The sequence below is a fragment of the Nocardia stercoris genome (genome assembly GCF_003696265.1).
Taxonomy (GTDB): Bacteria; Actinomycetota; Actinomycetes; order Mycobacteriales; family Mycobacteriaceae; genus Nocardia; species Nocardia stercoris.
Genome location: NZ_RFFH01000003.1, coordinates 513994 through 570409, shown reverse-complemented (window position 1 = coordinate 570409; position 56416 = coordinate 513994). Strand labels below are relative to the sequence as shown.

Sequence of the window (56416 nt, the reverse complement as noted above, 5' to 3'; positions counted from 1 at the left end):
ACTTCCCAGGGACGAGCTCGACTCCACGTCCTGCGTCGCCCACCGAGAACCCGACAGATTTTGTGCCACCGTCCAATTCTCGATCGGTATCGGTTCCGTCGGCGATAACGCCTGCCAAGCTGCGCAACAAGACCTGCGCGGCCCTGATACCGAGACTGGACAATATCCGCCGGACTTCCGGGCAACCAGGCGTCGACCGAGCGGTCGACGACACGATCGGTGGTTATCCGTCATCGCCTGACTGGGCGGTCTTCACCGATGAACAGCGTCAGGCCACGATCGACGGCGCGCACGACGCGGCGACTGGTGTCTGTCCTGCAGGCTGAGTGATTCGTCAACCGCTGTCTTGCCGGTCGATATCCGACGACCATCGAAGGGGTAGAAACTATGTCACGGTCCACCGTTCGCAGCCCGCGCTCGGCGCGCCGGGTCGTCGATGCCACCGACACGGGAGACGAACACCGGCCACCGGAAGGCATTCCCTTTCAGGCCGGTTACTCGCTCGTAGACGGCCTGCATATGCCAGGCACTCTGCTCTGTGTGACGTCAGTGGCTGCGACCGTGCTGACGCTGGATGCCGCTGAAACCGGAGTGGGCGGTGTGGCCGCCGCGGCCGGGTCGCTGGCGGCGGTCTGCGCCGGCACGGGTGTGTGCTGGTTGTTCTGGCAGCGCCGACGGGCGCGGGCGCAAGCCTGAAATCTCGCGCAGGGTCGCCTGCACGTCGTCGGTGTCGCGATCGGGTCAGCGCATAGTGCTTCGGCCGGTGATGAGGTTGAGAAGGAACAGCAAGATAATCGCGCCGCCGAGGCAGGTGAAAAAGCTGAACCACAGCCCCCCACCTTCGACATCGACACCGAGGACCTTCAACAGGAATCCTCCGATGAGGCCGCCGATCACGCCGACAACGATATCGGCCACAATTCCCTGGCGTGCATCGGATTTCATGAATTTGCCGGCGATCCATCCGGCGAGGCCGCCGATGATGATCCAACCGAGAACGCTGAGACCAAGCATTGATTACTCCTACTGTCGAGGCCGCTGACAGAAGCGGGCGACCGGAGCGCATGTCTGCGCGCCGAATCGGTGCATCCTTCTCTCGTCGACCCCGGGGTCGATCCTGTGTCTTGCATAGGGCATGCCCGACAGTTTCGATCCGAAACCTGTGGCGTGAGTGCGGATCTCGCGGAGCATGTGCGAATCATGGTGGCACGCAGTTTGTTACATACTGCAATCGGCGGGTACACGCTGTGTGTACGTGTTGGTCGATATGGAGGTATTTCATGTCCGAGCATGACAAGAGTGGTTTGCGCGAAGGTCTCGAGGGTGCTGTCGAGGGTGTCAAGGGCAAGGTCAAGGAAGTCGCCGGAGCAGCTCTCGGTAACGAGAACTTGCGCCGGGAGGGCCGAGCACAGCAGGACAAGGCCGACTCGCAGCGAGAGGCTGCGGAAAAGGAGTTCGAGGCCGAAAAGGCGCGCACCGAGGCCGATCTGGAGGAACAGCGACAGCGCTCGTTCGGGAATTCCTAGCGCTTGAATCGCTGGAATGCGTAGCGTGGGGCCGGTGCCGCCGAAGGCGCCGGCCCCACAACTCGGCATCGAGACGAGCACCAGGTGGTCACGGCCGGTGCGAGAGGACGACGTCGCCGCTGAAACCATGCCCGGCTCGAGGACGACAGGTGCTCAACAGCCGGGCAGCATGCTCGCCGAGTGCCCGCTGCAGGAAGGGCCCGAACGAGATTCGGGCTACAGCCAGTCCAGGGTGCGGTCGAACCCGCACCGGGCAGCGTAGGAACGCGACCACGGTATCGAGCCTATGGCACAACTGCTCCTACCCGAATGCGGTGTGGCTACTCCACTTTCGCCCGCCCGGCATCCTGGCCGGGCACGTCCGATCCTGCGCGTGCGGATGACGTGGAACGTTCGAGTTTGGCGAGGAATCGCGTCATATGGGGATCGGTCTCGGGAAGTCCGCAGGGGTCGAGATCCCACCAGGTGCCGCCGTCGAATTCTGCCGGGTCCAGCGGGTAGTTGCGGCGGCGGTCGCCGCGGATGACGTACCACAGCGTGATGTCGACATGCTGGTCGGCGCCGACCGTGGTCGTCACAGTCACCAGCAGCGGGTCGGTGCCCACGACGGAGAAGTCGGCGGCGATCCCCAGCTCTTCCAGCGTTTCGCGGCGTGCCGCGGCCAGCGGTTCCTCGCCGGGTTCGACGTGGCCGCCCATCGGCAGATGTAGGCCCGCGAGGCGGTGTGCACCGAGGTAGATCCCACGTTCATCGGGATCGACGAGCACCATGTAGACGACCAGGTGAGGTGACGGCGTTGCCGGTTTAGCTCGCCGGAAGATGTCGTCGGTCGACGCGAGCCAGGCCGAAGTCGTTGCAACATGGTCCCGTTCGAGATCATCGAACGGGAGCAGGCCCTTCACGATACTGGCGACCACAGCGGTAGCAGGCTGCATGGCGGTGGACGCTACACCGACCGTCCGACAACCCGGCCCGACTGGGATTCGACTGTGTGAAGACTCCGTCGGCTGGGCGTCACGATCGGAGGTCGAGCTGTTCGAATCCCCGTGATCTGTCTGCACCCGCCGCTACCCTCGGCAGGAGTGGGGTGGCTGTTCCCCGCGGCGAGGGCGCGGGGACGGGACCGGGGGAGCGGGCATGCGCGATATTCGCAGGCAGATCGAGGAGTTGTTCTGTGCGGCAGCCGACCTGCGTGGCTGCACCGCGCAGGTCGTCGCCGACGGCGCAGTGCGGGTCACCCGGCCGATGTTCGGCAGCCGCGTCTACTACATGGAGAACCTGGTGCGGAAGGCTGCGGCAGTACCGCCCGCGGATTGGGCGGCGTTGGTCGCCGATCACCTCGGCACCGGGATGGTCGACGACGAAGTCGAGCCACTGACGAGCAAGCCCTTCGCAGAGCTTCGGGCACTGGTCCGTACCCGCTTGTACCCCGAAAGCGACCCCGCCGACTCCGACTGCGTGCGCAGGCCGATCGCGTTCGGCCTGGAGCAGCGCGTCGTACTCGACGCCGTGCACGTCATCTACCCGATCACGCAGGACATGCTGGCGGGCTGGCCGGTCGACGCGGCCGATGTGTTCGCGCTCGCCGAGGCCGGCACCCGCGCTGACGGTCCTGTGCGTCTCACGGCGGCGGACTTTCCTGCGGGTGTTCCGCCGTGGTTCCTGCTCTCGGGTGGCGACTACACCAGCGCGCATGCGCTGTGGCTCGGGGACTATCCCGAGCTGACCGGCCGCGCCGGGGCAGTCTTCGCTGTCCCGGCGGAATCGAGCCTGTACGCCGCACCCTTCGACGGGGTGGACGTGCTGGATGTCATCTCATTTGTGCTCGGCCCGTTGACGTTGCGGCACTTCGAGCAGGATCCGTGGCCGACGAGCCCGCATGTGTACCGGTGGCACGAAGGCCGCATCACACCGGCGGTGTATGTTGCCGGCTCCGGCGAGAACGGACTCATCCTGCGCCCCACCGACGAATTCCTGGCGGTGTTCGACGAACTCTGATGACGTCGGCGGACTGCGCGATCGGCGTTCATTCTGTGTGGAAGTGATGAGCATGGGCCGGCCGGTGCTGCGCGCACATTCCGGCCGTCAGCGCGCCCAGTAGCCGAAGGAGCGGACAAGTGACAGTTCCGAGGAACGAAGATCGTTGCCGTGGAAGCGATTCCGCCGACCTCTCGGCGTTCGACCGTCACTTGGACGACTTCCGGCGCTATCAATCCACCCCCTGGGGCCGCCTGCGGTACGAGCAGGTGGCCACCAACCTGACCCGTCATCTGCGGCAGGGACCACTCGATGTGTTGGACGTGGGCGGCGGGAACGGACTCGATGCGGTCCGGCTGGCCGCACTCGGACACCACGTCACGATCGTGGACGCTTCGCACGATTCCCTCGCCGAGGCCGAGGAGTTGGCGCGCCGACTGGGTTACGCCGACGCGATCGACACCCGGCGTGCCGATGTCACCGAACTCACCACCGTGGTGGAGGCCGGAACTTTCGACGTCGTCCTCTGCCACAACCTGATCCAGTACGTGCCGCGGCGCGATGCGGTGTTCGCGATGCTCGTGGCGGCATTGCGGCCGGGCGGTGTGCTGTCGGTGCTGGCACCGAATCCCGACTGTGATCCGCTGTCCGCGGCGGTCCGGCGTGGTGACCTCGACGACGCAATGCGGCTGCTGGCGACCTCGAAGCGGGATACCGTCACCTACGGCGTCGAGATCGAGACCGTTTCCGCTGCCGTGTTGATTGCCGAGATGGTTGCGGCCGGGCTGGAGCAGCCGATCCGGTACGGGGTGCGCACTGTGTGTGATTTGATCGCCGACGACAGTCGCAAGCACGACGAGGACTTCTTCGCTGGTCTGCTCGAGCTGGAAAACCAACTCGCAGACCGCCACCCGTACGTGGAAGTCGCGCGCTTCACCCACCTCGTGGCGACCAAGCCCGCACCGCTCCCAGCGGCCACCGGCCGGTCTCGGGTCCGGATCGATGCCGACGCACACGAGCAGGCGTTGCGGTACACCTCCGCCGAGCCGGCCCGCACCGCGGCACAGATCCACGCCGCGGTGACGGCCCGGACGATGGGTCGGCTGGTCGTGATCCGCGGCAACTCCGGATCCGGAAAGTCCACTGTCGCTGGACTTCTGCAGCGCAAGTTCGGCCGGGCGCAGTGCATGGTCGTCGGGCAGGATGTGGTGCGGCGGCACATGCTGGGCGAAGGCGACGTCCCCGGCGGCCTCAATATCGAGTTGCTGGGCGAGATCGCGTCACTCGGCCTGGCCCGCGGTCTGATCGTCGTGGTGGAAGGCATTCTCTCCCAACGTCGTTACGGGCGCATGTTGGAGCGCCTCCGAGATCAGGCGCGGCTGTCACGGTTCTATGCCTTCGATCTGGACTTCGAGGAAACGGTCCGCCGGCACGCCACCCGGGACAAGGCGGGCTCGTTCGGCCGTGAACAGATGAGTGAGTGGTACCACGGCTGGGACGCACTGGGTTTCGTCGACGAAACCCGCATCGGCGCCACCCGTACCGCCGAAGACATCGTTGCCACGATCTACACCGAGATCACCACCGCAGTGGACGACACCGGGCGGGCCGGCTGCTGATCGTCCCGGTGAACCTCGGATAGGGGGCCACCGGCCAATACCCCATCGTCAAGGGGCACGAGACCCTGGTCTGGGGACGCTGTGAAGGTCGGCTGACCTGAGGCTTGTCCCGGCCGCGGCGTGCTGCGGGGTCCTCACACACCGGAACCTTCCCAGCCGATAACAGTCCGCCCGGTTCGGTAGATGATCAAGCGTTGCCGCACTGGTCGCCTGATCAGGTTGCGTCGCAACGACATACTTTCAGCGACACGGGAGGGAATCCGGACATGGGATACAGGATCGCAGGGGCGGTACTCGCGGCCGGTGTGGTGGCGGCAATTACGAGCGGTTGCTCCGCCAGCGGGACTGCCACACTGACCGTGACGCCGGTCCCGACCACCACCACAGCGACGCCGGTACCTACCACTACCGCAGCGACTTCGGCCGGCACGGGCGGAGCGAACGCTCAGGGTTCGGCGCCCGGCTCGGTCGGTACCGGCGGGACGAACATCCAGGACTCGGGACCCGGCCCGGCCGGTACCGGTGGGACGAGTGCCCAAGCGACGGGCGGGGCGCCCGATCCCTCGACCCCCGCAGACACCGGTACCGCCGGCGCTACCACCACGTCCGCGCCCCCGCCCGCGCCGGCCGCGGAGTGCGTCGACGGGCAGATTCATATTCGCGCCGAGGACATCTCGGGTGCCAACCCCAACTTCGACGGCACCCGGCTGATCTTCGAGACCACCGGCAACACCTCCTGCTGGCTGCGCGGCTTTCCCGCTGTCACCATGTGGTCGCCCGGCGACACCGTGGTCCACGCTTCGACGTCCCTGCACAGTGCCGTCTACGGCCAGAACCCGGACTTCAGCTGGAACGACCCAGCGCAGATCACGATCGCTCCGGGGCAGCCCGCTCATGCCGTCGTCGAGAATACCGTGACCGACAACGGGCGCCCCTGCCCGATCTCGCACACGCTCAACGTCACCCCGCCCGACATGATGGCCAGTCAGCCGGTCGAGACGGCGGCAATCCACCCCTGCTCGGTCGTCGTCCACCCGGTCACCCTCTAGCCGTTATTGCCCGGGCCGAGCACACCGGCGACGCGGACTCTGCCGTGTCGCCGGTGGCGCGTCAGGCGTCTTTGTTCACGGCCTGGCAGCGTGGCGAGCTTCGGGTGTCGGGGGAACGGTCTTGTTCGGCGCTGTCCTGCGGCAACTCGTCTGATTACCGGAAGGCGGGTTCCTCCTGGATCCAATGGAATCCGCGGCTGCGTTGCGGAAAACTGTTCGGGTCCAGCCAGTTCAGGGTCATCGTGACCGGGTGGTCGTCGAGTCTGCCGGTCAGCTCCAGGCGGTGCGGGTCGGGCTGACGGAAATCGAAGGTGCCCTGCGGATCCGGGCCGGGAAGGTTGAGCCGGTGTGCGGTGGAGTCCACGGTCGCCTCGGTCGTTTCGAGTGAGCCGTCCGCGCGCTGGTAGGTGAGCGCGCCCGCGGTGTCGATGATCAGCTTCTGCCAGCGGTCCGGGTCGGTTCCCGGCGGCACGGGCCGGCCGTCTCGCTCGTAGCCGGTCACGACCCAGATGCCGTACAGCGGTGGCCGCGCGGTCGCCTCCCGGTAGTCGTGCCAGTCGAGCACTGCGAACGACAGTGTGACCCAGAGCGCGAGGGCGGCCTGCGCCAGCGTAGCGCGGCGGCGGGACATGACGGTGCGGAAGGGATTCGGAGTCGTCGAAGGTCCGGCCGATCCTTCCAGGAGCAGTACGTTCAGCAGCCGGCGTGCCTCGGGTGCCAGCAACACCAGGCCGAGTAGCAGCAGGTGCCCGGACAGGACCTTCACCGGCACGTCGAAGGTCAGGTTCAGTACGAACACCTGGGCCAAGCTGACCACGCCGAGCATCGTGCCCAGCAGCGCGGTGCGCGGCACGAACAGCAGCAAGCCCGCCACCAGTTCCGCAGCGCCCAAAAGGATTTCGTACGGTTGCGAGGATCCGACCTGACTCCACAGCACTGCCGCCGGAGTGAAGTTGCCGTACGGCTCCAGCAGGGTGCTCAGCGCCGGCCGCGGCATCTGGACCGGGATCGCCTTCGCCATGCCGTACAGCACCAGCTGCCCGGCCAGGCACAACCGGACGAAGAGCAGGAACCATCCGGCCAGGACGCGATACTCGGTGCGGCGCCGGTCCAGCACCGACCACACCGCGGTCACCAGCAGGGCGGTCACCAGGACGAAGAACAGCAACACCCAGAACACCGTCTGGTCGCCGCTGCCGGATTCGTGGACGACCGCGTCCACACCGAAGACGTGCCGGCCGATCCAGCGATATACCGGCGCGAACAGATCGAGTTGCCACAGCACCGCGCGCTCCGGCAGCACGTGCTGGAACCAGCCCGCGAACGCGTAGGTGATCTGCGGGTAGAGCAGGCAGAACAGGGTGAGGTAGACGAGGCCGAAGCGGAACAGGATCCGGGTCGCCGGCTGCCAGCCGGAGTCGGTTGCCGACTCCGGCTGTATCCGAGGGTGATCCGTCGTCAGTGTCGTCTGCACTCCACATCCTCTCGCCGCCCGGTACCTGCCGGGCTTCCGGTGGTAGCTCGACGGTAGCGACTGTGGGGTGCGAAAGCCTCAGGGAACTCCCGGAATTCGACACCGAGTCCAACCCCGAGATCGCCGTCGCAGAACTCGGGGACCGGGGAGGAGTCCGGCGCCGGGTTCGCCGTCCCTCTTCGAGGTCTCGACGCCCTTCGAGCCATCGATCTAATTCGCCTCGGAAGCGAATTCTGTTGAGCGACTGGCGAAGCCGCGATCCGGCAGCACCAATTTCGGGCCAGAACAGGCCGTTGTCGTCGATCCTGTACCCGTCGGCCGGAACTGCCTCTGCGTCAACCAATTCGCGATACGGTCTTTTCCCGACCGCCGCGGTGAAGATCGTGATCGGCAAGTCCGCCGGCTTCGATGGCGTCGCGATGTGGCGGATCGGCCTGTCCTGGGCGAGGTTCAACGCCGGTCGGCACCCGGCCCCGATCACCCGCAGGCGGAGACGGTAGTACCGTTCGAGCCGGTTGCGCTGCCTGTCGGGCGCGTTCGGAGTCGGAGTGGGATGGTCGATGTGAACACGGATATCGCGACCGCTGCCGAACAGGCGGTGGCAATGAGCAGAGACCGTGACGGGCAGGTACTCGACTACTCGGAGGCCAGCCTCGCGATCGTGGAGGACCTGCTTGCCGAAATTTCTTCGTATGCAGCGGATATGACCGAGGTTGAGGTGCAAACTCTCGCCGAGTGCGTCGGGTGTTACGTCCTCGAGGTCGGTCGGCGGGCCTGCGGTGGGCGATACCAATGGTTCGATCAGCGCGAGCAGCCGGTCCTGGTCGTGGAGGGGCCGGGGATCTGCATCGCGATGATCACATGGGACCGGGTCCGTGGGCGGATAAAGGGCGATCCGGGGGACAACATCCCATTCTTCTATGCCGGTTTCGCCCGGCGGGCCCGGGCCGCTGAACCGGGCACGGATGCGCTGTTCGTCTGACCCGCCGGAGGCTTTCGCTACCGAACCCGCCCCGGCCGCTAGCAGCAGCATTGCTTCGACCTCGTGAACTTAGGGCGAACGATAACGCCGCGATCAGGCTGTTCAGCGCGGGCGACCGTGCTCATTCTGGAGCATGGGTGTACCTGGCATGTTTCGCCGGTCTGAATTACCCGGAACGGGGGCTCAGCCGACCGGGAGTTTCACCACCGGATCGGGGCCCAGGTCGGTGATGTAGACGTTGCCCGCCCGGTCGACGGCCACGCCCTGGGGGTTCTTCAGGCCGGTGAACGGCAGCGGGGTCGGCGTCGATGCGCCCGCCGCCAACCGCACCACCCATTGATTACCCCAGTCGACGACGTACAAGTCTCCCGCCGCGTCGACGGCTACACCCTGGGGATCCTTGAGGCCGGTGAACGGCAACGTGGTCGGCGTCGATGCGCCTGCCGCCAACCGCACGACCCGCTCGGTACTCAATTCGGTGACGTATACGTTGCCCGCCGCGTCGACCGCCACCCCCTGGGGATCTTGGAGCCCGGTGAACGGCAGCGTGGTCGGTGCCGATGTGCCCGCCGCCAACTTCACCACCCGATCATTACCCCGGTCGCCGACGTATACGTTGCCCGCCGTGTCGACCGCCACGCCCTGGGGATCCTTGAGTCCGGTGAAGGGCAGTGGGGCCGGTGCCGATGCGCCCGCCGCCAATTTCAGGACCCGATTGTTGCTCGTGTCGGTGACGTAAATGCTGCCGGCTGTATCGACGGCCACACCCTGGGGATTATTCAGGCCCGTGAACGGCAGCGTCGTCGGCGTCGATGCGCCCGCCGCCAATTTCACCACCCGATCATTACCCATGTCGGTGACATATACATTGCCCGCCGCGTCGACGGCCACATCGGTGGGCAAGCTGACGCCGGTGAACGGCAGCGGAGTCTGTGCCGAGTAGCCCGAGGTGACGGGTGTAGGCGAGTTGCCACCACCTGATCCGAGCTGGACGCCGATGACGACCGCTATGGCGGCAACCACCATGACCGCGACCGCGGCGGCGAGCAGCCCGGCGGTCTTGGGCGACAATCTGATTCGCCGCCCATGGCGTGCCGCCACATCCCCTGCGGTGCCGACCGCGGAATCGCCCACCGCGGCGCGGGCCGCCGCGGCCAGCTCGTGCATGGTCTGGTAACGATCGTCGGGGTCTTTGGCCATTCCCTTGGCGATGACCGCATCGAACGCAGTCGGTACATCGGGTGTAATGGTGCTGGGACGCGGCGGCGGGGTATTCAGGTGATGGGCGATCACACCCTGTACCCCCGCTGAGCTCGTAAACGGTGGTCGGCCGGTCAGGCACTCGTACAGCACGCACGTCAGCGCGTACACGTCCGCTCGGGCATCGGCCTGGGCCGCCGCGCCGATCTCCTCCGGCGCCATGTAGGCGACGGTGCCGAGGGTCTCGCCGATCAAGGTCAGCGTGCGGTCATCGGTGGCGTGGGCGATCCCGAAGTCGATCAGGTAGGCGAACTCCTCGGCCCCCAGCAGGATGTTGGACGGTTTGACATCTCGATGGACCAGCCCGACGTCGTGGGCCGCCTGCAGCGCAGCGGCCACCTGTGCGACGATCGCCACTGCCCGCCGCGGCGGCAAGGCCCCTTCTCGGCTGATCACCGTACGGAGGTCGGTGCCCTCGATCAGGCGCATATTCAGGTACAGCCGACCGTCGATGTCGCCGAAATCGTGGATGGGGATCACATGCGGCTCGGCCAACTGCGCCACCGCCCGGCACTCCCGGCGGAACCGCTCGCGCAGTTCCTCGTCGTCGGCGAAGCGCTCCGGCAACACTTTGACCGCCACCACCCGGTTGGTCAGCGAATCATGCGCCCGCCACACCTCGCCCATGCCACCGTGCCCCAGTAGCGACAACAGTCGATAGCGCCCGAACACCTCCGCTGAGGTGGTGTCCCTGCCACCAACTGACGTGTCATCCATTACGGCGTCCTGTGACCACCCGACTGGCGAACGGTGTACTTGCTTGCATTCCAACTCTCGCCTGAGCTGGTACCCCACCCTTGTCGATTCAGCCAGGCCGGACAGTCGAGAGCCGGCGCTATCCATCAGCAAACCTGTCGCAACTCAGCGTACCTCTTTGCTTGTGATTCAACCGTGTGGCACTGGTGTCTGCCGGCCGGGCGACCACGGCATGGACCTGCGCGGCGGTTACCGCGGTGGCGCAAAAACGGCCGCTCGACCAGAGACGGATTCGACCCCTCTCGCCGCGAGTCACACCTCAGTCGTCGCTGACCCGAATGATCGTCTTGCCGTGGGTCGCGGTCCTGGGCCCGAAGGCTTCCGGGGCTTCGGCGAGGGGGCGTACCACCCCGACAGCGGGCTCGATGCGGCCGGCGCGGACCCGAGCGGCGAGTTCGACGAGCTGGCCGCGATCGGGTTCGACGACGAAGAACATCGCGCGCCCGTCGCGGGGTTGGATTCGTGGCGGCCCGGCGATGGTGACCACGGTCCCGCCGGGGCGGATCAACGCGGTCGAACGGTCCAGAATGTCGCCGCCGATGACGTCGAACACGACGTCGACCTCGCCGGCCGCCTCGAGGCGTTCGGTGTCCAGATCGAGAAAGGTGTGTGCGCCCAGGGCGAGTGCGCGGTCGCGGTCACGGGCCCGGCCGGTGCCGATGATCCGGGCGCCGGATTCACGTGCGAGCTGCACCACCATCGAGCCGACTCCACCGGCGGCGCCGTGGACCAGGACGGTTTGGCCGGCCCGAAGGTGGGCGTGGTCGAACAGTCCCTGCCAGGCGGTGAGGCCGGAGATCGGCAGCGCGGCGGCGACGGAGTGATCGATGTCGGCGGGCAGGGGAGCGAGGTTGCGGGCCTCGACGGCGGTGTACTCGGCGAGGGTGCCGTCGCGGGTCCAGTCGGCCAGGCCGAAGACCCGCTGGCCCACGGTCAGGCCCGTGGTGCCGTAGCCGAGTTCGGCGACGACACCGGACAGTTCGTGGCCCGGCACGCTCGGAGTCCGGTCCCGTCCGGCTCGATCGGTCCAGGTGCCGGCCCAATCCAGTTCTCCGCGAGTGAATCCCGCGGCCCGGACGTGCACGACCACGTCGTTCTCGGCCGCGTGGGGATAGGGCAGGTCTGGAACCAGGGTCATGCCGGTGAGCCCGGCGTCTCGATCCCGAACGATGACAGCGCGCATACCGGGTTCTCCTCAGTTCTGCGTCGACGGCAGCAGTGAGCCTATGCGCCGCCCTGGGGGGATTCGGCACACCGAAAGCCTGTCGAGTGTGGCTGCGGCGATCCACATCGCGACGACACCGCTACCTCTCGCCGCGAGCCAAACCGACCGCCGTCGGCACTGTTGGCACTCGCAGACCGCCGTGGCCCATTGACCTGGATGCAGGTCGGCGGACTCTCACCGTGCCAACAGGATGTCAAGACGGAGACCGTGTTCGGCCAGATCAGATGCCATTCCCAGTAAGCCGATCACGCCGCAGTCTGCGCCGTAGGCGAAGGAGCCGCAGGACAGGGTGGTTACGACGAACGGGTCGAGCCCAGGCAACGATGACACCACCGCGGGCGCCCACGACGACCGTCCTGCATTCCGTGCCGACCGGCCCGGAAAACGGGGGCGACCGAGCTTTGTCGGTGTGCCTCATCAGCTGACCCGCCCTCGGGCTCACGCCACGGGCGGGAACACCATGCGCCACCTGGCATGACGGGGAGAAGTAGCATTCCTGCTCTTTGGCGATGGAAGGCGATTCCTGAACCAGGCAAGTGTGACGGCTCCAGCTGCGCACGAGGTAGCAAGGGTGTGAGGGGCGGTTGTTCGAGAATAGGCTGGTGCGGCTGGTCAAGGACATGGCCGAGGGGTTGCGCAGCCGCCAAGTGGCGCGCATTGCCGATCACCTCGCCGAGTCCTACACAGGCCCTATAGGCCGGGACGGTCTGCTGGCTGTCGTCGGTGGGACCGGTGAGGCTGAGGTGACGGCCGCCGCGCAGCTGGAACACGTCATGGACAATGCAGGCCGTGACGGGGAGATGCTCACCGGCCGCCGTGGTGGGTCTGAGATCGAACAAGCTGACAGCGCCGGGACACGCGCCACCGGACTGTCTCAGCCGCCACGTAGTTCGCTCACCACCACAGCAGAGAGGTCCGAACTCGCCGGGCAGCGGGGGCTGTGTTCCCCGCCACCGGACCGCGCGACAATTGTCGAGGCAAGGCGGGATTTCGAACTGGAACTGCGGCAACGGTTCGGGGAACACGCAACCTATGAAGAGATTACCGCCAGGGATCGGTCACTGCCCGTGGAGGATAAGTGGCTGGAGATCATGGGTGAGCGGTGGCCCTTGCTGCGCCAGTACGCGGTCGTCGACTGGCATATCGAAGGGATAGCGGCTTCGCTGGGCAGACCCAGTGCCGAGGTGCGTGAGCAGATGCGGCGTGAATTGACGGCCGCGGTGGCCGGGAAGCCGATCGGTATCCGGGTGCGCGAGAAAGAGCTGACGGCCATTCTCGGCGAAGGGCGGATGAGGGGAAGTCGCAATCCCTTCGGCGAGCGCGCCGATGCCGAAGCCCAGTGGTTCGGCTCGCACGTCCATGACAACCCTCCCGTCTACGGATTCGTTGCCGTGGAGGGGGTCCGCCCTTCGCAAGACGGCCTCATCGACGGACTTTCAGAGCTCAACTATGGCGATCACCAGATTTTTCTCAAGCCGGAGGTGGAGTCACGGACGACGATCACGGTCGGTGACTCACTTGCGGAAAAAGACAGGACGATACCCTCGCCGCTGAACGGTCCGTCGGAGTATTCGTACCTCGTCGGGAAGGGCGACCCGCCTATCGGTCGTGACTATGGTGGAGTGTCATTTCGCTCCAATTTTTTCGTCGAAGCTCAGATGTTCGACCTCACTACCTCGGACATCGATTTCATCGCGCTGCACCAGGCGCCCGGTCCAGAGTTGAGGCAAGCGCTGGATCGGTCCGGGACCGCATGGCGCATACTGACGAACCACACAATCGCGGCTGAAGGTAGCCCTGCGGAACGAGCGGCCGCGATCGAGCGGACGAGCCAGGATCTCGAGCACGTGCGAGAGGTGATGCGTAGCAAGCCTCATCTGTACGGCGTTTCTCGCCTCCGTGCGCAGCTCTCAACCGATCTGCGCGCATTGAATGATTCTGTTGCCGAGGGCGGCGCACGAACCGGACACGTCCCGTCGCCGCGGCAGCTATAACTTGTACCCGATCTGGCGCAGTAGTTGTCTACGGTCTGCCTGGTCGTCGGCAGTTTCCACGCCCAGTGGCACCGACCCGTCGATTACGCCGACTATTCCTCTGCCCAGCTCCGTCTCGGCAATCAGAACCTCCACGGGATTGGCTGTGGCACAGAAGATTCCACAGACCTCGGGGACGTTCTCGATCGCATTGAGCACATTGACCGGATAGCCCTCCAGGAGGAAGACGATGAACGAGTGTCCCGCCGCGACCATGGCCGCGTTCCTCGTGGCGAGTTCGATCAGGACGTCGTCGTTGCCGGAGTGGCGGATCAGGCGCGGACCGGACGCCTCGCAGAATGCCAGCCCGAACCGCAGGTGAGGTCCGACCCCGGCCAGCGCTTCGTGTAGATCCTCGACGGTCTTGATGAAGTGGGCCTGCCCGATGATGACGTTGAGATCGTCTGGTTTGTCGATGCGCACGGCTGTCAGCTCCACGGGAACATACTGCGCCTCGCTGACCTGGATCGATGGCATTTGGGCACTGATGTCTCGCGAATGCCTCGAACGCCGATCGGAGCAGGCCGGCGTGGCCTCGCCGGTGCATGCAACCCGGCCCGGAAAGTCGCTGCCGTCCAACGCGATGACGCGTAAAGCCGATACTCACTGCCGCAACGGTTTACAAGACAGAACCTAGGCAGGTCCTTTCTCGCTGGTCCAGCGGCCCTGGCCGGATCCGCGCCGGACGGCGACGCCGACGTCGTAGCGGGCGCCGGAGATCTCGTCGTCGGTGATGCCGGCGATAAGGTCAGTCCAGCCGTCAGCGAGTGCGGCGAGGCGGTGCCAGGCGTCGTGCACCCGCTGGTCGGAGATATCCGTGGTGGTGTGCAGCAGCAGGTTCGCGTATACCTGGGCGGCGGCCATCCGGTCGAGGAAGGCGCCAGGGGATTCGGGTCCGACGGCGCGGTCCGAGTGCGTGCAGTGGTTCACCGCCGCGATCAAAGCGGCACGGCGGGAATCGATTTCGGCGCGGCGGTGTGGCAGTTCGCGTCGGTCACGGTGGAGTTGGGCGAGCATGCGGGCCGCACGCACCACGGGGTGGTCCTCGGGTCGATCACGGCCGTGGCCGCCGAACGCTGCCACGAGCTGGTGCCAGTCCGGAAGTTGCGCTCGCCGGTACGGGTCGGCGGGTGCGGGCCGGTGTTCATGCCGAAACATGGTCGGCGCCTCCGAGAATCGCCAGCCGGACGGCGTGCAGCACGGACCAGCGGCGCGGCAGCCGCATCGCTCCCGGCTCCGGCTCACACGCCCAGTGCCAGCCGTCCCGGCCGTCGGATCGCGGAAGCATCACCCGCGAGCCCGGGGCCGGTACGCACGTCGCGTATTGCCGCAGGCGCCGCTGAAGCGATACGGGGACCGGGTGATACGGCGTCGGGGGTGCGACGAGGAAAATCCAGCGCTGTTCCCGTGGGTCGGTGACCACCGGGGCCGCCGGCAGCGGTGCGAGCTGGGCCAGCACCACCCGCCCCAGCTCCGCTGCTACATCGACGACCTCGATCAGTGGACCGGTTCTCAGATACGGTTGATCGGCGAAGACCTTGACCGGTAGCCGAAACCGCTCGTGCAGCAGATGAGCCGATTCGTAGGGCGAGTAACATGATTCGAACACCAGGACCTCCCGTCGACAGCCGTGTCGCGCCCGGGCCGAAGGCGTCGCCGGATCGTGGGGACCGGTGCCGCGGTCAGGCAGAACAGTCGATTCCGATCCGAATCGCGGGCCCAGCATCAGGGGTGGACTGCGGCCGGCGCCGGTTGCGTAACGAATTCTGCGCCCCGACATTGCCGGGACCGTGACGCCCGGATATCGGCGCGATGACCGTCGGTAACCTTCTTTCGACCGATCGCGCGACGTTAGCTGTGAGGGCTACCGGCATAGAATGGGCCGTGCCGCAGTTACTTACGAGTACTCGCGGCGGTTGCCGTCGGCGCCGAAGTCGTACCCTCGCCGAGCCGAGAGTGCCGCTCTCGGAGGCCGAGCAGCTGCTCGGCAGCCGACAGCGGCACTCAGCCGCGGTGGCGGCCGGCCGGCCGGGCTACCGGGCCGCCCGGAGCCACGCGAATCCTTCCACCACGAGCCCGGCACTCCCGGATCCGGCACAGAGATTTGCGGTGCGTGCAACAGCCGAAGCCGGTGATATCGCGGCCACGTACGAACTCACCGTCCTATTGCTCGACCGAAGTGAGATCACCGACAAGCGACGCTGGCTGCTCGGCAGAGCCCCGGCTGGTCACGTACCGGTGATGCAAGCGGCCGGCTGGCACGCAGAAACTGGACGACACCGCGTCGGCCGGACAGGTAGTCCGCCAGTTGGCAGGGCGGCGGGACCGGCCCGCACCGGCCGACCCCGGATCAGCGTTCGTCGCTGACCAGGTCGACCTCGACGCGGCGATTCGCCTGGTCCGCCCCGGTGCCGCCGCCGGCCGCCCGGGCCCAGTCGCTGCCGTAGACCTCGACTCTGATCCGGCTCGCGTCGACACCGTGGGTGGTCGGGTAGTGCCTGCCGCTGCAGGTGGTGGAGTCAGTGCATTCTGCACGCTGTTGCCCTTGCCCGGGCTGGGCAAGGGCAACAGCGGTGACCTTCGGGTTCGGTGCCGCGGTCAGCTGTGGCTGACGATGACCTTGCCGAAACCACCACCGGATCCGATGTAGGTCAGCGCCTCCGGGAGCTGATCGAAGGCGAACACGCGGTCGATCACCGGACGCAAGCGGTGGACGGTCAGGGCCTGGATCAGGGCCTCGAAATGCGCGCGACTGCCGGTCGCGATCGGCCGCACCACCGCACCGGTATTGAACAGCAGTTCCGGATCGATGGGTTCGGCACCCGCGTCGCCGGACAGCCAATAGCCGACCAGTGCGATTTCACCACCGAGCGCCGCCGCCCGGATCGATTTGTGCAATGGCCCAGCGCTATCGACGATCCGGTCGGCGCCCGCCCCGCCGGTCAGCTCTCGCACAGCCTCGTGCCAGTCGGGATTTCGGCGGTAGTCGATCACCTCGTCGACACCCAGCTTCCGCAACCGGTCAGCTTTGGCCGCACTGGATGTCGTCGTGATCACGCGCGCACCGGCCACGACGGCCAGCTGGGCCGCGAACAACGAGACCGCACCCGAGCCCAGAGTCAGCACGGTCTGGCCCGGGCGCAGCGGCGCACCGGCGGTCAGCGCATGCCAGGCGGTGACGGCGGCCAGCGGAAGCGCGGCGGCTTCCTCGTAGGACAGATACTCCGGGATCCGGACCAGCCCTTGCTCATCGAGCACCACGTATTCGGTGAGCACACCGTCGATCATGGTGCCCAGCTGAGCCGCGGAATCGAACCGGAACGGCCCGTCGACCCACTGCGGGAACACCGCCGCGGCCACCCGGTCACCGACCCCGAACCGGGTGACATCCGCGCCGATCGCCACCACCTCGCCGGCGCCCTCACAGCCCGGAACCACGCCCGGGGTGATCGGCAGCGGGTAATTGTTCGCCAAGACCAGCAGATCACGAAAACCTACCGCGTTCGCCCGGATCCGTACCAGCACCTGGTTCCGGCCCGGGGTCGGCACCGCACGCTGCTGCAGCGTCAACCACTCGAGCCCGCGCCCGGGCTCGAGGCGGTAATGACGCATCCGAGCCGATTCCGCATTCATGTCCTTGTTCCTCTCCACGACCACCGGTTCACCCTGCGCCGCAGCACATCCGCCCGACAATTCCCTGCGAGGTATGAGGCACAAGACCCGCGACGAAGACCGACCGGTTTGCGGATCGATTGCGGAAGGCGAGAATTCGTGCACCCACGACCGGCGCCAGGGTGCTGGCAGCATTCGTCACGATCGTGGCCGCGTCCGACAGCCCCGAGAGCCCACAGCGGCCCACGATTTCGCACCCGTTCTCGTACCGGATGTCAATCCGCCTCGAACCTGCGGGGGCGATAGGTAATGCCATGATCCGGCTCTCACCTGAGGTGCACGATGGACCGCGCGGTCAGTGGACGGCACGAGTCCGTTCGCCGGCCGGTCGCAAGCTCGGCTGCGTCGACGGTCCGATTCATGGCTGGATCGATCGCAGTTCGCGCAGTTGTTTCGGGTCCTGCGTAGTGACCGCGCTCTGCGACGGAGATTCGGACGGGAGTCGGCACCATTGAAGGCGCGACTTCGTTCGAGGGGCAGCGGCGGGCGGGTGCGTGTCCGGCGTCTCCGGTGTCAGCTCCGGCGGTGGCGGCCGACTGCCCGCGCCTGATCATGCAGTCCGAGCCCGAGGCGGTCGCTGACCTCATCGAGCAGGCCGACGCCGACTGAAAGGTCGTGGTCCGAGCGGCGGCCGCTGCTCGGACCTCGTGGCCCGATCGCCGAAACAATGTCCGCCCGCGCGGCCGCGGTGGCCGGAGGATTGCTGCGGCCGGGTATGCTGCTGGACTCGTTGGATCAGCGGCTTCTACCATTGGTAGATGGAGTTTGCACCGGCGTCTTCAGCCGGTGAGGCCGACAGGATTTTCAAGCATGTCATGGCCGCGGTCCTTGCTGGGCAACTTTCCCCGGGGACGGTGTTGCCATCGGAGGCCGAGATGGCCGAGACCTTTCTGGTCGATCGTGGGGCGATCAGGCACACCCTCAACCGTCTGCTCCGGACCGGATTGGTGGTCGAACGGGACGGCGGGCGCTGCGTGGTCGCACAGTGGCACGCCGTCGTCGGCATCGACACCCTCGCTGAACTACTCGGCTCGGGTGTGGTTCCGCCTCGTAGGCTCTTCGCTGATCTGTTCGTCATGCGGCGATCCATTGCCGCCGACGCGGCCCGGCTCTGTGCCGAACGGGCCTCGGATGCGGACCGGTGTGCGATTACCGCGGCCGCGGCTCAATTTCCGGATCCGCCTGACGATGTCACCAGTGCCATGGCCGCGAACATGGCTTTTTGGACGCTGATACTGGAGCGCTGCGGCAATGTTGCCTACCGAATGGTGATGAACACTGTCGTGACGAGCTATAAGGCGATGGGGTTGGATGTGCTGGCCGACGCCGCTATGTGCGCCGAATTTGCGGAGCCCGCGGCGTATCGCTCCATCGCCGCGGCAATCGCGGCGGGCGCAGGAGAAGACGCGCACCGGTTGACTCGTGAGCTACTCGGGAAAAGCATCGACCGTCTGACCGCCGGCCTCGAGGAATAGCTGACACAGCTGAAGCCTTGCACGCTCATACGGCCTGAGGCGCTAAAATCTACCGATAGCCGACGATGGACCGGGCTGGCGGTGCAGGTGAACGGATCGTATTCGATCAGGCTGGGGATTTTGCGCTCGTGGTGGCGCGATCCCCTGGACTACCGCTGGCTGGTCCGTACCTTCGAAGCGCACGGGGCGCTGGGCATGATGAAGAGTATCGTCGTGCTGGTCAGCCTCTCGCTGGCTGTGATCATGGGCCTCAACCTGTACTCCTCTTCCGGCCCTGGAGGGCGGGCGAGAGCACTCGCCGTATTCACCACCGCGATGATGATCGTCGGGACAGCGCTCTGGCGATTCTGGCCGTGGCCGAACGAACGGTATTCACTGGCTCGGATGGCCACCGTGGACGTGCTCATCACCTGCGGATGCCTGGCCGACAGCAACCGGCTGTTCGGAACGCTGAGCCTGATGATACTGGTCGCCCCGGGCGGGTATATCGCCATGTTCCACGGGCCCCGGATTCTGGTGCTGCACGCGGGATGGTCACTGCTGTCTGTTCTGCTTCTGGCCGCCCTGATGATGCGGGACCACGGAAGTGATGTCGCGGAGGCTGCGTCGGCGGTGCTGACCACGGCCGCCGTGACGGTCATGCTGATACCGGCGCTGCAATTCTGCTACTGGGTGCTACGAATCGATGCGTTGACCGATCCGTTGACCGGTCTCCTGAACCGTCGTGGTCTGGACTACTATTCGTCGGCCTGGTTCCGGCCCCACACCTGCGGGCCGATCGGTTTGATAACCGTCGACCTGGACCGGTTCAAGAACTTGAACGATACTTTCGGCCACTCTGCCGGTGACCAGGCATTGGTTCGGGTCGCGACATGTCTTCGGGCAAGCGCTCCATCGGGCACGGTAGTCGCCCGCAGCGGCGGTGAGGAGTTCGTAATCCTCACGCGCCTGGCCGAGGCCGGCGCAGTCGCCGGAGCCGAGCGAATGCGCCAGGCCATTGAATCGGACTGCGGTCCGGTCACCGCGAGTGTCGGGGTCGCTGTCACCGACAGCGGACCAGCAGGGCCCAGCCTCCAGGACCTCATCCGCCGCTCCGACGCCGCGATGTACCGCGCGAAGCGGATGGGCGGAAACATGGTGGTCGTCGAGACGTGACCGGAGCCAGCGCGGTCGGATCGTGCCGGCACCAACAGAGGTTGGCTGCGTCCCCTCGGTGCAGAAGCAGGATCGCCGGCAGTTGTGCACAGCTCCGGGCAAGGTTGTGTCCGGCAGAGTGGTGTACCAGCTGTCTCGACAGCGACCGCACCTGAGCATGTCGTAGCCGGAAAGTGGGCGGTCAACCGCGTGATCCTACTTGAACCGCCAAGCTCAGCTGTCCTCCCTTCCGACGCTCCCATGCGATATAGCCCTAGCCGAGCGCGGTCGTCCCGATGGACCCGAGTCACGGTCATTCGCGCCGAACCTGAAGCGCCCCAACGATCGTCGCGCAGTTGGGCGCATGCGGTTGTTAAGGATCTCGAAAGTGGCCCTGGATACTTTCGCTGTGCCTCGGACGAAAAATGTTCGGCTACAGGAGAAGTCGCTCCATGGGATGCGACGCGGAGGGGGACGAGATGCGGAAACCGCGTGTTGTGGACGGTTCGCCGGCGCAGCGGGGGAGATGGCGGCCGGCGCGGTGGCTCGGGGGAGGAGCCGCGCTGGCCGCCACCGCAACGGCGATCTGCGCGCCGTCGGCGTCGGCGAGCACGATCCTGGTCAACGGGCTGGTTCAGGGCACGTGCCTGGACGCGCAGACGATGGACGGTGTCACGCTGACGGGGGTCGCGCAGGTCATCACCTGCAACAGCGGACCCGCGCAGCAGTGGATCGGCGGATCCTTCAACAGCCTGCGCAACGGCCTCAATCCGGGCATGTGCCTGGACGCGCAGACGATGGACGGCATCTCGCTGACCGGAGTCGCCCAGGTCATCCCGTGTAACGGCGGACCCGCGCAGCAATGGTTTCTGGGATCGGACAACAGTCTGCGCAACGGCCTCGTCGCGGACATGTGTCTGGACGGGCAGACGTTCGACGGCCGGACGCTCTCGGCAGTGGTCCAGGTCATCCCGTGTAACCAGGGGCCCGCCCAGCAGTGGTGACTGCGTCACCTGTCGATACAGGTCAGGCCCGGAAAAATTCCGGAACTGACCTGTTCGTATTCCGCTGACTCCATTCCTACGATCTCCGCGGCAGGCGGGTCGCGGTCATCGGTGGGGGAGCGTCTCCCGAAGCGAGTCGCCCTGCCGGCGATCCTGGGCGCGGAAAGTGTCCGGCCGCCTGGAGGGTCAAGGGGGCTGACCGGAATCTCTTGCGCAGCTGCATAACCGCGGCACCCAGGATGAGCAGGCAGGGGACGCTGTGGACCGCGAGCACGCCCGGCAGGGTGGGGCCGCCCCAATCGTCGCGGTAGCTGGCCGGGTCCGCGTAGTCGACGATCCAGAACTCGGCCAGTCCGCGCCCGACCAGGTAGATCGCGAGCAGGCCAGCGAGCCCGCCCACCGTGAATGTCCAGGTGCGGTGGCGCCATGAGGGCACGGCGAGCCCGGTCAGCAGTGCGCCCACCGAACACCCGAGCGCGGCCAGGACCACGACACCCACGACGTGTGGAGGTTGGGGGCTCTGTGCCGCGTAGGACAAAACATCAGTGGCCGAATGCATTCCCTCACGGTAGAAACCGAAAGTCCCGGCACATCCGGGAATTCCCCCCATATCGGGCCCTCGGCGCCGGCCGGGATCGGCGGGGCGGCCGACCTGTCCGCCGGGGATCCGCACCTTTTCTGGTCGATCGACCAACAGTGGCGTGCCGATCGTGTTTACTGCCGCCAGAGTGATCGACATGCCCTGATGAGTCGCGGTGGCAGGTGCGCACGATGCGGTCCTGCCGCCCCCCCGGCCGAGGAGTTGGATTGGAAGCCGTTGCCCCAGGGAAGATCAGCCGATGGCTGCGCAAGTCCGCCGTCGCCGGGATGGCATCGACTGCCCTCGTCACGGTCGTCTGCTCGGTGCCCGGATCGGCCGCACCCATGGACAACTCGGCCTTCGGCGACGTACCGCTGAACCAGATCTCGGTGACCGGACTGCACAACGCCTACGATCCGGCCAAGGGTGCGTCTATCCTCGACGGGCTGGACAAGGGCGCGCACGTGCTCGAGATCGACGTCTACACCACCTATGGCGGTGAGCACGGCTGGATCGTCGGCCACTCCGACCCGTTCGTCAACGACAACAACTGTCAACACGAGGACGGCCCCGGCAGTTCCACCGGCAAGGGCAGCTCCACCGGCTCGGGTGGCGCCGAGACCACCCAGGAAAACGGCGATCTGACCGCCTGCCTCGACGACTTGAGTCGCTGGAGCGACAGTCATCCCGGCCACGATCCGATCTACCTCAAATTCGAGATGAAGTGGGGCTTTCGCAGCGACGCCGCAATGGGGCCCGCGGACATGGACCGTCTCATCGCCGAACACCTCGGCCGGCGCAAAGTGTTCACACCCGCGGATCTGCTCGGGGCCAAGTATCAGAACCTCGATCAAGCGGCCAAGGCCGGTGCCTGGCCGACCTGGAACCAGCTGCGCGGCAAATTCCTCCTCTATCCGATCACCGGCACGGTCGAAAACGTGCTGGCGAGTGATCATTTGGACAATCTGTCGACCGAACAGGAGTACGCGGAGTACGTGGCCGGTCTCGCCGCGTCCGGCAGGATCGGCCAGGCGATGATGTTCCCGAACCTGTCACCGGGCGGGGCCGGTGGTGACCCACGCACCAAGTACGACGCCGGCCTGCAACCGTGGTTCGTCTTGTTCGACGCCGGAGCCGATTACTGGCTGAACAACCGGGACCTGTCCTGGTATTGCGCGAACCACTACATCACCGTCGCGACCGGGGCCGAAAGCGTCGCTCCGGCTCTCGACGACACCGATCCCGATCCCGCCGCGGCGGCACAGCGCGTGCAATACCTCGCCCAGACGGGCCATTCCAGCGTGAGCACATTCGACTGGATGAACACTCCCGGCGCCTTCACCGTCCAATCTCGGAGCTGCTGAGCTCGCTACTACCGGGCGGTGTGGTCGGTGGCCAGGCCGAGGTGTGCGGTGGCCTCCAGGTCGGCTGCGACCGCCGCGATCTTGCCGCGTACGGCTCCGACGGCGTCGGGCCCCAGGACGAGGCGCAACGGCGGATTCGGTTGGCCGACAGTGGCGATGACCGCGGCGGCGGCCTTGGCCGGGTCGCCCGCCTGCTGCTGGTCCGAGTCGGACAGGGCGGTGCGAACGGCGCCGACCGTGTCGGCGTAGTCCGCGATCTCGCCGGTGAAATGGAGTGCGGACGGGGTGGCGAAACCGGTCCGGAAGGAGCCCGGTTCGACGATCAGCACCTGGATGCCCAGCGGATTCACCTCTGCGGCAAGCGCTTCGCTGGCCTGCTCGAGCGCGCCCTTGGCGGCGCTGTAGGCACCGACGCCGGCGAAGGACAGGAACCCGCCCATACTCGAGACCTGCACGATCGCGCCGGAACGCCGTTCGCGCATCTGCGGCAGCACCAGCTGGGTGAGGCGCAGTGGGCCGAAGAACATGACCTCCATGGCATCTCGCAGATCCGTCTCCGCGGTCTCCTCGATCGCCCCGACGATGCCGTAGCCGGCATTGTTGACCAGGACATCGATGCGCCCCGCGGCCTTCACCGCTTCCTCGGCCGCCGCGCCGTCCCGCACGTCCAGCTGCAGCACGTGCACGCGGCCGGGGTGTGCGGCTGCGACCTCGGCCATGGTCTCCGGCCGGCGCACGGCGGCGATCACGTCGTCCCCGGCCGCCAGCGCGGCCTGCACGAACTCGGCGCCGAAACCGCTGTTGGCCCCGGTGATCAGCCAGCGACGTGTGCTCATGGTGTGTCCCTTTCGCTGTGCCCGGGGGCCGGTCCCCCGAGGTGCTGGTTCCAGCTTGCCGTCGCCGGGAGTAGCCGGGTATGGCCCGAAGGTGGAACATCGACGGCATGACTGGAGCGCTGATCGACCTGACCCGCCGCCCGCGTCCGCTTCCCGCGGGTGAGCAGCTCAGTGCCGAGGACCATCGCCGCCTGGTGGGTGTGCTGGAGGCGGTCGACCGCACGACCGACCTGCCGGAGTTCCGCGAGCGGCTGCTGCGGGCGTTGCAGACCTGGTTCGGTTTCGTGGGAGTGGCCGTCCTGCACGGCGACACTCTGCCCGACGCGGTGCGGGAAGGCTGCGGAGTGCAGGGCGGATACCGCCCCGAATTCCTGGCCGACTACGCCGCGCGGTGGGCGGACCAGGACCCCTTCCGCAGCGAACCGGTATGCCGAATGATCCTCGAACGCGGGGTGATCCGGCTCAGCGACATCGCCGCCGGCACCCCGTTCGTCGCGGAGTTCCTGCGCCCGAACGGGATCACCGACAAAGCGGCGACGGTCGTGGACGCGGCCCCGTCCGGCGTGCTGTATGTCGGTGTGGCGGTAGGCGATCGCCCGCGAATCTCCGACCGCGAGGTGGCGGTGCTGTACGCACTGCGCCGCCACCTCGCCCCGCTGGTGACCGGCCGGCTCGACCGGGACCGAGAGCGCCGCGCGATCGGCGAACGGTGGCAGCTGACTCCCCGCGAACGTGAGGTCGCGGACTTGGCCGCCCAGGGCCTGACCAATCGCCAGATCGCCGACCGTCTCTTCATCGGCGTCGACACCGTGAAAAAGCACCTGAGCCGCGCCCTTTCGGCCACCTCCTGCACCAGCCGCACCCAACTCGCGGTACTGCTGGCAGCGTGAGTCGTACTCGAACGACGGTCACCGGCACTGGGCGTCGATGAATTCGGAGAAGTGCGGGAACTCGGCGGCCGCGGCCGCCAGGATCTGCTGCGGTGACCCTTCGCGCCCGGGAGCGTAGCGCTCAGCGATCGCACGCAACCGTGCATCGGGTTGCGGAGTCCACGACTCGTCCACTCCCTCGACAGCCTCCGACGGACCGTAACCCGCGGCGAACAGCCACAACAGATCGGCCAGATCCCGGGCCACCACACCACGCTGCCCCTCCGACCCGAGATAGACAACCGGCTGCCGCTCGATCGGTACCGCGCCCCGAACCAACCAGAACCCGGTGTAATCGCCTGCGTCACTGGTACCGAAGAACCGGAACTCGCTCCCGTCCACCTCCTCGTTCGCAGTCCACAGCCGATACCACCACGCCGTCCGCTCGGCCGGCTCGAAGTCCTCGTATATCCCGAAGTCACAGCCGACCACGTCGTCCGTCTCGTCGTCGTATTCGCACTCGAAACCGACCGCTGCCACCGCCACCAGTGCCTCCGGCAGCGCTAGTTTCCCGCCGTGATCCAGTCCATCCCTCACCCGGCCGAGAGTATCCGGCCCCAGCTCGTCGCGGACGCCCCGTCGGAGGCGTGGAAACGCCACACCTGCGGCGAGAGCGCGAAAGGACCTCGCCTGTTCGGCTGGAGTACTAGTGACCGGCCACGATATCGGCTTCGTCGTGCTCGACGGGATCCTTCGAACCGGGCAGGAGCGAGAACGCGACGCAGACGATCCCGAAGAACAGATAGCCCAGGGCGACATGCGGATTCGCCGCCCACTCCACCTTCGGCGCGTGGATCAACCCGATGAACGACAGCACCGCTCCGGCCGCCGACGCGATGGCGGCGTACCGGAATTTCTTCTCCAGGACGAACGTCACCATGGTGCCCAGGATCAGGCCCACCAGCACGGCGCCCTGGCCGAGGGTCTCCAGACCGTCGTAGACCACGCCCGCGCTGTTGAGCGCCCCGACTCCGACCTTGGACGCGGAAGTTCCGGCCGCGCTCAGCGCGTTGTCGATCAGTCCGCTGGCCCACTGCGCGAGGTTGGGCAGCAGCGCGGCCACCACAGCGACCGCGTGCAGGCGCGGCACCGCCTGGAACGCTTGCGCGCCGATCAGCAGACCGATGTAGAGCAGGATCGGCACGATCGCCGGCACCGGCAGCAAAGCGTCGAGTACGCCGAAAAGCCCCAGGAAACAAAAGATCCCGATCACCGCGCCACTGGCCAGGGAGTAGCCCGCGCGGCCACCCGCATCCTTCCAGCCGGGATGCCCGATGTAGACCGCGGGCGGGAACGGCGAGCCGAAGGCCGATCCGATCACCGCGCCGGCCCCGTCGGCCAGCAGCACGCTGCGCAGGTTGTAGTTGTCACCGGCCGCGGCGGCACTCTCCACGTTGCTCATGGCCTCGGTGAAGTTGTAGACACCGAGTGGGATGGCGGTTCCCAGCAGTGGTGCCAGATGCGACAACCCGGAGAACAACATGTTCACCCGCAGGTCGGGGATGCCGATCGCGATGTCCGACACCGCATGTCCGACATCGGGCGCCGACATGTAGCCACCGATCCAGCCGATCGCGGTGCCCGCCAGGAGCGCGGCCAGCCCGACCGGAATACCGAACGGCAGCTTCATATCGGTGAAGAAGCCGATCAGGATGATCGCCATGACGGGCAGGCCGATCCACGCGGCCTCCCACATCTGCGCAGCGGGCCGCATGGAGATGAACGTGATCGAGATGCCGGCCAGCGTGCCGAGCATCGCCGCGCGTGGGGTCAGCTTGCGGATGTACGGCCCGACGAACGCACCGATCATCACGATCACGCCGATCATGAAGGCCCACGCCAGTCCGGACGACCAGGCTCGCATGGCGTCCTTGGTGTTCAGGTACACCGGCAGCATGACCACGAACACCACGATGAACATGTGTGGCACGCTCGGCCCGTACGGCAGAGCCGTGACGTCCGTTCGGTTCTCGCGCCTGGCCAGCCTGCGGGCGAGGAACGTGTAGTACAGGTTGCCGAGGATCAGTGCGACGCCGAGGGCCGGCAGGATGGTGCCCAGGACGTCACTCGCCGCAACCTTCACCACCCCGATCATCAGACCGGTCAAGGTCAAGACGTTGACCAGGATGTTGAACCCCAGCCCGAAGAAGGCATTGGTGTCTCCCCGAGTCCACCACGGTACGGACGGCGGGGCGGTCTCGCCGGACGGGGGGTCGGCTGCGGTGGGATCGGTGACTTCGGTGGACATGGCCGGTTTCCTCTCAGCTGGCGTCGGTGGTGAGTTGTCGTAGGGCACCGATGACCGCCGCCGAGTCCGCGACCCATCCGAAAATGCCCCCCTGGGCCTTGATCATTTCCAGCCCCACCCGCTGAAAATCCGGGAAATACGAACCGACACAGTCGGATACGACCAGGCACTCGTAGCCGCGGTCGTTGGCCTCACGAGTGGTGGTGTGCACGCACACCTCGGTGGTCACGCCGGTGACCAGCAGTTGGGTGATGCCCGCGCCGGTCAGCACGTCCTGCAGTTCGGTGGCGTAGAACGCGCCCTTGCCGGGCTTGTCGATCACCACCTCGCCCTCGATCGGGGCCAGTTCGTCGACGATGTCGTGGCCGTATTCGCCGCGGATCAGGATGCGCCCGTACTTGCCCGGGTCACCGATCCGTTTGGACGGCGCACCACGGTTGAGTTTTGTCGGCGGGCAATCCGATAGATCGGGCTCGTGTCCTTCCCGGGTGTGGATCACCAGGATCCCGGCCTCGCGCGCGGCTGCGATCAGCGCCGCCAGCGTGGGGACCACCTCGAGCAGCCGGCCGACGTCGTTGCCCAGGCTCTCTCCGAAGCCGCCGGGCAGCAGGAAATCTCGCTGCATGTCGATGACGATCAGCGCTGTGCGGCCGGACGCGAGGGAGAAGGCCGACGGCTCGGCCGGCACAGCTGTGGAAGTCATACCTGCTCCTGCACGGTTGTAGCGGCCGCCGCGGCCCTCGGGCGGGGCTCGTCGAGGATCTGGGCGGCCAATGCCAGCACGGTGTCGTCGCGGAGTGCGTCGCCCAGCAGCATCGCGCTGCAGGGTCGTCCGTCGCTGGTCACTCCGAGCGGCACCGCGACCCCCAGCAGGTCGAGCAGATTGCCGAAGTGGGTGTAGTGGCCGAGCATCGTGTTGCAGTCGATGGGCCGCTGCCGGACTTGCTCGACAGTGAAGGTGGTGCCGATGGTCGGCACCGCCAGGACGTCCATCGTCTGCCACAACCGGCTCGCCCGGGCTTTGAGGTTCTGCAGTTGCTGCAGTGCGGCGAACGCGTCCACGGCGGTGTAGTCCAGTCCGCTGCGCAGGATCTCCCGAACCACCGGGTGGATCGAGTCCGGTCGTTCGGCCAGGAAATCGCCGAACTCGACCAATCGTTCAGCGACCCAGGGGCCTTGGTAGAGCAGCGCACCCGCGGCCAGGAAGGGCTCCAGGGACACCTCGACGACGGTGACCCGCCGTTCCAGTTGCACGCGAAACCTCAGGTGTGCCGCGCGCATGGCGTCGTCGCCGAAGAACTCCAGTTCCGCGACCGGTGGCAACCCGACCCGAATCGGAGTGCCGTCGTGGCGTGGTCCGCGGTCGCGGGACCACGGGTCATCGTCGTCGCGGCCGGCCATCACATCGAAGACGCGGTCCACGTCGTCGATGCAGCCCGCCATGACGCTCAGACAGTCGAGCGATTTGCACGCGGGCACCAGCCCGACGGTGCTGATCAGCCCGCGCGAGGGTTTGAAGCCCACCACGCCGTTGAGGGCGGCGGGCACCCGGCCGGATCCCGCGGTGTCGGTGGCGACCGCGAAGGGAATCTGGCCGAGTGCGACGGCCAGAGCGGATCCGGAGCTGGACCCGCCGGAGATGAGTTCACCGCCGAAGACGCTGCGGGGCACCGTGTACGGGGTTCGGGTGCCGTTGAGGCCGGTGGCGAACTGGTCCAGATTGGTCTTGCCGACGTACAGCGCGCCCGCGTCGAGCAGCCGCTGCACGGCCGGTGCGGTGCGGTCGGCGACGTAGGCGTAGTCCGGGCAGGACAGCGTGGTGGGCACCCCTGCGACGTCGATGCTGTCCTTGACGCCGAGCGGCACCCCGTAGAGCGGCAGGGTCCGGGCGCCGGGCCGGTTCTCGATCGCGGCCGCGGCGGCGAGCAACTCGGCGCGGGGGACGGTAGACAGCCAGGTCCCGTCGTCGCCGCGGGCCGCAATGGCATCGGCGACCCGAGCCGCGGTGTCGACCGGTGATCCGGTGCCGCAGGCGTGTGAATCGAGGATCTCGGCTACCGACGGCCCGATCGAGGGACCGTGCGCATGTGAACCCATATTTGTCGATTGTCGACAGAGCCATGGCGATCGCGGTACGCGTGTGTGTCGATCGTGTTAGCCGTCGTCCCGGAGATCGAGGTAGCGAAGCTGGCCGTGATTCTCCAGCGCCGTGATCACGGTGGCGGCGTCGTTGGATTCCAGGGCCGTCAGGAGGGCGCGGTGCCGGTCGACACCGTCACGAGCGCGGTGGTGCCTGGCTTCCTCACGAAGGTTCATAGCCATCGGCAGCTGCAGTTTGAGCAGGATGGGCTCCAGCACGATATCCAGTTGACGGTTGGCCGCCAGGGCGACCACGGCGGCGTGGAAGCGTCGATGCGCGTCGTCGCGGCCCAGGGCGTCCACCGCTTCGGCCATGGCCGCGAGGGCTTCGCGCACCGGCCCCAGCTCCGTTTCGGGATCGGCCAGGGGCAAGGCGATTTCGACGGCGTGCCGCTCCAGGACCAGCCGCAGATCGAACAGCTGGCGGATGTCGGATGCGGACCAGTCGGCCACGCGCGATCCGCGCCGGGGGAGATGCTCGACCAGCCCTTGCTGCGTCAGCAGGCGCAGGGCCTCGCGCAGCGGGGCTCGGCTGATGCCCAGATCCGCGCACAACTGCTCCTCGACGATCTTGTCGCCGGGGCCCAGCGCGCCGCTGAGGATCGCATCGCGCAGGCGGTTGCCCGCGACATCGACGAGGCTTGCCGGCAATTCGTGCCGGGACTCGTTCACTCGCTGTGCTGCCATGTCACGCCATGGTAGGACCTCCCCGCAGGGACCTGACTTCGCCGGGACGCGCCTGCCGCGTCTGTCCGCGGTGGCGGATCGCTACATCGTGCGCCGTGGGCGTTCAGCACGCCGAGCTGGAGCCGATCCCAGCTGCGGTCTCGGCAACCGATCCGTCGCCTCCGCCGATCTCGATGGGCCGGGCCGCTGCGAGGTCACCCGTCAGCGGCCAACGTATATTCCCGAAGGTCGGCCAGTTGTGATTCCCGACGAGCGGCCAGTTTGGTGGCGTGGCACATGTTGTGGCCCTGCCGCGAGACGGCCGCGAGTACACTCTCGCCACACCGACTCCGGTTGCCAGTCCTCCGGATCCGGAATGAGGTTCTTGGAAGCGCTGGTGGACATCCGTGCCCGAGGCGGAACGATTCGCTGTGATGCACCGATGCCAGCCGAGCGAAACCTCCCGCCGAACCCGGGTATTGCCGCGGGGATGGTGAACCGGTTCAACGGAATCGTCTCGATCTGGTGCCGGGCGAGATGGTTCATAGTGAGCCGATCGCTGAGAGTCCGGGGCTCGAACAGGATCGGCGCAGTGGTGGAGCCATCCGGGACTCGGCGATACGGACCCGTTCCACGGGGCGCTGTGTACCTTTTCGATACAGGAACAGTGTGCTGATCAGGAGCGGTCTGGAGCGGAGGTGTCGACCGATGATCGGATCGGAGGAATCCGGCTGGCGGACAATGGCGGCCTGGTGGCGCGACCGCCCGGAATACGGGTGGCTGATCCGAACGCTCGAGGCGCACGGCGCACTCTTCGTCATGAAGGTGGCTGTCGCTCTCGTCGGGGCGATTTACGCAGCGGTCATCACGACGGACTTGACGTCCACGGCCGGGCCGGTCGGTGCGGGGCGCCTGGTGGCGATATTCGACATCGTTTTCTGCTCCGCGTTTGCGGTGTATTGGTGTTCGGCGCCCTGGCCGGGCGAGAAGACCTCGCTGACCTTGATGGCGTGCACGGATGTGGCGATCACCGCCAACTGCCTGGTCGAGAGTGACCGGCTGTTCGGTGCGCTCGGGTTGATGCGGCTGGTGGTCACGGGCGGCTACCTGGCGATCTTTCACGGACCTCGCATCCTCGCCGTTCACAGCGTGTGGTCGGTGCTGTCGATCCTGGCCCTGACCTGGCTGACGGTGCACAACGGGGAGATCGACGGCCAGGCGAGTGTGTCGATCGTCCTGACGATGGTGTCGGTCACCGTGTTCGTCCTGCCCGGGATGCACTTCTGCTACTGGGTGCTGCGCCGGGATGCACTGACCGATCCGCTGACCGGCCTGCTCAATCGCCGGGGGCTGGACTACTACGTCTCGACGTGGTTCGAGCCCGGTGTCCACGAGTCGATCGCGCTGATGACAGTCGACCTCGACCGGTTCAAGCAGGTGAACGACACCTTCGGCCATCGCGTCGGCGATCAGGTGCTCGTCCGTACCGCGGTGTGCCTGCTCGCGGAACGTCCGCCGGCCTCGATTGTCGCCCGCAGTGGCGGCGAGGAATTCGTCGTGCTCGTGCCGCTGGACGCCGGTGCCGCCATGAGTGAGGCGGAACGGCTGTGCCGGGCCATCGAGGCTGCCATCGAACCTGTCACCGCCAGCATCGGGGTGGCCGTCACCGTGGACGATGTCCACCCTGACCCCGAACAGTTGCTCCGCAGCTCGGATTCGGCGATGTACCGGGCAAAGCAGTTGGGTGGCAATACCGTTGTGTTCGCAGCCTGACGCTCGGTTACGACCGCACGGCCTCTTGCGGGCGACGACCCCATGTCCGTGGTCGCCGTGACAATGGCGCCGGCGGAGATTATGTTCTTCTGGGTACGGCTCGACAACCGAGAACCGGGTCTGCACTCTCATGCGCGGGCATGGATAGCGGTGATGCGTTCGCGCACACAGTTCTCGGCTTTGCGGCGGTCAGCCGCAGTGCGAGGCTCCTGAGAACCAGACGTTCGCTACCCCGCCGGACGTCATCATGCCTCCCCAGTCGATGCAGACGCCGGGAGCGGTTACTCGCACCGGGCCGGCGTAGTAAGCGAATTTGCCCTGGTCAGTGATGTAGTTGGTGAAGCTTCCGTCCGCGTTCTGCTTCGCGATTTGAGCGTACATGTCGACTGCGGTGCCTGGGTTGTTCTGCGTCGTGACTACGCAGTCGACGGACCCGTTGTAGAGCAGGTGGATGCGTGCGCCGGGGATGTCGTGGTGGTCGATTTCGTAGTAATTGCTGCCGCATGCCTCGGCTGGGGTCGCGACCGCAACCGCCGGTCCGGCTACAGCTATTGATCCAGCAACGATCGCCGACGCGGCGAGGGCCAACCTGACAGCTCGAGTCTGAATGCGCACCTTCATGTATCCGTTCTGCCCGCCGGTGCGGACAAAGCTAGAAAAATATGAGATAGCGATATTAGAAGCCGCATTCAACCGATCGCTTCGATCACCTCCCCAGTGGTGGTGGCCCCGACACCGCGGCGCGCATCCACGGGCGTCGGACGATGCCTCCACCAGGGCGTCGCCGTGGCGATCGTGTCGCGGGCCGGGCTGTTCGCCGCGATACGCCGTGACGCGAGCGGGACTGTCGAACAGGCGATTCGGCGTAAATGCGGCGTCGGATGCCGCGAGGTCGGCCAAGCGGTGGCCTCGCCGTGGTCGGCCGAACGCAAGGCGTACTCGGCGCGGGGGCTCGAAACTCGAACCACCGGAACCGGTCATCGACGACCTCCTGCGGGCCGACCTGGGGCCGGCGGGGACCGACGCTGGCCGGCGGCCGATGGTATGCGCCGCTGGCGCCGGGCGAGGGCGATGTCGTGGCTTACGAGCACTGGGGAATGAGTGGCTTCGCGAATACCGACCTGGATCTGCAGCTGCGCACGCGCGGGATCGAACGGGTCATCATCGCCGGAATGACCGCGCCCGGCTGTGTCGAGGGCACCGCGCGCCACGCCATGGAGCTGGGCTACCTGGTCACCCTCGTCACCGACGCGACCGCCGCCTACAACGACGAACTGATGCACGCGGCCCACCACCTCACCGGCCCATTGTTCGCTGAGCATATTCGCACCACCGAAGAAGTGATCATGGCTCTGGCCACCGTCAGCGAGTGATCGGAAGCCGGTGCCGGCCAATGAGTTCGGTATGAGCCGCGAAGCCGTTTGCAGCTACCTGCGGGTGGATGCCGTCGCGGACTGAGTGGGGCCCACGGCTGCCCGTGATCGTCGAGCTGAGCTGCCCGGCACCGATTCCTACCGGCTCGCCCATACCCGCGGCAAACACTGACCCCACCGCGACACGAACACCACCGCCCCAACGACACGCCGTTCGGCGCGGTGTCATTTTCGCGCTCACAACGACACTCGCAGCAGGCCTGCTGATGTCCGGATTCACGCTGAACCGATGCCAAAATTCACGCCCATGGCCAGCCGGGGGTCGAGGAGCATCCGCGAGAAAGTCTCGCTAACGCCGACCGGTAGAAATTGGCTGTGTAGCAGATGATTTCATGTCGGCATGGCGAGCGACAACTTCATGCTGATCCACGATGCCGAGCTCCTGGCCCAGGGCGAACGCGTTCTCGGTGCCGAGTTCAAAGCGATGAGCGAGAGGGTTATGCAGGTCACCGAGTTGACCTCTCGTCTCAACGTCATGCCTTTCGACGACGAGACGGGTAAGGCAGCCCTGCTCGAGCAGATCCTGGGTCGTCCTCTCCCTGCGGGAGTCACGATCTACCCGCCCTTCTACACCGACCATGGGCTTCGCCTGGACTTGGCCGAGCGCGTGTTCATCAATCAGGGCTGCACTTTCTTGGACTACGCCGGCATCCGGTTGGGCAGGGGTGTGATGATCGGCCCGAAGGCCACGTTCATCACCGTGGGCCACCCGGTGGACCCAGAAGAGCGGCGCCAATTCCTTACCGGTGCACCGATCGACGTAGCGGAAAACGTATGGATCGGTGCCGGGGCGATGATCCTGCCGGGGGTCAGCATCGGGCGTGACGCCGTGGTCGCTGCGGGTGCAGTCGTGGCCGATGACGTACCGGCGAGGAGCTTGGTGGCTGGCCCCAAGGCCGCTGTGCGCCGAGGTTGGTAGCGCCGCCAAAGTCGCCGCGACCTCGGGCCGGCGAGTGGAGCGAGACGATTTCGGCATGAGGAAGAGGACACCCCGACCCAGGTTCGGCACATCGAACCAGGCGGTCGGGGGCTTTGTCGTGCCTCGGTGCCAGGGGTGAGGTGGTGTCAGGGGTGTATGCCGCCGCCTCGGTTCCGCCGGGTGGGCAGTGCCAGACTCCACCACCGTCGGCCGACGCCTGCTGCCCAGGCTTCGTACTGTGGGTGCGGCGGACAGACGATGCGGGCACCGGTGTCGAAGGTGAGCGTGAGTTTCCGGTCCTGTACGACGGCGGTGGTCACCCTGCGGTTCAGCAGGCCCATGACCGGGCCCGCGGTGAGCGGATCGTCGTCGACCCGGACGCCGTGCTCCTGGCCGGCTGCGTCCGTGAACCGGAAGTGGTCCACGTCGACAAAGATGCCGCCCTGGTTGGGCAGGCCGAGATCGAAGATCAGGCGCACGGTCGATCCCCAGACCCAGATCTGCTGGATCTGTTGTCCGGTCGAAGTGGTGAATTCGCCTGTGTGAAAGCGACTGTGGCGCGGCGCTGGCTCTCGCGGGCCAGGGCTTTGTCGCGTTGTTCCTCGAACCGCGGGACCTGGACTGTTTCCAGGTCGTGGAGGAACGCCGCGAGTCGGTCGCGGGCTGCTTCGCCACGCGGACCGAAGTCGTTGCGATCGAGCAGGTTCCACTTCCGTACGACCGGTCGGACGACTTCCTCGAGGTGCTGGCGCAGGTCGTAGATGCCGTGTTTGGCCATCAGCACGCCGTGGCGGCGGAAGTTGGGCATCCCGTACCCGGGCATGCGGAAGTTCTCCACCACCAGATCGATCGCCTCCATTACCTGGTCGGGCGCGAGATCCAAAGCCGCGGCGGTCACGTTGCGATAGAAGATCATGTGCAGGTTCTCGTCGAGGGCAACGCGCTGCAGCATGTTCTCGGCGACCGGGTCGGCGCACACGCGCGCGGTGTTGCGGTGGCTGATCCTGGTGGCCAGTTCCTGAAACGACACGTACACCACGGAATACAGCAGCCCTGCGCCCGACTCGTCGCGTAATTGCGGGGGCGCGGCGAATCCGTTGCTCATGTGGCTCATGCGGTCGTTCTCCAGGGCGACGGGGTCGACACCGCGGGTGACGACGAGGTAGTCGCGCATGACGACGCTGTGCCGGTTCTCCTCGGCGGTCCAGCGCCCTACCCAGGTACCCCACGCGCCGTCGACGGAGAAGTTCCCGGCGATCTCGCGGTGGTAGGAGGGAAGATTGTCCTCAGTGAGCAGGTTGGTGATCATCGCCGCTTTCGCGACCGGACTGAGTGAGGATTGCTCCGGGTCCCAGTCGATTCCGCCCAGCGCAGCGAAGTTTCGGCCCTCGTCCCAGGGGACGTAGTCGTGGGGATGCCAATCCTTGGCCGTCCTCAGATGCCGGTTCACCTCCTGTTCCGCGACGGGCTCCAACTCGGTCAACAGCTCGGTCTGGCTCAGATAGCGTGCCACGGAAGATTTACCTGCTTTCCTCATGACGTGCTCGGTCTGGGAACGAGTCGGACGGCGGCGACTGTCTCCGGGTCGATCGCGACAACGGTGCCGGGACCTCGTCGACCCATATCGGGCCGTTCGGGCAGATCCCGGTTCCGCACACGACGGTCACGATCCCGGCCGGGCTTTCGAACATCTCGCCCACGCGCAGTCGTTTTCTGTCCTGGGCACGGTTGTGCCGCAGCGACAATGCGCGTGTGCGCCCGGTTCGCGGTAGGGCCGAAGGTCCCCATCCGATGGACCCGAGTGTCCACCAGCAGGCGCCAGCGCGGCCGGTGGACGAGCTGGTGATCGGAGCGATGCCCCGCCGTCCGTCCCGGGGGAGAGCCTTCGGTCCCGCATCAGCGGGACCTTTCGACTGGAAGGCCGGTGGCTATGCGATCCACCGATCGGTGGGCGGGACCTGGCGAAGTCGCCGTTCCACCGGCAAGCCGAGTGCCGAACGATCACAAGCGGTGGTCAGGTCGGCAGCGGAGACGATCCCGGTGACCCGGCCGGCAGCGTCGACCGCGACGACAGCGTCTAGCTTCGGGCGCAACACAACTCGGGTGGCGGCGTCGGCGAGCAGGGTGTCCTCGGTGACGACCGCCCGCCTGAGCCTGAACCGGAACGGATCCGATTGTCCCGGCCGACGATATGTGAGGCGAAAGTCCTTCGCGGAGTTGACCTCGAGCCCTGGGGGCGGGGCCCTGACCTGGCAGATGGTGGCGATATGGACGAGTACGAAGACATGATGTCCGCCGCGCCGGTCGAGCCGCATCCCCATCCGCCACACCAGCCGCTGCCCCCGTCACCGCAGCCACGAATTCGCACGGGCCGGCTATGGGCAGGCGGCATCGGCACTGCCGGGGTCACGTCGCTGCTGGTCCTCGTATCGATTCTTCTGGTACGCGGCGTGTTCCACATTCCGGTACTGGCCCCGGCTCGCGACGGCGCCTACGGCACGGCGAACACCACCAGCTATGCGCTCGGTGCCGCGGTCGTGGCACTGCTGGCCACCGCACTACTGGAACTACTGCTGGATGCGATGCCGAACCCGCTTACGTTCTTCTACTGGATCACCGGGCTCGTCACCGCTGCCGCGACGATCCTTCCCTTCACCGTGCCCGCCGATCAGAACGCTCAGTACGCCACGGCGGCAATCAATCTGATCACCGGATGTGCCATGATCAGCATGCTCGGCTCGATCGCACCGGGCTCGATTCGATCCGCCTAGACCAGGATCGGCCATCCAGGACGCTCTTCTGCGGCGTGCGAAGAAGCTCTCCATGGCAGCGCCGTCTCCGGCCGCGCCGTTGTGCCCCCGGCGCGGCACGTACTGGATCTGCACGTAACCGTATCCGCCATGAACTGCAGGTTTCCGCCACCGTCGACATCGTCCGGCGGCGTCGTCGCTCCACTGCTGGTGGTACCCAGTGAACGCCGAACAGATCTTCACCGGGTTGACCGTGTCGCAGGCCGATGGGTTGGCCTGCGTGGTGTGTGGAGCCGACTTCCTCCGCGTTCGTGTTCCGCATGTGCCGTTCGGCCGGTCGGCCACCGGTTCGCAGGTATTCGCTTGTGCCTCCTGCAATTTGAGCCACGTCGACTGGGCTGGAGGTGAGCGTAGATGAGCACCGCTTCCGTTGGCCGCGACCGGACGCTGTGGATCCAGTGCGCCTGCACCGCGGTGGTCGCGATCGGCGCGGCATACGCCTCCTACCGGCATGGTCGGGAGTTCGCGTCGCGGTTCGGCGCGGACTCCACGACGGCCGGCATCTGGCCGGTCATCGTGGACGGGCTGTTGACCCTAGCGACAGTCGAGCTGTGGAAGACCGGCCATGACCGCAGTGCGGGCGGCCGGTGGGCGGCCTGGTCGGCGTTCGCGTTCGGGATCTGCTTGTCGCTGTGCGCGAACATCGCGGCGGCCCCGGTGTTGAGCGTGTTCAGCGTCGCGGTGGCCGCGTGCCCGCCGGTGGCGTTACTGCTCGCGGTCGAGTTGTTGAACCGCGCCCTGAAACGGCATCACGCCGAGACCACCGAGACTGTGGACGAGACCACGATCGAGACCAGCGAGACGGACGAGACCACCGAATCCGCGGCACCGGTCGTGCGTCTCGCACCGGTCCCGGTCCGGCCCGGTTCACCCGCTGCGCTGACAGCGGAGCAGCGCATGTGGGCGTACTACCGCAGCGAGCGGTCGCTTGGCCGGACACCGACCGGCGCGGAGCTGGACCGGATCGCGGGCACGAACAACTACGGCCGCAAAGTGCTGCGGCGGTGGCAGGCAGGCGGCGGCGCGCCGGCGGACTCGGCGGACCAGGAGATGGACCTCGACGGGCCGGACTTCTGGGTCCACGCGGGAGGGACCGGGCAACGGGCCCAGGGTGAGGCCCGATGACCGGACGCGAGCACAACCCGGTGGCGGATGGGTCGGCGGTTGGTGGCGCGGATGGGGCGTCGGATGCTCGGCGTCCTATAGCCGCCACCCCAAACGCCGAACACACCAACGACATTCAGGCAGCTCAGACGGGAATTCGAGGCAAGCGAACGGAATCCAGAACGATTACGAAAGCTCGTAGGTATTCCGCAATCGGTCCGCGCGGCGGGCGTAGCGTGCATCGGGGCGGGCATCCCGACGCTGGCGCATGGTTCCGTCTGCTCGATCGTGACCGTCGCCTGCTGGCCCTGCTCGCCGAGCACAAGGCATTCACCACCGACCAGATCGCGTCGCTGGAGTTCGCGTCGGTGCGGCGCGCGCAGGATCGACTGCGGAAACTGCGCGAGATGGGCATGCTGTTCGCCTTCCGTGAGTCCCTCTACGGCGGCGGCACCACCCAGACACGCCACGCGCTCGGCTATTCCGGTGCGCGCCTCATCGCGGCCCAGCGCGCGCAGACCCCACCCGCCCCCGCCAAGTACGCCCTGAGTTTGGAGCGGCTGGCGTCCTCACCGATGCTCACCCACCGCCTGGGCGTGAACGGCTTCTTCTGCGCCCTGGCCGCCCACCGCAACCCCGCTTGCCGGCACGGACCGGCAGTACCGGAGCCGGTGCAGGGACTGACTCAGTGGTGGTCCGAGCGCCAATGCGCCGAGATGTTCTGGACACACGCCTCCGGCGAGGATCAACTCCATCCCGATGGCTACGGCTGCTGGGAACAGCACGACCGCGTGGTGCGGTTCTTCCTCGAATACGACACCGGCACCGAGTCGTTGAAGACCGTGACCTCCAAACTCGCTGACTATCAACGGTTCCCGACCGACAAGTTCGGGATCCTGCTGTTCTCGGTGCATTCGGCCCGCCGCGAGACCGGGCTACGAGCCGCACTGCGTCGCGCGCTCGGCAGCAGCTACAGTCCCGGCCTGGTGATCGCGACGACCAGCCGCGACATGCCCCACCCCGACGGCCCGGCAGGACCGGTATGGGCCCTGTGGACCACCGGAAACGGCGGGGCCGTCACCCACCGGCTCCGACTGGCCGACCTGCCCGAACGTGGCCCGCGTATCGGCCACCACGCCAGCGCCGAACTGCCTTACAACGAGGCCGCGTTCAGCCACCACGAACCAATTATCCAAGACCTGCTCTACCCCAACCGGACTCGACCAGCCACCGGATACCCGGCCAGTCACGACGTCGCCGAGGACGAGGACTGATCGACTGGGGCACTCCCGCTTCCAGCGCCCAGTGACCCGCCCCGGCTAGCTGGTCACCCCGGTCAGGTCGAGCTCAAGCGGACGCCGTAACGATCCGCAGGTGTATTTCGCTCTGGTCAGGGCTACGTAGAGTACACAGTGTTCCGGCTCCAGTTCGCGCAGACCTTCACCGAGCATGTGTTCCTGCTCGGAGTTCAGCACAACCCCAACGCGGTCCCACTCGCGTCCCTTCGCCTGGTGGACGGTCAGTCCAGGGATGAGGTCGCGGCACTTCAGCCGGGCACGGAGGAAGTCGAGTTCGCCTTCTCTGATGCTCTCATCGTTTGCCCTGCGAGGCCGCTTTCTTCCGGATTCCTCAGTACGGACCCGGAGTTTCTCAAGAACCTCGTCTGCCGGTACGTCTGCGACCAGCTCCGCCAAAGTCGGGCGGAGAATAACGTCGCGGAAATCCTCTAAGGATTCGTCGGTCATGCCGAGGCGGATCAATGCGTTGTGCCGACCGAATGCGGGCAACCCGATCCCCGATCCGGAGCGATAGCCGCGCTTCCCGAAGGGCGTTCTACACCAGGCAAATCCGGCCCGTCGTTGAGACCCTATGTGCACTCCCGACATGGAGCAGCAGGCCATACACACTGTGTACTCACACCTCAGCTAGAACGCTGAGGTGAAAGAGTCCGCGATCCTCGGTAGCGGCCACACATCACCGCGGCGGTTCGGCGCTTCATGCAATACAGACAACCATCCCAGAAAGGCCACGCCGCCGATATTACCTTTCGGGCGTCAAAGCTAGTCAATAAGCGAAAGACCTTCGGGCCATCGGTAATTGCTATGGTCTCCCCATGACACTCTGAAGCCGGAACCATGCGTTGCCATATGCCCACTTCCACGATCAGTCAATCTTTCTCGTATTTTAGCTGACCGAACCGAATCAGAGGTGGGCAATTCGATGTTGATTTCAACCCAATCAGATAGTGAAACCGCCTCGAACTCTACATCTGAAATATTTACACCTCCATTGAACTCGACCACGTCAGGACCGGTCACTAATAATCCAGACTTCCGCGCAGTCACGCCAAACTCGCCTATTCGGCCGGATTTTGAAAAATCCGCAATTTTGGGCTCTATATTGAATTCAGGGCCTGAGCTCGCCCTAAGCGAACACGACCACCTATGTCGTGGCAGCAGCAGGGATCCATTCATATCGGTGTCAAAGAACATCAGGCATTTGAAGCTAAAGCTGCAAACGGCCTTCTTTTCGCCCGAGAGCTGGACGGCTTCCTGGATGAAACACATCGCGGACGGGCGAATCAATTCTAGTCGAGGGATCGAGGTGGACGTACGGAGAAGCGATAGCAGCTCACTTCGCGTTGCCGTTCGCGTACGAGTGCCCGAGCGCCAGGGAATTTCAGTGGTTGCTGTTCCCGTACTTCCAGTCTTTACAAGATATGGGGCGCGGTCGGTCTCAAAGTACAGGCAGACCACTCGACCATGATCGGTCGCCACGTTGATTGTGATCAGGTCTGGCGAAACTTCATGAGCAAAGCCCCTCTGCACCGCCGCCCACCAGTCAGCCGGATCCGTTTCATCCACCTGAACCACACGATGTCGCTCCTCATCCAGCCCCACTATCCAAATAACCGGTTCCCCGCGGGCGGCATTTGCCATGGCGGCGATCTTTCGAGCGACTTTATCGGGTGGCAGCCACATAGCTTTTGCTTCAACGTAGTCGTCTTCGACTTTCCCTTCGCCTGCAACGACATGATTGACGATGTCGATAACACGCGCCTCAATCTGCACCTTGATCACGGTCGCACTCTACTCCCGCTGGCGCCGACCTGATGGCGATTGATCCAGCAGACGGGGCGGTAGTGCAGGCGCCACCGATGAAAGATCACCCAGGATATCAGGGTGGGGGCGTACAGCGATCCCGAATGCCCGGATACGTTCGCATGCGGCTACCACCACGAACAGGCGACCTAAGGCTGCGAGCCGGTTGTATGATCAACCAACACACGGATCATAGGAATAGCGCTACGAGTAATTCTTGATTCCATATCGTAACGCGCTTCGCCCGATCCTCGCAAATTCACAGTTAAATTCATTTTCACGATGCCTGCTTCAATGGTCTCGGTTGCCATGTCGGGGGTTGGTATGCCGTAACGAATTGCCACGAAGCGAAAGGCCGCCATGCGCGCCTCCTCGTCGACCCGCCGTCTGGGGGTAGCGGGTGACGCCATTCCTGGATGCGGCACTGGATCGGCGATGGAGGGTGGCCGCCGATCTGACCGCCCTGGTTGCGGGCTCTAGACACATCGAAAAGTGCGCGGGCGCAACGCCCGCACCGCCCGCTCGATCACAAAAAGGTCCAGCGACTAGAATTCTCCGGCTGTGTAGCCTCGCTGGAACTCCAGCCATCCGTCGGGGGTGTTGATCATCCGGGCCAGGAACGGGCTCTCGACACGTGGATCGCCGAAGTCGAGCTCCGGCCAACCACTGTTCTCGAATGCCGCGTACAGGCCCAGGCCGCCGGTCGCCATCACGCGAGTCTTGTCGCCCCACGCGACGGCGAGAACGACTGTGCCACATTCGCAGTTGATACAGAACGCGACCTCATGACCGAGACGTCCGGGGGCATCGTCGATGTCCGCAGGGTACACCCCTTCGTGGCCACGCGAACAGATAGTGAGGGCGGACAATGGAATAGTCGTCATACCTGCCGATACTTCCGCACAGGACCTCAAGCCGGGCCAGATGCCCGATTTTTCACGGCCGTCCGGTACCGAAATCCGGCCAAGCTGACCGGATCCGACGGACCACGCACCCCCCGAGTCGACTCCGGGTTCATGCGGCAGCCGGTCGCCCTTCGCCGGGCCGAAGCAAGTCCGGCCAGGCCGCAGTCCGGTAGCGCCGCAGCCACCGCCGCGGGCACCGGATCATCCGCAGCTGCTCAGCTCATCGGAATTTCCCAAGCCCCTGGGTTGCCAGCGGATTCGCCGTCGGTTGGACAACCATCCATCCAGGACGCGCCGTCGACCAACGCAGACGACGCCCACCCAATGTGGGTGAAGCTGCTCAGATCGACGGTGCTGGAGCCTGCCAGATTGCCAGAAATCGCAACATGCAGCGGAAGGCGCGCAGTGACCGTGTTCCCGTTGATGGTTGGGCTCACCGTGGTTTGGCCGGCCGCCGCGTCATCCGGCCCGGAGACACCGATATCCCATATGCCTTCGCTGTCGCTGATATCGATCATCCCGTCAGTACCGTCGCCGGCACCGAACCACACTGAGAGAGAAAGATTGTCGCCGGTGACCGGACCGCTGAGCGTGAAAGTCACGGTAAGTGTGGAGTCGTCTCGCCGTGCGGTGGCTTGGACGATGTGCACATAGTCGGGATGACCGTCGGCTCCGGAACTGAAATGTCCACTGCGCGCGACTCGGATGTTCCCGAGGCTGCCGTGTCCAGTCGCCTGCACCACGGGGTGCATCGGTACGGCCGTGGTGGTGGCGACAGTGGTCGTAGGAGTGGGGGCAACGCTGGCGGGAACAGGGTTGACACTAGAGGTGGGCACCACAGCACTTGTAGATACCGAGACCGAGGCTGCCGCCGATTCCGGGGTCCGCGGGCAGGTCGTCATCGGGTGGTAGCAGGAGCCGGCCACCGCTGACGTGTAACCCGCGTCCGAGATCGAGTCTGAGCCCGAGTGGGCGCCAGCATTCCAAAGGATCGCGATCAGCAGGCCAAGGGCAATACCGCCAACTGGGGCAGCGACGGCGACCTTTACCTTCGCCGGGAGGCCCGCCCACCTGCGCCCCAGGGAAGAGAGCTTGCTGTCCGTCCCAGACTGTTCGGCTGACTCGTGGTCCACCATCCCCCACCTCTACTACGGTCTTGCGGCCAGTCAGTTTCGCACGCCCCCTATTGGGGCGCAAAGCATTCGGACATCGAATCACGCAGAGTGGACCTGGTGGTGGTGCAGCAATTCGGAGCAGTTTGGCTCGAAATACGCTGCCTGGCATCGCCATTCGGATCACATGCTGTGAAGCGCGTTCACGGCCGGTCCGGCTGGCGGCGCGTCAGGAACAGCGGCGGCCGGAACTGGGTGACGCGCTCACGAGCCAGCAGAGCACGCAGGCACGCGCTCTCGGCAACTCCCGTGGCGGCAGTGAGTTCGCAGAGCCTGCGGACGGTCACCGCGTCTATACCGCGCCCGGCGGCCTCGGTGGCGTGCCGGTCGACGACCTCGACAGTGGTGTCGTCCGGCGTCCGGGCGACAGGCCTGGACGCAGCCTTGCGGCGCTCGTAGTCGATCTCGGATGCACCCCACACAGCACGAAGCCGATCCTCGGCATCGCCGAGAGAACCGGTCGTCAACAGGTGCTCGGCGAGGCTGCCGGCGACGGTCGCGTCCAGGGAAACTTGGTAGATACCGACGACATCGTCGGTGATGTACACGCGCGAGTCCCGTTGCGGCTCAACCACACCACGCCAGCCGACGGCAGCCACAGAGAGCATGCCGTTGGCCTCCGACGGATGCCAGTCCCACACCCGACCGAACGGGGCGGCATCCGCTGCCGATACCACGGCGGGTAGCAGCTCTCCGCCGCGTGCGGCCAGCGCGGCCCGGGCCTCTCCCATAGTGAGTTCCGCGTCGAGCCCGAGCCCAGTCACTACGACCTCGGCCGGCACCCCCGACCGTTCGGCACCGGCTACGACCAGACTGTCAGCTAGGGGGCTCCGCAAGCCGGGCTCGTGCCCGGACGCGACGACATCGCCTCCGACATCGACGATGATAAGTTCGTCGGCACCGAATACCTGTGCTGCCGTGCGGAATTGCTCGCCGAGGCCGACGGCGCCACGAGCCCCGTCGAGCAGCAGCAGCGGGAGCTGAACCTCGGCGGCGAGCCGGACCAGCGTCGATCGGCCGGGACCGCGCAACCGCGACTGTGGGGTGACCTGAGCGATTCCGCCGTGATCGGTGAGGCCGATGAAGTCATTCCGGCCGCGGGGCCCGGGAGTCGGGTCGATCATCAGACGGTCCCAGGACCAGGACATGATGGCTACGATGTCGCGCTGGTCGGCGAGAGTACGGGCGAGGATCGCGGCGGTGACGGCATCGCCGCCCCCGCCGGCCGCGATCGCGAGGGTTCGTCTCATCAGGTTGCCCATACTCCCACGCCGCGAGGGGTGGCACACCGTCCAGTGGCATAGGCCAGCACAGTGGGGTCGGTGCCCGAGATCGACGAGGTAACACCGAAATCCGGCCGAGCCGACAGGGTCCGACCGACCACGTACCCCGCCGAGTCGGCGGATCCGTGACACTCGGATATTCGGCGGCGTCACGGGGGAAGTGGAGTTCGGTGTCCGAGCACCAGCTGACCCGCGGTCATCTCCGCCGCTGGCCTTCGGACACCGTCACCTAGGGCGGCGGGCCGCCACTCCGGAATGGGAGCCGACTCCAAACGACTTCGGCCTGAACAACATCGGCACCAGCTGACAACAGCGATCTGTACGGTATCGCTACATGGCGGAAACCGACGCACCTCGCCCGATGACACACGGACAGCTGGTCGCCAAGGTACTCAACGACCCAGCCATCCGTGCGGCGGTCGAAAGCAGACCGGCGGCCGCCGAAGCGAAACGCAGGTACGACGAGTCGGCAGTCGGAATTCTCGCTGATCTCACCGTCCTCGGCTTCCACGTCGAGTCGGTCCAAGACCTGTACCAGCGACGCATGGACTATCGCTCCGCCGTACCCGTCCTGCTCGACTGGCTGCCCCGCGTGGACTACATGCCACTCTTCGAGTCCATCGTGTCCGCGCTGGCGTTCGTCGGTCCCGCCAAGAAGCAGAGACAGCAGATCTTCCTCCAGTACTTCCGCAACCCGACCTGGCCAGGCGACCCTCAGACCCCGCCCGGACAGCGAACAATCAGTGAGCGGATCCGATTTGCAGTAGCCGAAGGGCTCCACCGAACCGCAGGACCCGCTATCGCCGACGACCTGATCGACCTCGCCCTGAACCGCAGCTACGGCGAGACACGTGCAGCGATCATTCTGGGCCTACCCAAGACCCGGGACGACCGCGTCCCCACCATTCTGATCACTGTGCTCAACGATCCGACCGTCCGGACCTACGCCGTCAAAGTACTTGGGCAGATGAGATACGAACCTGCCCGACAAGTCATCACCGCAATGGCCGACCTGCCCGACCGAAACCTCCGAGCTCACATACGGACGGCGCTCAAACGAATCGACCGAACCTGACCGATCAGTTCGCGGCCATCAGGCTCGTGATCAAGTCTTGCGGAATCGGCGGAATCGCAGATCAGGTGCCGGCCGTCGAACCGCCGCGCGACGGGTGCGCTTGGCTGGCAGTCCAGACGCGGTTGCCGCGCTCGCCCGCGCGGTCGTGCAAACCGCCTAAATCCAGGGCCCGCGGGCGGCCGGGCAGGAGGGGTGCTCGGCTTCTGTCGGACCGCTGCGGTTGACTGTGATCCATGCAACTGGCGATCAGACATAGCGGCGCCTGGATTCCGTGGGCAGAAAACAGCCCCTCCGCGAAATCCGAACACGAATCGGCGCTGCGGAGACACGTGAAATCGACAGGAACGGACCTGTCATCCGCGATCCGCGTCGCGGAACGTCTGGGCGGAACATCGTTCGGGCTGGGTGATGACCGCACCGTGACACCCAAGTCCGGAAAGACAGGGCTAGCTCGGGGACCGGTGTTCTGCGACTACCCGACCATCAAGGAAATGGCGATGGCGGTGGAGGAGGCGCGCTCCGGAGTCGTCGCCGTCTTGGAAGGCCCGCCCAGCATTATCAGGGTGCCCTTGGCGGGCTGGGCGGCGGCGGTCGGCGCGGTGGATGCCCTCACCGGCACCCCAGCAGAACCCGTGCCCGACGAAATCCGTTCACGGTTTGAACAACTCGCGCTTTACGGCAACAACGGCTACCACCGCGGAGCGGGCGAGAACGTCCAGGTAATGGTCCCGACTATCGCCCGCGAGATCCGCGAAGCTGGCTTCGACGATGACTTCATCGTCAGTTACCTGCTTGCGTACGGCCTCAGCGCCGACGACGTTGCCGGCCTCCGCAAGATGATCGGGTAAAGGCGGCACCGATTCAGTTCACCGCATCAGCCAAGGCTCGCACCACGATCTCGCGTCGCGGCGGGTCCTGGCCGGTTGCAATGGCGGAGACAAGATTTCGGCCCCGCTGGACTCGGTCGCAGGCAGCGGGCGGTGGGGTCGCAGCTCCAGGTCCAAACCGGTCAGTACCCGCGCGGCAAGCGGGGTTCGAGAGCCGACCGGGGAGCGTGGCAACCGCCAACATGCACTATGCATCGTTCAGGCCACGAAGGGTGGTCACCACCAGCCGAGCCCGGTCGGGGGTGATCACGTGGCGCAGGAGCGGATCGGTGAGCAGAACGACCGGGGCGATGCGGTTCGGGTTGCCGGAATGCCAGTGCGGCACAGCGGCTTCGATGACAGACCACGCCTCGTCCGCCCGGTCCAGTGCGACGAGCACACGGGCACGGTCCAGGGCCTGCTGGAAGGCCGGCGGTTCGGGCAGGGTAGGCGACACGTGGGCGGCGGCGCGCTCGAACCACTCGTTCCTGGATTCCTCGACCGACTTGGATTCCTGGACCGAAAAGCTCAGCTCGGGAACCAGCCGGGTGAGGTAGTCCCCACCCGCAATTCCGGCTCCCCGCCCGTACTGTTCGTGCTCCTCCACCGTCCGGCGCAGATACAGCGGGACAGCCTCGGCCAGTACCAGATCCGCACCGACCTCGGCGACGACATGATCGTGGCCGAGAACCTGGTTGCGGATCTCGTGGTGGACGGACCGCAGGTCCAGGAAGGCGCTCAGGATGGTCTTCAGGTACATACCTGCGCCCGCACCCTTGACCGCGGCGCGGGCGAAGCTGTCGATCGCCTGCTCGGCCTCACCCCGCAGTGCCTGCGCCCGACCCTGAGCGAGGAATTCCTCGACGCCCTCCGGGTGCACACCGCGGCCGTCATAGCCCGCGAGCTGCTCGAAGCTGGCGCGCTCGGCCAGCACCAGCTCGGCGAACGACGCATGCCGCTCGCCCAGACCGGGAATCCAGCTCGCCCAGAGGTACGCGGCCCATTCCTCGTTCTCGGATACGTCCTCCGGGTCGAGCAGCCAGTACTGCTCGTCGCCGTGTGCCGAGATCAGCAGTGCGCGTTCGAGTATCGCCTTCTCGGCGCCGTCGGAGAAGCCGTGCAGGCCCGCGTCCGTCTCGGTCTGCCAGGCGACTGTGCCGGCCGTGCGCATCTCCCACATGAACGAGCTCAGGTGCAACCAGCCATCGGAGGCACCCAGGAATGTGCGATAGCTGGGCGGGAGGCGGGTACCGAGCCGCTGCTCCAGTTCCGCCAGCTGCTCCGCGCTCGCGCCCTCGTAGCCCAGCCAGCCCGCGGCTCGCTGCTCATCGCTGACGCCGGATGGTTCTCCGTCCTCGGCAACGCGCAGGATGTCGGCGCTGTAGTCGGCCAGATAGGCGCGCCACTGCTCGACCGTGCGCGGGCCCGGCGCGGAAGATCCTTCAGCTGATCGCATTCTCGTTCACCTCACACTTGCCCGAGAACACCGCCGTCTCGCTCTGCCACCGTAGTCTTCCAGCCGGATACCAACGGGCCCATAGCCCAGTGATCCATCGGGTGACGTCGCCCGTGTCCGGCCATATGCACGTTGGCTGGACACACCGGTGCGTGTAGATGCTTGACCGGACCGGAAGCTGCTGCCAGTATCGGCGGCGGCCCATACGGGAGGGCCTTCTCCGGCACTGTGCCGCCCCACGGCAGTGCCGACTTGAGGGATGAAGAAGCGAACGCGCTCCACCCGGCACACTCGGCAGCACCCATCCGCACACGCGGGCCGCACAACGCGGCCCGCCGACCATGGCGGGCACCCAGGGCGGCGGTGCCCCGAATGGACCCTTCGATGGCTGCTCATGGACGCGTCACCGACGAAATTCGCGCCTACCGAACCTACACCGGCGAGTCCGCCCAAACGGCGCGGTGGATCCAACCCAGTCACCGCACGTCGATCCCGTCCGCTACCGGTGACCAGATGCGGTTGGAAGCCGAAATTCTCGACCACCTCACCTTTTCCCGGGAGTGGTCGCTGCACCCCTTTTCGATCTCGCGGGTCCGCCCGCAGCGCGATGCACTCGTTCTCGATGTGGACGAGCGCATCGCGGCATTCGGCGAGACCGACGACGCCGCGACCGATGTATTGCGCCGCTTGGTGCCGTCGGTGGATGCGGGAGATGGGTCGTTCGTCACCGGGGTGGCCGGGCTGCGGCTCGGGCTGATCCAGGGCCGCAGTCTGGAACTACGGATGGCCGATACCTCTGCTGTCGTCGTGCTGCGGTGCGCACCCCACGCACGCTGGCGCGCCTCAGTAGACACGGTCCACGCCGACCTACAGGAGTTGGGGCAACGCCCGCTGTGGGATGCCGGGGCGGGCGTGGGTGACATCGAGCGGGACTACATCGGCTGGCAGCTACGTTCGTTCCCGGAGTTCGGGTGGCTGGGTTCGGCGCTGCTGCGCCGCCTCTACCTGTTCCACAGCACGTCGCAGGCGTTCTATACCAAGGGCTGGTCCTCCTTTGGGCAGTTCAGGTTCGAACTGAACTCGACCACCACCGCCGGCGCCTACCATCGACGATTCGTCGACCGCCTCACCGACACCCGTCTCGGAATACCGCTCGTGGTCAAAGACATCGACTGCTATTGCGACAGTGCTGGATCCGCGCGATCAGCGACATGCTGGATCGAACTCGGACCACCATCAGGCCACAAGTCGATTCTTCAGCTCCGGTTCTGCCACAACCCACAACCCCGCACGATCGGGTTCCGGCCCGACTTCAAAAATCTCGACGCAGACCGCCGCTGGCTCGACCGTGTATTACCGCCAGCATGATCGCGTTTGGTCTCGCATTCCCAATCACGACAACACCCAGCGCATAGCGAGCGGTTTCACGCCAATGCCTGCCACTCACTCCACGGTCGGGGTCCGCGCGCCCCCTGGATCGACCTCAGTCGCAGCGCAGCCTGGGCCTGCCAGCGTGGTTGCACACTTGCCGTCTGCAGCGCCATCGTCGTCATACGGAACTCCCGAATATCGCGAAGTAGTTCGAATCCCGGCCATGCCGTCACATCGTGGCCGTAGGTGGTGGAAAACCTTTGGTAGTCCACTTCGGTTATCCAGCCGAAGGACAACCACTTGATCGCCGTGTGCACCAGATCCCACTCGGGCGGACCGATCGACGTCCGTTCGAGGTCGAGCAGGATGACCTGCCCGGTATCAGTTGCGACGACGTTACCGACCCACGCATCGCCATGGATCACACACCAGGGCAGTCCTTCCGGCAGCTCGGTCCACCGTTGCTGTAACTCCGTCAGATGACGGTACATCCAGCGGCGGTCGTCGTCGGAAAGCACAGTCGCAGCGCCGATTCGCTCGTCCAGCCTCACAAACGGCGAAACCTCGCCGAGCGTGAAGCTCGTTGGCGGTGCCACCGTATGCAACCGCTTGAGGACCGCCGCGACTTCGGACGAGGTGCCGTGCCGATGCGGCGGCAGCTCCTTCCAGAAGGTCACCGCCCGGTCGTCTACGACAACAGGCTGCTCGCGGCCCGAAATCAGCTGCACCGCAGGGATGCTGGACATCTCCAGCCAGCGGGAGACGTCGACTTCACGTTGCGCGGCGGTTCGCTGCCCGGGTCGGCTGATACGAGCGATGACACCTCCGGGCAATCGATAGATCGCGTTCTCACCCAGACGCAGCAGTTCGGAACGGGCGCAATCGAGACCGACTCTTCCGCAGGCCGTTTCCAGGATGGACTTGGTGTCGGGGTCGTGGAGATCAGGACTCACACGCCCGCCACTGTCGTCTGGATCTGGTCGTGCAGCTGCTCGACTTCGGTTGTGCCGCTGAACGGCTGTGACAGCCGGGCAAGCTCGCGCAGGTCGTCCGCAGCACGTCGTGATCGAACGTGTCCGGCATCAACGAGAGCTGACCGCCCGAAGGTGGCTGCTTCGAGCGGATCACCGGTGGCCATCGTGAGGGAGGCCAGTTTGATCCCTGAAATGGCGCGGGAGCGGACATACGCCTCGGTGTGTCCGTCGATCGCTGTCTGAAACCGGGCACGGGCCTCGCCGACAAAGTGGCCATCGATCGCCAGGTCGAACAGGGCATGCCCGGTGTCGCCTGCATGTTGGGCTGCGTCGTAGTACGCCATCCACGGCGGGTCGTTGCTGGGCGTGGCGTTGGAGAATTCCTCGTCGGCCTGGCCGATCGCGGCGACAGCCTCTTCGGTGCGGTGCAGTTTGGCGAGCGCTCGTGCCCGTGCGGCGTGGAGCATCGCGCGTTCGGTCGGGGCCAGGCGATCGGATCGGACCATGGCCAGTTCGACGAAGGTCAATCCTTCATCGGGGCTGCCGCACCAGATGGCTTGGCGCGCCATCGAGGACAGCACTTTGCCGCGGAGGTGCCAGTCGCCGGCGTCTTCGGCGCAGGTCCAGGCCAACCGGAACATGCTGCGCGCGTCGGCGTGGGCGTAGGCGTCGAAAGCCATGAATGCCGCTGTGTGGCCCAGGAATCCGACCGCGCTGCGTAATTCGGATCGATGCCGTTCGGAGCAGCGGGCATTGAGCAATCCGACGGCATAGCGCAACTGGGCACCGACTGCTTCACGAACGAGGCCACCGCCGTAGGTGTGGTCCCAGGTACTGAATTCCCGCGCGGTGGTCTTGATCTGCTCGATCTCTGCCAGGCCGACCGTTTGTGGCACAGGGGTGGGCTCGACGCCGGCGAGCAGCTCGATCAGCGGTGCGGCGGCACTGGTGACGGTGACGCCGAGAGCCGCGCGAAGGAAGTCCTGGCGGTTCACATCACTCAGGGTAGCGGGCTCAGGGGCACGGAGTTTGAACCAGAGCAACTCCGACGGGATACGCAGGATTTCGGCCCAATTGCGGAGCTTGCTGAGGTTTTCCGGTGCTGGTCCCTTCTCGAGTCGGCTGAGCTGTGCCTGCGTGATCCCCAGCCAGCCCGCGACCCGTTCTTGCGGGATCGGCTGCCCGTGATAGGGATGCATCCGGTACGCGAGGATTACGCGACCGAGGTGCCAAGTGGCCAGCGCGTCGCGCATCTGGTCGACGTCCCAGAATCCAGGTGGCACCATCGGCGCACGGCTGACTTCGTCCCTGGCTGCGACCAGGCAGGAACCGCATAGCGCTCGAGCGTTGTAGTTACTCAGCCTGCTGCCGCAGCGGGCGCAGTACCGCTGCTGTTGTTGTCCAGGTCGTGCCTTCATGGCGGCTCCGGATCGTCCGGGGGTGCCCATACCCCACCCCGCGTGTGCCCTGGTGCGCGGACCGTAGCGCTGATCATCCTGGCCCGCAATACATTCCATGCATACCCCGTATTCGGCCGCGTCGTGGTGATTGCGGACCGAAAAACCAACCCTGGGTGCCGTACCCGAAACGGCCACATACGAAAGGGGTTGGTCGCGTGTTATCTCTCGTAGTTCCGATCTTCGGCCCGCCGGCCGCAGGCAAGACCACGCTGACGTTACAGCTGTCCAGAGCACCCGGCCGGCGGATCTTCCGGCTCCGCGAACACGTCCCGCAGGAGACGCTCGCCGCCACCGCATCCAGTCCCGAGCAGCTCGGGTGGATCGACGATTTCACCGTCGGCAATGCGGTCCGCCGATACTTCGCGGACATCACCACCGAACCGGACGTCCACACCGTGTTGCTCGACAACTTCCCCGGCAGCGGCATCCAGGTCGGTCAGCTTATGGCCGCGATCGAGACACTGTTCCCGGTCCCGCACGTGGAGGCCGTCGAGGTGATCACCGATGCCCGCACCCTGCGGCAGCGGGCACGCAACCGCAAGGTCTGCCACCACTGCGAACGCGACCCGATCCACGATCCCCGCCTTCCGGCCACGGCAACAGCGGTGGATCCGTGGACCTGTGCCGGATGCGGCGGATTGCTGCACCCGCGACGAGGTGACTCTCCACGCCTGTTCAAGGCACGGCTGCAGCGCTACCACCGGTCCGCCGAGGAGATCCGCGCGTGCCTGGCAGCAGCGGAGATCCCGCTCAGTCAACTCGACACCACCAACACCATCGACGGGGCAGCGGAACTGCTTGCCCCGCTGCTTATTTCACGGAGTCCAGCACAATGACCAGTACCGACCTTCCCATGCCCGCACTGGCAGCGAAGCGAGACAGCGGCGACAGTTACGGCCACGCCCGGATGCCGCGAGGCTTCACCATGCCGACGCCCGAGCGGATCGACCGGGTAGCTTATGGCCGCTTCCGCAACGTCTACCTCTACATCACCGAGGCGTGCCAACTCCGTTGCGAGCACTGCTACATGGGCGAACGGCTCGAGCGGGCACTGAAGATGCCGATCGGCAAGATCGCGGACACCCTCACCACTTGGCGAAAGCTGGGTGGCAGCAAGCTCACCATCCTGGGCGGTGAACCGACCCTGCACCCGCACTACTGCGAGGTGATCCGGCTTGCGCGCCAGCTGGGCTACGAGCACGTCATCACCACGACGAACTCGCAAAAGCCAGCGCTGCGGCGCTTCCGGCAGCTCTCCCCGGAGGACTTCGCCTACGTGCAGGTGAGCCTCGATGGCGGCAGTGCGGAAACGCACGACGCTGTGCGCGGAGCGGGCACTTTCGACGCGGCGATGGAGACCACGAAGGAGCTGTGCGAGCGGGGTTTCGACACCCGGATCATCTGCACGGTGAACAAGGCGAACGAACCGGATGTGCTGCGGCTGCTGGACATCGCCGACGAGTTGGGCGCGAACCTGGTGAAGTTCCACGTCTTCTCGACCATCGGTACCGGACACGGCAACGCCGAGATGGCGATGAATCCGCTCGAGTGGGTGAACTTCTGCGACCGGCTGAGTGTCGTTGCACCCGAACACAAAACGCGTGTCTGGTATCAGCCGACCTACGCGCGGCGAGATCAGATGCAGCGCTATACCGCCGAGGGCTACCAGGGGTGTATCGGCCGGACGCTGGACCGGATCTCGATCTTCCCCGACGGCCGCTGCTACGTGTGCTCATACCTGTTCGACACCGACTTCTACTTCGCGCAGATGGTCGACGGGCAGGTGCAACTCAACCACGGGGCCAACGAGTTCGAGCTGTTCACCAGCGTCCTTGCCGAAAGCTCTTGCGGCGGCTGCAAAGTCGGCAGCTGCATGGGTGGCTGCCCGGCCGAGGAGGTGGTGCTCGGCGGCTCCTCCTGCGCGGCCTACGAGGACATCGTGCCCGTCTGCCGGTTGTGGAAGTCCAGTGCGAAGCCGGAGGACTGACCGTGATGGATGAGATGGACCGGATCGCCGGCGAGCTGACCTGGATCGACTGGAACGACATCGACGAAGTCGAAACGAAATGCCGCTCAGCCCTGGATATGTTGGCAACCGATCCGGCCGCAATCCGGCAGCGCCTGCTCGACCTGCCGAACCGGCCGGACCTGATGAAACTCTGCGAGCACTACGACATCCTGGACAAGGTTGTGCTGCACAACGACACCTACACCGGGGTCCGGATCCGGTTGCACATCTTCCTGCCCGGGTACTTCGACCGCCCGCACAACCACCGCTGGAGCTACGCCAGCCGGATCCTGCGGGGCCACTACCGCCACTACCTGTTCGGCAACACCGAACTCGATGAGCAGGTGGAACCCGCCAAGCTACCGGTACTGCATGTTCGAGAGGAACCGGTCGGCACAACCTACGCGCTGCACCACTCCATGGTTCATGCCGTGGTGGCTGAGCCCTATAGCGCGAGCTTGGTGGTCCGCGGGCCGGCGGTGAAAGACAAGTTCTTGGTCATGGACCGCCAAACCGGCGAAGCATGGTGGCAGTACGGAGCGAACAGCGAACCCGAGATCGACGCCAAGCGAAAAGCGATGACCCGGGCCCGGTTCGCCGAGGTTACGGGGTGGATGCAGGAGTGGGGGTTGTTCTAGGGAAAAGCACAATGCCCCTCAGTCATTTGGCCGAGGGGCACTGTCGTCTGCCAAGGTGATGGGACCACCATGTCGCCAGTCGCGGAACCACCGACTGCAGGCCCTGCATCGAGCGAACACGTTCCAGATCCACCCGGTTGGACCCGGCTGCGGCGACTCCGGCGGATGGCTCACCTACGACCAGGTCGGAGTCTCTGCCACTGACTCCCGGCGATCGCGGGTGGCTCTGCCAGTGGGCCACCCCTCCGCGCATGCCAGCTGGCCTGCCACTGGTGCGGAGGCCGGGCCAGAATCTCGCACGCTGCGCGGGCAATCTCCTCAGGACTGCGATCGCAGGGCGCGATGTCGACGAAAACCTGATAGTCCTCACCGATGCCCAGACAGATCTCGAACACACTGCGGCGATCGCTGACCCAGCTGGGCGTGAGCCCGTAGGCGCGTAGATGAGCACGGTCGACACCGGTCAACACCAGCCGCCCTGCCGTGCGGCCCGGGGTCTCCCACGAGTAATCGGCCGCCATCCGCACGACCTCGCGATCGTAGTCCTCGGCCACGAACACAGCCGCACGATCCATCGGAGCTTCCCGCAACGACCATTGCCACCGCACCACATCACCATCGCGAGTAATGGTGACATCAGTTGCCCCGCAACCATATTCACCACAGGAGCACCGTGCGATGGGAACGGTGTGTGGCTGCTGTCCGGCGATCAGACGGTTGGTCGGCACCAGCAGGTCGTAGGGATCCATGCCCGCACCCGCACCGCGGGCGGTCATCTCCACCTCGTTGACATAGACCCGCACCATGAACAGTTCACGCACATACGCGTCGGGCCTTCTCTCGACCTGTAGCCGAAATGAATCGAACCCTGTTGCTGCACTGTCGGTCTGCTCGATCTCCACCCCCGCTATCGTGGCAGACGACAGGCATCGGTGCGCTTGCCCAGCCGCTGGTTCTCAAGCCGAATCGCGAAAGCCCTCGGTCGACAATGCCTCGATGACAGCCAGCAGCTCGTCCAGACTCGGCAGCGGCGAGTCCTGCGGCCGCGCACACCGCAACGCCCCGCTCGCGGAACCGAGCAACATGCTCTGTGCCATGGTCCACCCGCCGCGCAGGCCGTAAAGCAGTCCTGCCGAGTAGGCCGCGCCGGCGCAGTGAGTGTGGCGAACCTCCATCCGAACTGCCGGTACCGAAACTTCGACAGTCCGGCTTACCGCTACGGACCCCTCCGCTCCGGCGGTGACGATCACCCAAGCAGCATCGGCCGTATTGAGAAGGTCCGCGGCCACGACCGACGCACTGCCGTACTCGTCATCATCGACGTTGGTCTGGATCAGCAGCTTCGGATAGCCCGTCACGGTCTGTCGTACCGGCTCGGAGAGCGCGCTCCCTCCAAGGTTCAGCAGCAGTGGCACATTCGCGGCCTTGCCCGCGCGGATTGCCTCCAGCACGGCCGAGCCGAGGACATCGTAGGCCTCGACGTACAACCAGGATGCTCCAGCGATGGAGGACAGGTCGGCACGCGTCAGGTTGTCCGCGATGCCGGGTAGATGAGCGAACCACGTTCGGGTGTGGAGATCATCAGCGGCCACCACGATGCGGGGTGTCTGGATGCCTGATTGTGGTGTGTGGGTTGTTAGATGACGCTCGGCCAGCCAGTCATGGACGAATTGGCCAGGCGCGTCGTCTCCGATCTCGTTGGAGATCATGCGAACCGGCGCTCCCATCGAGGCGAGCGCCGCTGCGGTCATCGGTCCGTCGGCGGCGATGGACCGCTCCATACCCAAGATCGGTGCCCCGTGATTGGCCTGCGGAAACTGGGGCACCGTCCAGAGTTCCGCCAGCGCCAGATAGCTGACGCACACCACCGGGCCGGGCGGATTGTGCATCGCTACCAGCCGAATACCGAGAACGGTCTGCCTGCACTGATGTTGGCCATCGCGTCGCGGCAGTAGTCGATCATGTTGTCCGGGAGGCTCTCGGTCGGGAACCATTGCAGCTCAGAGCATTTGTCGGGTTCGCGGTTCTCCAGATCTCCTTGCCAGGTACGCACGGTGAAGAAGAAGGCCATACGGCCGCCGGACCCCGAGTTGTGCATGATGTGGGCGAACTGGACGTCA

General features: G+C 65.9%; 56 protein-coding genes (2 of these 56 running past the window's edge). 25 read left to right on the top strand and 31 right to left on the bottom strand.

Going from position 1 to position 56416, the window contains the following annotated elements:
* Together EBN03_RS33680 and EBN03_RS34085 are read left to right on the top strand one after the other, a co-directional pair.
* Positions 1-326: the 3' portion of a hypothetical protein gene (locus EBN03_RS33680; protein WP_147471534.1), read on the top strand. Its footprint begins 82 nt before the window's first position; 326 of the gene's 408 nt are visible here — the last part of the coding sequence; the start codon falls outside the window, past its left edge; its stop codon occupies positions 324-326.
* Positions 327-540: 214 nt separating this feature from the next.
* A complete protein-coding gene (locus tag EBN03_RS34085; RefSeq protein WP_158675593.1) occupies positions 541-696 on the top strand; it encodes a hypothetical protein in 156 nt (51 codons plus the stop codon).
* Positions 697-741: 45 nt separating this feature from the next.
* Here EBN03_RS34085 and EBN03_RS11015 read toward each other — a convergent pair whose 3' ends face one another.
* Positions 742-1014, bottom strand: coding sequence for a GlsB/YeaQ/YmgE family stress response membrane protein (locus EBN03_RS11015; protein ID WP_122187820.1), 273 nt, complete (start codon positions 1012-1014; stop codon positions 742-744).
* A 266-nt stretch (positions 1015-1280) separates the two neighbouring features.
* Here EBN03_RS11015 and mbp1 point away from each other — a divergent pair, with 266 nt between their 5' ends.
* Positions 1281-1526 (top strand): microaggregate-binding protein 1, encoded by a 246-nt coding sequence (mbp1, locus tag EBN03_RS11010; protein ID WP_122187819.1) that lies wholly within the window; start codon positions 1281-1283, stop codon positions 1524-1526.
* A gap of 320 nt (positions 1527-1846) precedes the next feature.
* Here the strand turns inward: mbp1 and EBN03_RS11005 are convergent, their stop codons facing one another.
* Positions 1847-2461, bottom strand: a complete 615-nt coding sequence (locus EBN03_RS11005; protein WP_122187818.1) for an NUDIX domain-containing protein — start codon at positions 2459-2461, stop codon at positions 1847-1849.
* A 202-nt stretch (positions 2462-2663) separates the two neighbouring features.
* Between EBN03_RS11005 and EBN03_RS11000 the strand changes: the two genes are divergently transcribed.
* The 3 genes from EBN03_RS11000 to EBN03_RS10990 all read left to right on the top strand — a co-directional run bounded on the left by EBN03_RS11000 (position 2664) and on the right by EBN03_RS10990 (position 6171).
* Entirely contained in the window at positions 2664-3524 is an 861-nt protein-coding gene (locus EBN03_RS11000; RefSeq protein WP_122187817.1) for a hypothetical protein, read from the top strand.
* A 119-nt stretch (positions 3525-3643) separates the two neighbouring features.
* Positions 3644-5122 (top strand): methyltransferase domain-containing protein, encoded by a 1479-nt coding sequence (locus EBN03_RS10995; protein ID WP_122187816.1) that lies wholly within the window; start codon positions 3644-3646, stop codon positions 5120-5122.
* 266 nt (positions 5123-5388) lie between these two features.
* Positions 5389-6171, top strand: a complete 783-nt coding sequence (locus EBN03_RS10990; RefSeq protein ID WP_122187815.1) for a DUF4232 domain-containing protein — start codon at positions 5389-5391, stop codon at positions 6169-6171.
* A 154-nt stretch (positions 6172-6325) separates the two neighbouring features.
* On the opposite strand, the gene EBN03_RS10985 is transcribed toward EBN03_RS10990, so the two are convergent.
* The gene (locus EBN03_RS10985; protein WP_233608303.1) at positions 6326-7645 is read right to left on the bottom strand and encodes a DoxX family protein; all 1320 of its coding nucleotides are present in this window, start codon (positions 7643-7645) and stop codon (positions 6326-6328) included.
* Between the two features lie 553 nt (positions 7646-8198).
* On the opposite strand from EBN03_RS10985, the gene EBN03_RS10980 reads away from it, so the two are divergent.
* Positions 8199-8627 (top strand): hypothetical protein, encoded by a 429-nt coding sequence (locus EBN03_RS10980; protein ID WP_122187814.1) that lies wholly within the window; start codon positions 8199-8201, stop codon positions 8625-8627.
* Between the two features lie 183 nt (positions 8628-8810).
* Here the strand turns inward: EBN03_RS10980 and EBN03_RS10975 are convergent, their stop codons facing one another.
* Complete coding sequence (locus EBN03_RS10975) at positions 8811-10604, bottom strand: serine/threonine-protein kinase PknD (protein WP_122187813.1); 1794 nt, start codon at positions 10602-10604, stop codon at positions 8811-8813.
* 298 nt (positions 10605-10902) lie between these two features.
* Positions 10903-11826 carry an NADP-dependent oxidoreductase gene (locus EBN03_RS10970; protein ID WP_122187812.1) on the bottom strand — a complete coding sequence of 308 codons (924 nt, stop codon included), beginning with the start codon at positions 11824-11826 and terminating at the stop codon, positions 10903-10905.
* Positions 11827-12470: 644 nt separating this feature from the next.
* Between EBN03_RS10970 and EBN03_RS10965 the strand changes: the two genes are divergently transcribed.
* Complete coding sequence (locus EBN03_RS10965; protein WP_122187811.1) at positions 12471-13862, top strand: hypothetical protein; 1392 nt, start codon at positions 12471-12473, stop codon at positions 13860-13862.
* On the opposite strand, the gene EBN03_RS10960 is transcribed toward EBN03_RS10965, so the two are convergent.
* From EBN03_RS10960 to EBN03_RS10945, 4 genes are all read right to left on the bottom strand, one after another.
* A complete protein-coding gene (locus tag EBN03_RS10960; protein WP_233608302.1) occupies positions 13857-14378 on the bottom strand; it encodes an adenosine-specific kinase in 522 nt (173 codons plus the stop codon). The two genes, EBN03_RS10965 and EBN03_RS10960, sit on opposite strands and share 6 nt — an antisense overlap.
* 156 nt (positions 14379-14534) lie before the next feature.
* Positions 14535-15059 (bottom strand): DUF4254 domain-containing protein, encoded by a 525-nt coding sequence (locus tag EBN03_RS10955; RefSeq protein ID WP_199742721.1) that lies wholly within the window; start codon positions 15057-15059, stop codon positions 14535-14537.
* Positions 15046-15510, bottom strand: coding sequence for a hypothetical protein (locus tag EBN03_RS10950; protein ID WP_147471533.1), 465 nt, complete (start codon positions 15508-15510; stop codon positions 15046-15048). Before EBN03_RS10950 ends, EBN03_RS10955 begins: the two co-directional genes overlap by 14 nt.
* Positions 15511-16499: 989 nt before the next feature.
* Entirely contained in the window at positions 16500-17534 is a 1035-nt protein-coding gene (locus EBN03_RS10945) for a zinc-dependent alcohol dehydrogenase family protein (protein WP_199742720.1), read from the bottom strand.
* Positions 17535-18331: 797 nt separating this feature from the next.
* On the opposite strand from EBN03_RS10945, the gene EBN03_RS10940 reads away from it, so the two are divergent.
* The 3 genes from EBN03_RS10940 to EBN03_RS10930 all read left to right on the top strand — a co-directional run bounded on the left by EBN03_RS10940 (position 18332) and on the right by EBN03_RS10930 (position 21186).
* On the top strand, positions 18332-19048 hold the full coding sequence (locus EBN03_RS10940; protein WP_122187809.1) for a FadR/GntR family transcriptional regulator: 717 nt from the start codon (positions 18332-18334) through the stop codon (positions 19046-19048).
* Positions 19049-19135: 87 nt separating this feature from the next.
* Positions 19136-20203: a GGDEF domain-containing protein gene (locus EBN03_RS10935; protein ID WP_147471532.1), complete on the top strand. Its 1068-nt coding sequence runs from the start codon at positions 19136-19138 to the stop codon at positions 20201-20203.
* Between the two features lie 458 nt (positions 20204-20661).
* Positions 20662-21186, top strand: coding sequence for an RICIN domain-containing protein (locus tag EBN03_RS10930; protein WP_158675592.1), 525 nt, complete (start codon positions 20662-20664; stop codon positions 21184-21186).
* Between the two features lie 76 nt (positions 21187-21262).
* Here EBN03_RS10930 and EBN03_RS10925 read toward each other — a convergent pair whose 3' ends face one another.
* Entirely contained in the window at positions 21263-21745 is a 483-nt protein-coding gene (locus tag EBN03_RS10925; RefSeq protein ID WP_147471531.1) for a hypothetical protein, read from the bottom strand.
* Positions 21746-21993: 248 nt separating this feature from the next.
* On the opposite strand from EBN03_RS10925, the gene EBN03_RS10920 reads away from it, so the two are divergent.
* Positions 21994-23130 carry a Ca2+-dependent phosphoinositide-specific phospholipase C gene (locus tag EBN03_RS10920; RefSeq protein WP_158675591.1) on the top strand — a complete coding sequence of 379 codons (1137 nt, stop codon included), beginning with the start codon at positions 21994-21996 and terminating at the stop codon, positions 23128-23130.
* 8 nt (positions 23131-23138) lie between these two features.
* On the opposite strand, the gene EBN03_RS10915 is transcribed toward EBN03_RS10920, so the two are convergent.
* Positions 23139-23966, bottom strand: coding sequence for an oxidoreductase (locus EBN03_RS10915; protein ID WP_122187804.1), 828 nt, complete (start codon positions 23964-23966; stop codon positions 23139-23141).
* A gap of 107 nt (positions 23967-24073) precedes the next feature.
* On the opposite strand from EBN03_RS10915, the gene EBN03_RS10910 reads away from it, so the two are divergent.
* Positions 24074-24856, top strand: a complete 783-nt coding sequence (locus EBN03_RS10910) for a helix-turn-helix transcriptional regulator (protein WP_233608301.1) — start codon at positions 24074-24076, stop codon at positions 24854-24856.
* Positions 24857-24874: 18 nt separating this feature from the next.
* Here the strand turns inward: EBN03_RS10910 and EBN03_RS10905 are convergent, their stop codons facing one another.
* The 5 genes from EBN03_RS10905 to EBN03_RS10885 all read right to left on the bottom strand — a co-directional run bounded on the left by EBN03_RS10905 (position 24875) and on the right by EBN03_RS10885 (position 29969).
* Positions 24875-25432 (bottom strand): hypothetical protein, encoded by a 558-nt coding sequence (locus tag EBN03_RS10905; protein ID WP_199742719.1) that lies wholly within the window; start codon positions 25430-25432, stop codon positions 24875-24877.
* Positions 25433-25541: 109 nt separating this feature from the next.
* Complete coding sequence (locus EBN03_RS10900) at positions 25542-27143, bottom strand: SulP family inorganic anion transporter (protein ID WP_122187803.1); 1602 nt, start codon at positions 27141-27143, stop codon at positions 25542-25544.
* A gap of 13 nt (positions 27144-27156) precedes the next feature.
* On the bottom strand, positions 27157-27846 hold the full coding sequence (locus tag EBN03_RS10895; RefSeq protein WP_122187802.1) for a cysteine hydrolase family protein: 690 nt from the start codon (positions 27844-27846) through the stop codon (positions 27157-27159).
* Positions 27843-29240 carry an allophanate hydrolase gene (locus tag EBN03_RS10890; RefSeq protein WP_122187801.1) on the bottom strand — a complete coding sequence of 466 codons (1398 nt, stop codon included), beginning with the start codon at positions 29238-29240 and terminating at the stop codon, positions 27843-27845. The genes EBN03_RS10895 and EBN03_RS10890 overlap by 4 nt, the downstream gene beginning before the upstream one ends.
* Positions 29241-29297: 57 nt before the next feature.
* Complete coding sequence (locus tag EBN03_RS10885) at positions 29298-29969, bottom strand: GntR family transcriptional regulator (protein ID WP_122187800.1); 672 nt, start codon at positions 29967-29969, stop codon at positions 29298-29300.
* Between the two features lie 648 nt (positions 29970-30617).
* Between EBN03_RS10885 and EBN03_RS10880 the strand changes: the two genes are divergently transcribed.
* The gene (locus tag EBN03_RS10880; protein ID WP_158675590.1) at positions 30618-31721 is read left to right on the top strand and encodes a GGDEF domain-containing protein; all 1104 of its coding nucleotides are present in this window, start codon (positions 30618-30620) and stop codon (positions 31719-31721) included.
* A gap of 189 nt (positions 31722-31910) precedes the next feature.
* Here EBN03_RS10880 and EBN03_RS35000 read toward each other — a convergent pair whose 3' ends face one another.
* Positions 31911-32621: a hypothetical protein gene (locus EBN03_RS35000; protein ID WP_233608317.1), complete on the bottom strand. Its 711-nt coding sequence runs from the start codon at positions 32619-32621 to the stop codon at positions 31911-31913.
* Here EBN03_RS35000 and EBN03_RS10870 point away from each other — a divergent pair.
* Together EBN03_RS10870 and EBN03_RS10865 are read left to right on the top strand one after the other, a co-directional pair.
* Complete coding sequence (locus EBN03_RS10870) at positions 32591-33094, top strand: cysteine hydrolase family protein (RefSeq protein WP_122187797.1); 504 nt, start codon at positions 32591-32593, stop codon at positions 33092-33094. The genes EBN03_RS35000 and EBN03_RS10870 overlap by 31 nt on opposite strands.
* Positions 33095-33494: 400 nt before the next feature.
* Complete coding sequence (locus EBN03_RS10865) at positions 33495-34073, top strand: DapH/DapD/GlmU-related protein (protein WP_122187796.1); 579 nt, start codon at positions 33495-33497, stop codon at positions 34071-34073.
* A gap of 146 nt (positions 34074-34219) precedes the next feature.
* Here the strand turns inward: EBN03_RS10865 and EBN03_RS10860 are convergent, their stop codons facing one another.
* Both EBN03_RS10860 and EBN03_RS10855 read right to left on the bottom strand, forming a co-directional pair.
* Entirely contained in the window at positions 34220-34552 is a 333-nt protein-coding gene (locus EBN03_RS10860) for a DUF6188 family protein (RefSeq protein ID WP_122187795.1), read from the bottom strand.
* Positions 34543-35586: an acyl-ACP desaturase gene (locus tag EBN03_RS10855; RefSeq protein ID WP_122187794.1), complete on the bottom strand. Its 1044-nt coding sequence runs from the start codon at positions 35584-35586 to the stop codon at positions 34543-34545. Before EBN03_RS10855 ends, EBN03_RS10860 begins: the two co-directional genes overlap by 10 nt.
* A gap of 754 nt (positions 35587-36340) precedes the next feature.
* On the opposite strand from EBN03_RS10855, the gene EBN03_RS33675 reads away from it, so the two are divergent.
* From EBN03_RS33675 to EBN03_RS10830, 3 genes are all read left to right on the top strand, one after another.
* Positions 36341-36844, top strand: coding sequence for a DUF6069 family protein (locus EBN03_RS33675; protein ID WP_147471530.1), 504 nt, complete (start codon positions 36341-36343; stop codon positions 36842-36844).
* Positions 36845-37237: 393 nt separating this feature from the next.
* Entirely contained in the window at positions 37238-38008 is a 771-nt protein-coding gene (locus tag EBN03_RS10835; protein WP_122187790.1) for a DUF2637 domain-containing protein, read from the top strand.
* Positions 38009-38223: 215 nt separating this feature from the next.
* Positions 38224-39261, top strand: coding sequence for a replication-relaxation family protein (locus tag EBN03_RS10830; protein WP_122187789.1), 1038 nt, complete (start codon positions 38224-38226; stop codon positions 39259-39261).
* A gap of 45 nt (positions 39262-39306) precedes the next feature.
* Here EBN03_RS10830 and EBN03_RS10825 read toward each other — a convergent pair whose 3' ends face one another.
* The 6 genes from EBN03_RS10825 to EBN03_RS10805 all read right to left on the bottom strand — a co-directional run bounded on the left by EBN03_RS10825 (position 39307) and on the right by EBN03_RS10805 (position 44415).
* Positions 39307-39732 carry a 3'-5' exonuclease gene (locus EBN03_RS10825; RefSeq protein WP_158675589.1) on the bottom strand — a complete coding sequence of 142 codons (426 nt, stop codon included), beginning with the start codon at positions 39730-39732 and terminating at the stop codon, positions 39307-39309.
* A gap of 315 nt (positions 39733-40047) precedes the next feature.
* Positions 40048-41067: an AlbA family DNA-binding domain-containing protein gene (locus EBN03_RS33670; RefSeq protein WP_147471529.1), complete on the bottom strand. Its 1020-nt coding sequence runs from the start codon at positions 41065-41067 to the stop codon at positions 40048-40050.
* Positions 41068-41237: 170 nt separating this feature from the next.
* Positions 41238-41450 (bottom strand): hypothetical protein, encoded by a 213-nt coding sequence (locus EBN03_RS33665; protein WP_147471528.1) that lies wholly within the window; start codon positions 41448-41450, stop codon positions 41238-41240.
* A gap of 183 nt (positions 41451-41633) precedes the next feature.
* Positions 41634-41972: a hypothetical protein gene (locus tag EBN03_RS10815; RefSeq protein WP_147471527.1), complete on the bottom strand. Its 339-nt coding sequence runs from the start codon at positions 41970-41972 to the stop codon at positions 41634-41636.
* A 236-nt stretch (positions 41973-42208) separates the two neighbouring features.
* Positions 42209-42595 carry a hypothetical protein gene (locus EBN03_RS10810; protein ID WP_147471526.1) on the bottom strand — a complete coding sequence of 129 codons (387 nt, stop codon included), beginning with the start codon at positions 42593-42595 and terminating at the stop codon, positions 42209-42211.
* Between the two features lie 713 nt (positions 42596-43308).
* Positions 43309-44415 (bottom strand): DUF1152 domain-containing protein, encoded by a 1107-nt coding sequence (locus tag EBN03_RS10805; RefSeq protein ID WP_158675588.1) that lies wholly within the window; start codon positions 44413-44415, stop codon positions 43309-43311.
* A gap of 367 nt (positions 44416-44782) precedes the next feature.
* Here EBN03_RS10805 and EBN03_RS10800 point away from each other — a divergent pair, with 367 nt between their 5' ends.
* Together EBN03_RS10800 and EBN03_RS33660 are read left to right on the top strand one after the other, a co-directional pair.
* Positions 44783-45523 carry a HEAT repeat domain-containing protein gene (locus EBN03_RS10800; protein WP_147471525.1) on the top strand — a complete coding sequence of 247 codons (741 nt, stop codon included), beginning with the start codon at positions 44783-44785 and terminating at the stop codon, positions 45521-45523.
* 233 nt (positions 45524-45756) lie between these two features.
* Complete coding sequence (locus tag EBN03_RS33660; protein ID WP_147471524.1) at positions 45757-46371, top strand: hypothetical protein; 615 nt, start codon at positions 45757-45759, stop codon at positions 46369-46371.
* Positions 46372-46597: 226 nt separating this feature from the next.
* Here the strand turns inward: EBN03_RS33660 and EBN03_RS10790 are convergent, their stop codons facing one another.
* Positions 46598-47845 (bottom strand): SMI1/KNR4 family protein, encoded by a 1248-nt coding sequence (locus EBN03_RS10790; protein WP_122187781.1) that lies wholly within the window; start codon positions 47843-47845, stop codon positions 46598-46600.
* Positions 47846-48217: 372 nt separating this feature from the next.
* Between EBN03_RS10790 and EBN03_RS10785 the strand changes: the two genes are divergently transcribed.
* Positions 48218-49213 carry a hypothetical protein gene (locus tag EBN03_RS10785; RefSeq protein WP_147471523.1) on the top strand — a complete coding sequence of 332 codons (996 nt, stop codon included), beginning with the start codon at positions 48218-48220 and terminating at the stop codon, positions 49211-49213.
* A 56-nt stretch (positions 49214-49269) separates the two neighbouring features.
* Here the strand turns inward: EBN03_RS10785 and EBN03_RS10780 are convergent, their stop codons facing one another.
* Together EBN03_RS10780 and EBN03_RS10775 are read right to left on the bottom strand one after the other, a co-directional pair.
* Positions 49270-50169 carry a phosphotransferase enzyme family protein gene (locus EBN03_RS10780; protein WP_122187779.1) on the bottom strand — a complete coding sequence of 300 codons (900 nt, stop codon included), beginning with the start codon at positions 50167-50169 and terminating at the stop codon, positions 49270-49272.
* Positions 50166-51608: a helix-turn-helix domain-containing protein gene (locus EBN03_RS10775; protein WP_233608299.1), complete on the bottom strand. Its 1443-nt coding sequence runs from the start codon at positions 51606-51608 to the stop codon at positions 50166-50168. The genes EBN03_RS10780 and EBN03_RS10775 overlap by 4 nt, the downstream gene beginning before the upstream one ends.
* A 197-nt stretch (positions 51609-51805) precedes the next feature.
* Between EBN03_RS10775 and EBN03_RS10770 the strand changes: the two genes are divergently transcribed.
* From EBN03_RS10770 to EBN03_RS10760, 3 genes are read left to right on the top strand one after another with little or no spacing between them, the layout of a single operon-like run.
* Complete coding sequence (locus EBN03_RS10770; RefSeq protein WP_122187778.1) at positions 51806-52486, top strand: adenylate kinase family protein; 681 nt, start codon at positions 51806-51808, stop codon at positions 52484-52486.
* The gene (locus EBN03_RS10765) at positions 52483-53637 is read left to right on the top strand and encodes a radical SAM protein (RefSeq protein ID WP_122187777.1); all 1155 of its coding nucleotides are present in this window, start codon (positions 52483-52485) and stop codon (positions 53635-53637) included. Before EBN03_RS10770 ends, EBN03_RS10765 begins: the two co-directional genes overlap by 4 nt.
* Positions 53638-53642: 5 nt before the next feature.
* Positions 53643-54296, top strand: a complete 654-nt coding sequence (locus EBN03_RS10760; protein ID WP_233608298.1) for a hypothetical protein — start codon at positions 53643-53645, stop codon at positions 54294-54296.
* 170 nt (positions 54297-54466) lie between these two features.
* On the opposite strand, the gene EBN03_RS10755 is transcribed toward EBN03_RS10760, so the two are convergent.
* The 3 genes in view from EBN03_RS10755 to EBN03_RS10745 are tightly spaced (at most 54 nt apart) and all read right to left on the bottom strand, a layout consistent with a single transcriptional unit that may run on beyond the window.
* Complete coding sequence (locus EBN03_RS10755; protein ID WP_122187776.1) at positions 54467-55198, bottom strand: hypothetical protein; 732 nt, start codon at positions 55196-55198, stop codon at positions 54467-54469.
* 54 nt (positions 55199-55252) lie between these two features.
* Entirely contained in the window at positions 55253-56185 is a 933-nt protein-coding gene (locus EBN03_RS10750) for a carbohydrate kinase family protein (protein WP_122187775.1), read from the bottom strand.
* Positions 56186-56187: 2 nt separating this feature from the next.
* A protein-coding gene (locus EBN03_RS10745) for an NUDIX hydrolase (RefSeq protein WP_122187774.1) crosses the window boundary here: on the bottom strand, positions 56188-56416 show its 3' end. 239 nt of this gene lie beyond the right edge of the window; the window shows 229 of its 468 coding nt (coding positions 240-468); its start codon lies beyond the right edge, outside the window — the gene reads right to left on this strand; the stop codon is at positions 56188-56190.

Excerpts from the sequence above, each read along its gene's own strand:
- EBN03_RS10970 (WP_122187812.1), bottom strand. The coding sequence starts at position 11,826 with ATGCGCGCTGTCATCGTTCGGGATCGAGACGCCGGGCTCACCGGCATG.
- EBN03_RS10940 (WP_122187809.1), top strand. The coding sequence starts at position 18,332 with ATGGAGTTTGCACCGGCGTCTTCAGCCGGTGAGGCCGACAGGATTTTC.
- EBN03_RS10955 (WP_199742721.1), bottom strand. The coding sequence starts at position 15,059 with ATGTTTCGGCATGAACACCGGCCCGCACCCGCCGACCCGTACCGGCGA.
- EBN03_RS10760 (WP_233608298.1), top strand. The coding sequence starts at position 53,643 with ATGGATGAGATGGACCGGATCGCCGGCGAGCTGACCTGGATCGACTGG.
- EBN03_RS11000 (WP_122187817.1), top strand. The coding sequence starts at position 2,664 with ATGCGCGATATTCGCAGGCAGATCGAGGAGTTGTTCTGTGCGGCAGCC.
- EBN03_RS10990 (WP_122187815.1), top strand. The coding sequence starts at position 5,389 with ATGGGATACAGGATCGCAGGGGCGGTACTCGCGGCCGGTGTGGTGGCG.
- EBN03_RS10885 (WP_122187800.1), bottom strand. The coding sequence starts at position 29,969 with ATGGCAGCACAGCGAGTGAACGAGTCCCGGCACGAATTGCCGGCAAGC.
- EBN03_RS10800 (WP_147471525.1), top strand. The coding sequence starts at position 44,783 with ATGGCGGAAACCGACGCACCTCGCCCGATGACACACGGACAGCTGGTC.
- EBN03_RS33665 (WP_147471528.1), bottom strand. The coding sequence starts at position 41,450 with ATGGCGGCCTTTCGCTTCGTGGCAATTCGTTACGGCATACCAACCCCC.
- EBN03_RS10815 (WP_147471527.1), bottom strand. The coding sequence starts at position 41,972 with ATGACGACTATTCCATTGTCCGCCCTCACTATCTGTTCGCGTGGCCAC.
- EBN03_RS10825 (WP_158675589.1), bottom strand. The coding sequence starts at position 39,732 with ATGACCGACGAATCCTTAGAGGATTTCCGCGACGTTATTCTCCGCCCG.
- EBN03_RS10805 (WP_158675588.1), bottom strand. The coding sequence starts at position 44,415 with ATGAGACGAACCCTCGCGATCGCGGCCGGCGGGGGCGGCGATGCCGTC.
- EBN03_RS10900 (WP_122187803.1), bottom strand. The coding sequence starts at position 27,143 with ATGTCCACCGAAGTCACCGATCCCACCGCAGCCGACCCCCCGTCCGGC.
- EBN03_RS10925 (WP_147471531.1), bottom strand. The coding sequence starts at position 21,745 with ATGCATTCGGCCACTGATGTTTTGTCCTACGCGGCACAGAGCCCCCAA.
- EBN03_RS10865 (WP_122187796.1), top strand. The coding sequence starts at position 33,495 with ATGGCGAGCGACAACTTCATGCTGATCCACGATGCCGAGCTCCTGGCC.
- EBN03_RS10945 (WP_199742720.1), bottom strand. The coding sequence starts at position 17,534 with ATGAATGCGGAATCGGCTCGGATGCGTCATTACCGCCTCGAGCCCGGG.
- EBN03_RS11005 (WP_122187818.1), bottom strand. The coding sequence starts at position 2,461 with ATGCAGCCTGCTACCGCTGTGGTCGCCAGTATCGTGAAGGGCCTGCTC.
- EBN03_RS10870 (WP_122187797.1), top strand. The coding sequence starts at position 32,591 with ATGCGGCGTCGGATGCCGCGAGGTCGGCCAAGCGGTGGCCTCGCCGTG.
- EBN03_RS10750 (WP_122187775.1), bottom strand. The coding sequence starts at position 56,185 with ATGCACAATCCGCCCGGCCCGGTGGTGTGCGTCAGCTATCTGGCGCTG.
- EBN03_RS10930 (WP_158675592.1), top strand. The coding sequence starts at position 20,662 with ATGCGGAAACCGCGTGTTGTGGACGGTTCGCCGGCGCAGCGGGGGAGA.
- EBN03_RS10915 (WP_122187804.1), bottom strand. The coding sequence starts at position 23,966 with ATGAGCACACGTCGCTGGCTGATCACCGGGGCCAACAGCGGTTTCGGC.
- EBN03_RS33675 (WP_147471530.1), top strand. The coding sequence starts at position 36,341 with ATGGACGAGTACGAAGACATGATGTCCGCCGCGCCGGTCGAGCCGCAT.
- EBN03_RS10975 (WP_122187813.1), bottom strand. The coding sequence starts at position 10,604 with ATGGATGACACGTCAGTTGGTGGCAGGGACACCACCTCAGCGGAGGTG.
- EBN03_RS33660 (WP_147471524.1), top strand. The coding sequence starts at position 45,757 with ATGCAACTGGCGATCAGACATAGCGGCGCCTGGATTCCGTGGGCAGAA.
- EBN03_RS10765 (WP_122187777.1), top strand. The coding sequence starts at position 52,483 with ATGACCAGTACCGACCTTCCCATGCCCGCACTGGCAGCGAAGCGAGAC.
- EBN03_RS10890 (WP_122187801.1), bottom strand. The coding sequence starts at position 29,240 with ATGGGTTCACATGCGCACGGTCCCTCGATCGGGCCGTCGGTAGCCGAG.
- EBN03_RS10910 (WP_233608301.1), top strand. The coding sequence starts at position 24,074 with ATGACTGGAGCGCTGATCGACCTGACCCGCCGCCCGCGTCCGCTTCCC.
- mbp1 (WP_122187819.1), top strand. The coding sequence starts at position 1,281 with ATGTCCGAGCATGACAAGAGTGGTTTGCGCGAAGGTCTCGAGGGTGCT.
- EBN03_RS10790 (WP_122187781.1), bottom strand. The coding sequence starts at position 47,845 with ATGCGATCAGCTGAAGGATCTTCCGCGCCGGGCCCGCGCACGGTCGAG.
- EBN03_RS10775 (WP_233608299.1), bottom strand. The coding sequence starts at position 51,608 with ATGAAGGCACGACCTGGACAACAACAGCAGCGGTACTGCGCCCGCTGC.
- EBN03_RS10960 (WP_233608302.1), bottom strand. The coding sequence starts at position 14,378 with ATGCCATCGATCCAGGTCAGCGAGGCGCAGTATGTTCCCGTGGAGCTG.
- EBN03_RS10835 (WP_122187790.1), top strand. The coding sequence starts at position 37,238 with ATGAGCACCGCTTCCGTTGGCCGCGACCGGACGCTGTGGATCCAGTGC.
- EBN03_RS10895 (WP_122187802.1), bottom strand. The coding sequence starts at position 27,846 with ATGACTTCCACAGCTGTGCCGGCCGAGCCGTCGGCCTTCTCCCTCGCG.
- EBN03_RS10785 (WP_147471523.1), top strand. The coding sequence starts at position 48,218 with ATGGACCCTTCGATGGCTGCTCATGGACGCGTCACCGACGAAATTCGC.
- EBN03_RS11015 (WP_122187820.1), bottom strand. The coding sequence starts at position 1,014 with ATGCTTGGTCTCAGCGTTCTCGGTTGGATCATCATCGGCGGCCTCGCC.
- EBN03_RS10980 (WP_122187814.1), top strand. The coding sequence starts at position 8,199 with ATGGTCGATGTGAACACGGATATCGCGACCGCTGCCGAACAGGCGGTG.